Source organism: Mesorhizobium sp. ESP6-5 (genome assembly GCF_020164695.1).
In the GTDB taxonomy this organism is placed as follows: Bacteria; Pseudomonadota; Alphaproteobacteria; order Rhizobiales; family Rhizobiaceae; genus Mesorhizobium; species Mesorhizobium australicum.
Genome location: NZ_JAIUGR010000013.1, coordinates 1 through 55,669, shown reverse-complemented (window position 1 = coordinate 55,669; position 55,669 = coordinate 1). Strand labels below are relative to the sequence as shown.

The following is a 55,669-nucleotide window of genomic DNA, read 5'->3' as shown; positions in this document are numbered from 1 at the left end:
CATGCCGCCACGGCCTGCACGATCGCCAGTTCCTGGGGCTTGCGAAGCCGCATCTTCAGCCGCTTCCAGGCATCCTCGGGGTGCGGATCGTAGGTCTCGCGCGAGGTCAGGACATCCATCTCCTCATTCAGCCAGTGGGCGCGGTTTTCCCGCGCCAGCTCGGCGTTGAGGTGCTGATAGACCTCGATCAGATGGGTGACGTCGGCCAGCGCGTAATCGAGCTGCTTGTCGGACAGCGGCCGATGGCGCCAGTCGGTGAAGCGCGACGACTTGTCGAGGCGCGCCCCGGTGATGCGCTGTACCAGCTGATCGTAGGAAACGCTGTCGCCGAAGCCGCAGACCATCGCCGCCACCTGGGTATCGAACACCGGGTGCGGAACGAGGTCGCCGAGATGGACGATGATTTCGATGTCCTGGCGCGCCGCATGGAAGACTTTGACCACCGCTTCGTTGGCCATCAGCCTGAAGAAGGGTGCCAGATCGATATCGGGCGACAGCGGATCGATCAGCGCCGTTACGCCGGGAGCGGCCATCTGGATGAGGCACAGGATAGGCCAGAAGGTCGTTTCACGGATGAATTCGGTGTCGACGGTGACGAAATCCGACTTTTCGAAAGCGGCGAGAACGGTCTCGAGTTCTTTCTGGGTGGTGATGACGTGCATCAAATCGCTTTTGGCAGGAGTAGGGTCTTCCTAGATTTCAGCCGGGAAGGCTTTCGTCAAGCGCCGGTATCGGCGTCGTGACGCGGCTGGGCCGCCGGAATCGCCGTTTTTGTCACTCGGCCGAGCGAAACTGGCCGAAATTCACAACAGGTGCGGCGAAGCGACAGCCTTGGCCGCAGGAACATTCCCCGCCGGATTGAGTCTCCGCCGGGAGGCGGTCATTCAATCTGCGTCGACGTTCAGCGCTTTCATCGATGCCGCATACGTGACAAACGCTTCGATATTTTCTTTGGGATAGCCAAGAAGTGTGCCTTCCAGTCTCGCCAGATCATTTGACGTGAAGACGCCAAAGGCCTCTCCGCTCCGGCACATTCGAGAGATCAGCAGGCTGAGCTTGCAGCGCCATTCCTCGGTCGGCAGGCAGTAGCGACGCTCTTCGATGGAGGTTAGGGTCGACATAGGTGAATTTGAGAATACGCCCTTCATCGACGAAGGGCTTGAATTGCGCGTCGCCAATGTCTTCGGCGTCCATTCCCGCTTCCGCCGCGAACAAGGCCATCGGCTTCATGCCGCTGAGCATCAGTTCCAGCTCGCGGTGGTTATGTGGCCTAATGCCGGATGGGAGCGTGCGTTTTGGCATCGGGCGTCTCCGGATTGTGTCGAGGCGGTATCTTCACAAGAAACGCGTTTTCAGGCAATGCCGCTCAAGGTCCGGCGATGGCCCAAACCATCCGCTTGCCTTGACAAAGCCGGCCTCTCATGCGCTTTTCGCGCCAATTTCGAGCCGGGCCTCAGCCCGCACCCCAGCATCCGGACTTTATCCATGACCATGCACCGTTACCGCAGCCATACCTGTGCCCAGTTGCGAAAGAGCGACGTCGGCAATTCCGTTCGCCTGTCGGGTTGGGTGCATCGCGTGCGCGACCATGGCGGCCTGCTGTTCATCGACCTGCGCGACCATTACGGCCTGACCCAGATCGTCGCCGATCCCGATTCGCCCGCCTTCAAGGTCGCCGAGACCTTGCGCGGCGAGTGGGTGATCCGCGTCGACGGCGAGGTCAAGGCGCGTTTGCCCGAGACCACGAACGCCAATTTGCCGACCGGCGAGATCGAGATTTTCGCCCGCGAGATCGAGGTGTTGTCGGCGGCCAAGGAATTGCCGCTGCCGGTGTTCGGCGAGCCCGATTATCCCGAGGACATCAGGCTGAAATACCGCTTCCTCGACCTGCGCCGCGAGACACTGCACAAGAACATCGTGGCGCGCACGAAGATCATCGCCGAGATGCGCAAGCGCATGGGCGAGGTCGGCTTCACCGAATTCTCGACGCCGATCTTGACCGCCTCGTCGCCGGAAGGCGCGCGCGACTTCCTGGTGCCGTCGCGCATCCATCCCGGCACCTTCTACGCGCTGCCGCAGGCGCCGCAGCAATACAAGCAGCTGATCATGGTGTCGGGCTTCGACCGCTACTTCCAGATCGCGCCCTGCTTCCGTGACGAGGACCCGCGCGCCGACCGCTTGCCCGGCGAATTCTACCAGCTCGACCTCGAAATGAGTTTCGTCGAGCAGGACGACGTGCTGTCGACCATGGAACCGGTGATGCGCGGCGTCTTCGAGACCTTCGCCAATGGCAAGCCGGTGACGCAGAAATTCCAGCGCATCCCCTATGATGTCGCCATGCGCAAATACGGCTCCGACAAGCCGGACTTGCGCAACCCGATCGAGATGCAAGCCGTCTCCGACCATTTTCGCGATTCCGGCTTCAAGGTGTTCGCCAACATCCTGGCCAACGATCCGAAGGCCGAGGTGTGGGGCATTCCGGCAAAGACCGGCGGCAGCCGCGCCTTTTGCGACCGCATGAATAGCTGGGCGCAAGGCGAGGGCCAGCCGGGGCTGGGCTACATCTTCTGGCGCAAGGAAGGCGACAAGCTCGAAGGCGCCGGCCCGCTCGCCAAGAACATCGGCGAGGAACGTACCGAGGCGATCCGCCTGCAGCTCGGCCTTGCCGACGGCGACGCCGCTTTCTTTGTCGCCGGTGATCCGAAGAAGTTCGTGTCGTTCGCCGGCGCGGCGCGCACCCGTGCCGGCGAGGAGCTGAACCTCGTCGACCGCGAACGCTTCGAACTGTGCTGGATCGTCGACTTCCCGTTCTTCGAATGGAACGAGGAGGAGAAGAAGATCGACTTCGCCCACAACCCGTTCTCGATGCCGCAGGGTGGCATCGACGCGCTGAACGGCGAGGATCTGCTCGGCATCAAGGCCTTCCAGTACGACATGGTCTGCAACGGTTTCGAGATCGCCAGCGGCGGTATACGCAACCATTTGCCCGAAACCATGGTCAAGGCGTTCGAGACGGTCGGGCTCGACCGCGCCACGGTCGAGGAACGCTTTGGCGGCCTCTACCGTGCCTTCCAGTATGGCGCGCCGCCGCATGGCGGCATGGCTGCGGGCGTCGACCGCGTCGTCATGCTGCTGGTCGGCGCCAAGAACCTGCGCGAAATCACCATGTTCCCGATGAACCAGCAGGCTTACGACCTGTTGATGAACGCGCCGTCGGAAGCCTCGCCGCAGCAGCTTCGCGATTTGGCGCTGCGCGTAGCGCCGGTGAAGAAGGACTGACGGGTGCAACTGCCCTTTCTCCCCGTCACTATACGGGGAGAAATGTCCGGCAGGACAATGAGGGGCAGCGCGGGCTGGCGATTTGCGAGCGATCGTAGCAGCCGAGGCCTTCTGACAGGCAATCGTTTCAGACTGGAATTCATATTCGCAAGCGTCGGCGCTGCCCCTCATCCGCCTGCCGGCACCTTCTCCCCGTATAGTGACGGGGAGAAGGCAGCTAATTCGATCAGTCCTCGTTCGCCTTGACGCTGACGCCGAGCGTCTTCGGCAGGTCGAGCGGGTTGGACATGGCGCCCGCCATGATCAGCGCGAACGGCACCGATGCCGGCGGCTCGGCCGAGATTTCGAGACTCTTCGGATCGTCGAGATATTTGCTGACCGCCGCCGTAACCTGGGCCGTCAGCTCGGGATTGTTGAGCTGCGCCATGCCGAACGGCACGATTGCCTTGGCTTGGTTGGCGATGTCCTTGGCCGACATGCCCTGCTGCTTGCCGACATAGTCCAGCACCTTGCCGGTCAGCGAATCGTCGTCGAAGCGGATCGATGCGCTGTTGAACGAAAGCTGCTGCAACAGGCCGAGCATGGCCATGCCTTGCGCCGAATTGTCGGCGCCTTCCGGCTGTGCGGCCATCTTCTTCTGCATTTCCTGCAGCGACTTGATGAAGTCGATCGTGTAGCCGCCGAGGTCGAAGGTCATGCCGAGCGTGCCGGCATTCTCGACGGATATGTCGTATTTCGACAGCTCCATCTTGCCGTCCGACGGCTGCCAGGTGCCGGCCATTTCAAGATTGCCCGAAATGTTCTGGTAGCCGAGCGCGTTGATGACCTCCTTGGACTTGGGGTCCTCGACCAGCGAGAGATCGGCCGTGAATTTCTCCGTGTTGGCGGTGAATTCCATCGCCTTGCCGTCGGCGGGCGGCGTGATCTGGATGGCAAGCCCGTCCATCGAAAAAGCGGTCTTGTCGGCGACCTTGACCGTCATGTTCGAGAGTTCAGCGGATTTGTACATCATCAGCGAGCCAAGCGGGCTGGTGGAGCCGTCGGCCGGCACCGTCATGTCGTGGATGACGAAGGGGCTGAGATCCAGGGTGACGCCGTCCTTGCTGTGTTCGAAGGCCGAGGTCGACACGGTGCCGATATCATAGCCGCCATTGGCTTCGGTGATGTTCTCGAGCTTGACGTCGCCGATCGTCAGCGCTTCCTTTTCCGCGGCCGGTTTCACGGACACGCCCTGCAGCACCATGCTGGTGTTGTCGCCGGTCACGCCGGTCCAAGAGATGTCGACGCCCTGGGCGGAGAGTGCTGCCTTCAGCCGGTCCGCGACCGCCGCGTCCTGGGCAAGGGCCGCATTCAGCGGCAGCGTGAGCAAGAAGGTCGAAAGTGCGAATTTCCGGAGAGTTGAGCGGTTGATTGTCATTGCAAGGTCCCTGAGAGTGTCCTGAAATTATTTTTCAATTCTTTGCGCCATCACCATTCCGTGACGAACTGGACGGGAGAAAGGCGTGTCCCGGCACAATGGTCGAAAATCGCGCTGAAAGGCAAACCCGATCCGACCGCTATTGGAGAATGCAGTGAATTTGGCATGAAGGTCGAGCCGCCAGCGTGCTTCGCAATAGATGCGGCATGTAACAGATTGATGTTGGCCGGCAAGCTCGACCTTGCGGTTTTCTGTTGCAGAATTGCGCGCAAATCGACTGGCCCGTTGCGCGCCTCTTGCCGCGAATCACCCGCTCGGCTAGGTGCAGCCCATGGGAAAAAGGCTTTTGCCGCCTGACAATGGCGGCGGCGATCATATCGAACCGGTCGACCTGAAGAAGGCGCTGGAAGAGCGCTATCTCGCCTATGCTTTGTCGACCATCATGCACCGGGCGCTCCCGGATGTGCGCGACGGACTGAAGCCGGTCCATCGCCGCATCATGCATGCCATGCGCCTGTTGCGCCTCAACCCCGACCAGGGGTTCGCCAAATGCGCTCGTATCGTCGGCGAGGTGATGGGCAAGTTCCACCCGCATGGCGACCAGTCGATCTATGATGCGCTGGTGCGGCTGGCGCAGGATTTTTCGATGCGCTACCCCTTGGTCGACGGCCAGGGCAATTTCGGCAACATCGACGGCGATAACGCCGCCGCCATGCGCTACACCGAAGCGCGTATGACCGACGTGGCGACCGATCTGCTTGCCGGCATCACCGAGGACGCGGTCGACTATCGGCCGACGTACAATGAAGAAGACGAGGAGCCGGTCGTGCTCCCCGGTGCCTTCCCCAATCTCTTGGCCAACGGCTCGTCCGGCATCGCGGTTGGCATGGCGACCTCGATCCCGCCGCACAATGCCGCAGAGCTCTGCGACGCGGCGCTGCATCTGATCGAGCATCGCGATGCGCCGGTGGCGAAGCTGATGGATTTCGTCCAGGGTCCGGATTTTCCGACCGGCGGCATCATCGTCGACAGCCGTGCCTCGATCCTCGAAGCCTATGAGACCGGCCGCGGCGGGTTTCGCGTGCGGTCGAAATGGAACCAGGAAGACCAGGGCAGGGGCACCTGGAGCATTGTCGTCACCGAAATCCCCTATGGGGTGCAGAAGGCGCGGCTGATCGAGAAGATCGCCGAGCTGTTGATGGCCCGCAAGCTGCCGCTGCTCGAGGATATCAGGGACGAAAGCGCCGAGGACATCCGCGTCGTGCTGGTGCCGAAGAGCCGTTCGGTCGACCCAGGCATCCTGATGGAATCGCTGTTCAAGCTGACCGAGCTCGAAAGCCGTTTCCCGCTCAACATGAATGTGCTGTCGCGCGGCAAGGTGCCCAACGTGCTGTCGCTGAAGGGCGTGCTGCAGGAATGGCTGGACCACCGCCGCGACGTCCTCATCCGTCGCTCGAAATTTCGCCTCGGCGAGATCGAGAGGCGGCTGGAAATCCTTGCCGGCTACCTGATCGCCTATATCAACATCGACGAGGTGATCAGGATCATCCGCGAGGAGGATGAGCCCAAGCAGGTCATGATGGCCCGCTGGTCGCTCACCGACACCCAGGCCGAAGCGATCCTCAACATGCGGCTGCGCGCCTTGCGCAAGCTGGAAGAATTCGAGATCCGCAAGGAATTCGACGGCCTGACAGCGGAGAAGAAGCAGATCGAGGCACTGCTGGCGTCCGATGCCAAGCAATGGTCGACCATCAAGTGGGAAGTCACTCAGGTTCGCGACAAGTTCGGTCCGGAGACCGAGATCGGCAAGCGCCGCACGCAGTTCGCCGACGCGCCCGAGCACGACCTGACCGATATCGCGCACGCCATGATCGAGCGCGAGCCGGTCACCGTGGTGGTTTCGGAAAAAGGCTGGCTGCGGGCGATGAAGGGCCATCTGGCCGATTTTTCGACGCTGACCTTCAAGGAGGGCGACAGCCTCAAGCTCGCCTTCCATGCCCAGACGACGGACAAGGTTCTGATCTTCACGACCGGCGGCAAGTTCTATACGATCGGCGCCGACCGGCTGCCGGGCGGCCGCGGCCATGGCGAGCCGATCCGCATCATCGTCGACATGGACAATGACCAGGACATCGTCACCGCCTTCGTCCACGATCCCAAGCGCAAGCTGCTGCTCGCCTCTTTCGACGCCAACGGCTTCATCGTTCCCGAGGAAGAGGTGGTCGCCAACACCCGCAAGGGCAAGCAGGTGATGAACGTCAAGGCGCCGGACGAGGCCAAGCGCTGCGTGCCGGTCACCGGCGATCACCTGGCCATCGTTGGCGAGAACCGCAAGATGCTGGTGTTCGCGCTCTCGGAAATCCCGGAGATGGGTCGCGGCAAGGGTGTGCGGCTGCAGAAATACAAGGACGGCGGCCTGCTCGACCTCAAGCCGTTCACGCTGGAAACCGGTCTCTCCTGGCAGGATTCGGCCGACCGTACCTTCACCCGGTCGCGCGAGGAATTGGCTGAATGGATCGGCGCCCGGGCGTCGGCGGGACGGATGGTGCCTAAGGGATTCCCAAGGACTGGGAAGTTCGGCTAGAAGCTGCCGATCTCGTCCCTCGTGGGGGAAATGGCCGGCTGGCCAGAGGAGGCGCTGTCCCGCCAGCGCATCAAATGGCTGGCTACACCCCTCGCAATTCTCGGTCCTTAAGATCAGATCAGGGGTTCACGCCCCCTCTGTCCTGCAGGAAATTCCCACGAGGGGGAGATTGGCAGCTCCGCCATCACCATTTGGAGTATCGTCACGATTGCTGCACTATATCGGTGCATAACTGACCGGATGGGCCGGGGAGAACAGGGCGTTTGAAGGAAGCAAAGATCCAGAAGCCGGAACGGCAGCAGCGCCTCTTCGGGCTGTCCACACCGCTTCGTTCGGCCGTCATACCGCCGCTCTCGGCGGCGCGCTGGCTGCTGGTGCTGATCGTTGCCGCCGGCGTCTATTTTTTCCACGGCTTCCTGTTCCCGGTGCTGGCCGCCCTCGTTATCGCCTTCGCCAGCTGGCCGCTCTACCGACGGCTGCTGGTCGGCGTCGGCGGCAACCGAACCATCGCCGCCACATTTGCCATCCTGTTCATCCTGGCCTTCCTGGTGATACCGATCGCGCTTGCCGGCACCTACGCCATCAACGAGGTGCGCGAATGGGTCGGCTGGGCGATAGAGACAAACCGCCACGGTGCGGTGACGCCGCAGTGGATCGCCACCCTGCCTGTGGTGGGTGAGTGGCTGAACGAGCAGTGGACGACCAATCTCGGCCATCCCGGCGGCATCGGCGAACTGATCCAGCTGGTCAGCGGCGCCAATATAGGCAGCATCTACCGCGGTGCGCTCGCCGCCGGCGGCAGCGCTTTCAGCCTCTTTCTGACGCTGCTATTCATGATGATCGCCCTGTTTTTCGCCTATCGCGACGGCGAGAATTTCGCCGGCCAGATCGACCGCCTCGGCGAGCGCATCCTGCCCACCCGCTGGGAACGGATCTCGCGCGTCGTGCCGGCGACCATTTCCTCGACCGTGACCGGCATGACGGTAATCGCCATCGGCGAGGGACTGGTGCTGGGCATCGCCTACTGGCTGGCCGGTGTGCCGTCGCCGGTGACGCTCGGCGCGCTGACCGGCGTCATGGCGCTCATCCCAGGCGGTGCGCCATTGTCCTTCACATTGGTCTCGATCTACCTCGCCGCCAGCGGCTCGCCGATGGCCGGCCTGGCGCTGTTCATCTGGGGCACGGTCGAGTTGTTCGTCGTCGACAAGACGTTGCGCCCCAAGCTCGTCGGCGGCCCGATAAAACTGCCCTTCCTGCCGACCTTTTTCGGTTTGATCGGCGGCGTCAAGACCATGGGTTTTCTCGGCCTGTTCATCGGCCCGGTGCTGATGGCGCTGCTGGTCGCGATCTGGCGCGAGTGGCTGCGCGAGGTGGAACTGGCCGACGAGATCGCGCCGCCGAATGAGATCGAAGCCGGTCCACAAATCGAGGTCCTGCCCGAGCCCAGCGTGGTCAAGAAAGCCAGCGCCTGATCTCGACCTCTACGCCGGATGGTGCACCGCGAGGTCGCCGCGCCGCTTGCGCCCATCATGCAACTGCCAGAGCGAATGGGCGACCAGCGTGACGATCAGGATGCCGCCGCCGATCAGGCTGTTGCGGGTCGGCGTCTCGGCAAAGATCATCCACACCCAGATCGGCGCCAGCACGGTTTCGAGCAGGTAGAACATCGCCACTTCCGGTCCTGAAATGTATTTCGGCCCGGCGGCGAGGCAGAAGAACGAGATCGGCATGATGACGGCGCCGTTGAAAATGATCCACCATGGCGCGTTCACGTGAAAGCCTTCGCCCGTCACCATGAAAGCGGCCAGCCCAAGCGGCAGAAGGACGCCGATCAGCGAGGTGAATCCCATATCTTTGCCGCTGGCTCGCGAGAGGGTGATGGCCACCGCGATGAAGAAAGCCGAGCACAGCGCCATGAAATCACCGAACAGCTTGCCGCTGCCAACCGAACCGCCGACGATGACCAGCACGCCGAGGATCATGACCAGCATGGCCGCGATCGTCACCGCTCCCGGCCTTTCCCGTAGGAATATCCAGGACAAGAGTGCGGCGAAGACGGTGTTGAAGGCCAGGATGAACACCAGGTCGGCGGTCGAGGTGTGGAAGACCGCGGTAACGAAGGTGATCGAGGTCAGCCCATAGCATATCGCCACGATCAGCCCGGACCAGCCGGGGATAAGCGGCGGGACATTCCGGCTCAGCGCGCGCCAGACCGACCAGATGATCATCGCGGCGATGAAGGTGGTTCCGGTTCGCAGCAAAAGGATGGTCCACGCGCCGCCATCCGCAAGGCGGATCAACGGTATGTCGACGGTCAGTATCAGTCCGCCGATGGCGGTTATCAGAAGGCCCTTCTGGTGATCATGGTGAGAGGACATGCAGGAACTTTCGCAATTGAATTGCAGGCGGCCGGTCGGCGCAAGCGCGCACTCTCTCCAGCCGAGCGGCTGAAAGACCAGCATCCCCTGCCTTGAAACAGTTTAAGCGTGGATCGGGGGAAAACTCAGCGTCAGACCGCTTCGTTGGTATAGCGCTCCCAGCCTTTTGGGCCGAGATGCTCCTGCGGCATGAAGCGCATCTTATAATTCATCTTGCGCGAACCATTGACCCAGTAGCCAAGGTAGACATGGGGCAGCCCCATCGCCTTGGCACGGGCGATATGGTCGAGGATCATGAACGTGCCGAGCGAGCGGCTTTCGAAATCGGGATTGAAATAGGAATAAACCATCGACAAGCCGTCGGCCATCTTGTCGGTGAGCGCCACCGCTATGAGTTCACCCTGGCCTTTGCCGGTGATGAAGGTGTCGGGTCCGCGCCGCCGGTATTCGATCACCTTGGTGTCGACATGGGTATCCTCGACCATCATGGCGTAGTCGAGCACCGTCATGTCGGACATGCCGCCGCGGCGGTGGCGGGCATCGAGATAGCCGCGAAACAGTGAATATTGTTCGGTCGAGGGCTCGGCGTTGTGCATGGCGCCGACGAGGTCGGAATTGTGCTGCAGCACGCGCTTCATGTTGCGGCTGGCGGTGAACTCCTGTGCCAGGATACGCACCGACACACAGGCGCGGCAGGTCTCGCAGGCTGGTCTGTAGGCGATGTTCTGCGAGCGCCGGAAGCCGCCTTGCGTGAGCAGGTCGTTCATCTCCGAGGCCTTGTCGCCGACCAGATGCGTGAACACCTTGCGCTCGAACTGGCCGTCGAGATAGGGGCACGGCGACGGCGCGGTCAGGAAGAACTGCGGCGACTGGGTCGGGTGCTGCGTCATCGAGCCTTGGAAACACTCCTTCGAATCGCTCTACCTTTGGCTCCGGCGGCGAAAAATTCAACAGGATTGTGAAGGTGTGGGCAACTCAACACCTTCACATTTGCGCTCAAGGGGGCTGCGGCTTTGCTTCAGGGCGGTTTCAGCGGCCGGTGCGGCTGACGACAGTGCCGAGCAAAAGATCGTGCAGCGTGCGCTTGCGGTCCGAGAACAGGGTCACCAGCAGGACCAGCGGCGACAGGATGACGTTGCCGGCCCAGAACAATACGGAATGGACGACCGCGGTCAGCCCGTCGATGCGGGTGCCGTCGAGACGGTCGAGGCGGATGCCCATCATCTTCATGCCCGTGGTGGCCTGGTCGGCGCTGCCCAACGTGTTCCAGATGTAGAGGATGGCGACTGCCGGCACCAGGACGCCGAACAGCATCCAGCCCAGGCCGAGGGTCAAGAGCCCGAGGAAGAACACCAGGATGGCGACCGGAATGCTCAGCAGGCCAACGATGAGATAGTCGAGCACGAAAGCCAGGATGCGCCTTGTGCGCACGCCTTCAAAAGCCCTGACATCGTCGAGCCGGGTGTTGATGATTTCGCCGTCGAGAACGCGAGCGTTCATGTCATTTCCTCGTAACAGGGGCCTGCTTAGCCTGCGCCCCACCGCACCAGAAATGGTGAGGGCTCATGGTGGAATCAAGATCGGACCGTTTCGCCGCGGCGCCAGGCGGGACAGAATGGGCTGAGGGTCCGAAGCGGTTGAATTTGCAGCACGGATGGCGTTAGCTTGCTGCGGCGCAACAAGACGCCGAGGGGACGGGGCAATATGGACTACGACATGCTGGTCATCGGCAGCGGCCCTTCCGGCCGCCGCGCCGCCGTGCAATCGGCCAAACTCGGCAAATCGGTGCTGGTGGTCGACCGGGGCCGGCGCCTTGGCGGCGTCTCGGTGCACACCGGCACCATTCCTTCCAAAACGCTGCGCGAAACGGTGCTCAATCTCTCGGGCTGGCGCGAGCGCGGCTTCTATGGACGCGGCTATCGGGTCAAGCAGGATATCTCGGTCGGCGACCTGATCGAGCGCCTGCACAAGACGCTCGACCACGAGGTCGAGGTGCTGCAACACCAGTTCATGCGCAACACGGTCAAAAGCGCGCGCGCGGCGGTGAAATTTCTCGGCTCCAATAAGGTCAGCCTGACATCGGACAATGGCGACTACAGCGAAGTCGGTTTCGCCAACGCACTGATCGCCGTGGGCACCAGGCCGCATCGGCCGGCCGACGTGCCCTTCGACAAGACCCGTGTCTTCGACAGCGACGAAATGCTTGAACTCGACCGCCTGCCACGCACGCTGACGGTGATCGGCGCCGGCGTCATCGGCGTCGAATACGCCACGATCTTTTCCGCGCTCGACGTACCGGTGACGCTGGTCGAGCCGCGCAACTCCATCCTCGATTTCGTCGACCGGGAGATCGTCGACGATTTCATCCACCAGATGCGCGACCGCGGCATGACGATAAGACTGGGCAGCGCGGTCAAGGAAATCCGCTCCAAGCCGGATGCCGCCGAGGTGGAACTGGCCGATGGCCGCACCATCCGCTCCGAGGTCGTGCTCTACGCCGCCGGCCGCACCGGCAATGTCGGCAGCCTCGGCCTCGACGTGGTCGGCATCGAAGCCGACTCCAGGGGCCGCATCAAGGTCGATCCCCAGACTTTCCAGACCAGCGTGCCGAACATCTACGCGGCCGGCGACGTCATCGGTTTTCCAAGCCTCGCCTCGACCTCCATGGAGCAGGGCAGGGTGGCCGCCTGCCATGCCTTTGGCGTGACCCTGCCCGCGCCGCCGGAAACCTTTCCCTACGGCATCTATGCGGTGCCGGAGATCTCGACGGTCGGCCAGTCCGAGGAGCAGGTACGCCAAAGCGGCGGCGCCTATGAGGTTGGCGTCGCGCGCTTCCGTGAGACGTCGCGCGGCCACATCATGGGCGTCGACACCGGCTTCCTGAAGCTGTTGTTCTCGATCAAGACGCGGCGCCTGCTCGGCGCGCACATTGTCGGCGAGGGCGCCACCGAACTCATTCATATCGGCCAGGCGGTGATCAATCTCGGCGGCACGGTCGACTTCTTCGTCAACAACACCTTCAACTATCCAACCCTGGCCGAGGCCTACAAGATCGCCGGCCTCGACGCCTGGAACAGGATGGGAAGAGGGTAGATCAGCCTTCCAACTGCGACAGCAGCGCCAGCATCACGTCGGCAGAGGGCATCGGCAGCACCGCCTCGATTTCCGCCGGCCGCACGCCGGCGATCGCGGCATCGGCGCCGCCGCTGACGGTGCCGAGCGGCCCGCGAAAACCGTGTTTCGACCAGGCAAGCTCTTGCAGCTTTGGGCTGGTCAGCGCCTCCAGCAGCCTGTCGACCGCGGGGTCGACGACGATCAGCGGATGCGCCGAATAGACGGTTGGCCTGGGGTAGAGAATCTCGGGCTTGGCGCCCATGCCGGCCTGCACCCTTTGCCAGCGCGCGGGATCGGCGAGCGCCCATTCCACCAGTTGGTTCTCATAACCCACCACCATCGGCTCGGCGCCGAGACCGCCGGCGATGTACTGGTCGAACAGCTTTCCCGACGAGGACGACTTCAGCCCCATGCTGCGGAAGATCGCCTTGGCCTGGTCGCCGTGCTGGGCAAGCAGTTCCTGGGTCGCCACGTCGCCGCTCATCAGGCTGAGCACCAGGCCGGCGAACATGAAACCGGAGTTGGAGCGGTTGGGATCGGTGGAGACGATGCGGGCGCGGCCATAAAGCTCGTCAATGCCGAGATCGGCCCAGTTCTTGCCGGCCAGAATGGCGTCGAGCAAGGCCTTGAGATCGAGCTGGTTGTAGCCGCCCTTGGCGGCGACCGTGACCAGCCCGCTCTTCTTTAGCCCTTCGACTACAGGTCCCCAGGTGTAGACGACGATCGGGGAGTTGAGCACGACCTGGTCGTTGCGGATCGAGACACCGCTCTTGTGCGCGAGGTCGACCATGATCGAGGATGAGGGCCACAGGAATTGCGGTTTTTGGGTGAGCAATGCCGGCTCGCGCACCATCTCCACGGAACCGGCGACACGCGCATCGAGTTCCAGCCCGTAGCCGCCAAGCGCATGCACGACGTCCGGATCGGCCAGGAATGCCTGCTTCTCGCCGCCGATGAAGCCGAACAGATGCGCTTTGTTGCCAAGATAGCCACGGAATTCGGGACGATCCTTCAGCGTCAAATAGCCGCCGGTGCCGGCAGCGGCGGCACCCAGCAGACCCAGTCCGAAAGCGCGGCGCGAAATGGCCATCAGCGTCCGATATCCTCTTTCAACGACTCCTGAATGAGTCGCAGGTCGACGTCGAGCGTGCCAAGTTCGCTGTCGGCCAGGCTGTCGGCATAATGCACGAAGGCGTCCTGAAGCTTGGTGATGACGGCGCCGACATTGGCGAGCCGGACCTGGCTGGGTGCACGCCGGTTCGCCAGCGTCGCGTAGCCTTCCGCCACTTCCGCCGCCTGCGGCACGTAGTAGGTGAGGAAACGCCGCACCGAGGGCGCGGTTTCCGGCTTCGTCTCGACTTTGGAAATCACGTCGGCGGCGATGTCGGACAGGTTCTTCACCTTGGCTTTCATGTCCTTATCGGCGATCGAACCGGCCGTTGCCGACAGCCGGTCCGCGGCTGGCTGCGCTTGCGCCAGGAGTTCGCGGGCGAAGGCCACTTTGCTGCCGCTGAGCGTGCTGAGGTCGAGCCCTTCGAAAAGCTGTCGCGGCGCCAGCACGAACACCAGTCCGGCAAAGACGAGGGCCGCGATGATGGCCGACACCAGGAACGGGAACTGGGTCAGAAAACCCAAGCCGACAAGCAACACCGCAGATATCCCGCCCGCCGCGATCCAGTTCCAGTCATTGCCGAACAAGCCACGCATCCCGGCAGGCTCTAATTGTAGCCGCGCGCGGCGCGGAAGGCGCCGGCCAGATCGCCGCTGCCATCGAAGACCCGTGCCGACGTCGCCTTGGCGAGACTGTCGAGCTGGCTCTTGTCGGCGTCGCCGAAGGTGACGCCGAAGACCGGCACGCGCACGGCGGCGTTGCGCCACTCAGCGAGAAACAGGTCCGCGCCGCCATCGGTGCGGCCATCGGTCATGATGATGATGGCCGGGAGGTATTTCGAAAGGTCCGCCGTGGCAACGATCTTCTGAAGGGCCTGGTCGGCACAGGCATACATATCGGTGCCGCCGCCGGCGCGTTGCTGGGCAACGTCCGCCAGCAGCTCGCTCTGGCCCGCCGCGTCGCCCTTCGCCTCGAATGTGTCGCGCACGACGGCGTCGAAAGGCAGCACGAAGATGTGGTCGGACGGCGTCCACTGCACCAGCACCTCGCTCGCCTTTTCCGGCGTGAACAGGAATTGCGCGGCGGCCTGCAACTGTTTCTCGCCCTGGTCTTCCATCGAGCCGGAGAAGTCGAAGCACAGCGCCGTCAGCGAAGGCTTGCGCAAGGCTTCCTGGTAGAGGTCGAGCGCCTTGCGGATCACGGCCGGTTCGGGCATGCGGATCGACGTCACCAGCTTGCCGGGATCAAAATTCCAATCCGGCTCGGCGGCGGCCTGGATGGCCGCGCCCCCGAGCGGCAGCCGCCGGCCTGTACCGGCGATGCGTTTGCGTGCTGCGTCCGACTGCAGATAGGCGAGCAGGTCGGTGAAGAATTTTTCGACATCGGCTCCGCGTCCATGATCGATGAAGCCGAGCGGCGAGTCGCCGACAGCGACGCCGTCGGCCGGATAGATGGCATAGAGCGGCTCGTTGCCCATCTGCTTGAGTTTGTCGTTGGTCTCCTTCAGCGTCGCCTCGTAGTTCCACATCGCGTCGTAGACGGTGCCCTTGCCGGCGCTGTCGACGTAAAGATCGGCGAGCCAGCCCGACGAACCGGACGAACGCTCGACGCCTTGCAGCAAGGCACTTACTGTGTCGTGCACGGCGGGATTGTCGAGGTCGCCCGGCTCGATCACCTGCTTGCCGCCGAGCGCGCTGGACAGCATGGCGAGATAGGCGCTGGCGCCCGAATTGGACTGCGTCGCCGACGTCATCAGGAATTTCAGCTTGCCGTCCTTCACCGCGGCCAGGATGTCCTTCATGAAGACCGGCTTGCCGACCCAGCCGAGTTCGGTGGCCTTGGATTTGCGCACGCCCAGAATGACCGGCATCTGCACGATCGACGTCAGGTTGCGCACCTTGCGGCCGCTGTCGAACAGGTCGACCCAGACGCTGGAGGCCGGCCAAACCGCATCCTTGTCGAGGCCGCCAGGCTTTTGCAGTCCCAGCCCGATGTCGAGCGAGCCTTGATAGGAAATGGTGCAGGTCGCGCCTTGCTTGGCGCAGAATTCCTGGACGATCGGCTCCAGCACCGTATTCTCGGAGCCGGAGACGATCGAGAATTGGACTTGGCTGGAATTGCAGGCCGTCAAAAACATCGCGAAGGCGAGCAGCAGAACGGACGTCAGCGTCTTCGGCATGGCGGTTCCGATCAGGACTGGGTCAGCGCTTTCTTCAAGTCGATCGTCATCTGGTCCATCTGTTTTTCGGCGTCGGCCCGCTTCTGGCGGCCCTCCTGCTGGACTTTCAGCACACCTTGTACCGTGTCGATGAGATCGCGATTGGCCTGCGCCAGTGTCTCGACGTCGACGATGCCGCGCTGCGCCTGTTCCTCGACCGAAATCGCCTGGTCCTTCATCATTTTCGACGTTTGGCGGATCATCTCGTTGGTTGCGTCGGTCACGGTCTTTTGCAGTTCGAGCGCCGACTTCTGGTTGGTCAGCCCAAGCAGGATGACCATCTTCTGCTTCCATGCCGGCACGGTCAGCGCCGAGGTTGCTTGCAAATTCTCGATCAGCGTTTCGTCGCCCGACTGGACGATGCGGATCTGCGGCAATTGCTGGATGCCGAGCTGGCGCGCCTGCACCAGGTAGAAGATCCGCTTTTCCAGGCGGTCGAGCGCCTGCACGGCGTCCTGATAGGTTTGCGCCTCCAGCGTGCCTCCAGTGTCGCCGCTAGCGGTATCCGCCGCGACCTTCAGCTTCGGCAACTCGTTGGCGCGGTAGTCATCGACGAATTTCTTGCCGGCCTGCACATAGGCATCGAGCTTGAGGATGGAGCCCTTGGTCTGCTCATGGAGGTCGTCGAGCACGGCAATGTCGCGCCGCAGCGTGTCCTTGTGACGGTCGAGTTCGAGGCCGATGCGATCGATCTGTCCCGCCACGTCCTCGTATTTCTCCTTGAAGCGCTCGAGCCGCGCCTTGAACGAGGAGAACAGGCCGCTGAGGAAACCCTGGTCCTTGAGCGAGGCCGGATCGAGATTCTTGGCCTTCATGATGATGTCGGTCAGGAGATCGCCGGTGTCGCCGAGGTCCCGGTTGCGCAACTGGGACAATATCTTGTCGGCATAGTCGCTGACTGCCTGCTGGGCACGGTCGCCATAGACAGAAATGCCGGCACGGTCTCTGACGTCGATCGTGCTTTCGATTCTGGCGATGTCGGACGGATCGGCTACGATTGCCGGCAACGTCGAAGTATCGTCGAGCAGAGTGATGCTGTTCTTGTCGGCCATGCAGACTTCCCCTCGGTAACAGCATCTCGATAGGTAATCTGTGACAGTGATATGTCGCCGCTGTGGAAAACGGTAGTCCGAGGCCGTTTTCGGCGGTGAACAGTGCCGTCTTCCGGCCTAGCGTCAAGAAATATCTATTCGGCGGCCTCCCGCACGGCTGGAGATGACCCGGTTCGCAGGAGCAATGGCAGGCACAGCACATAAAGCGCCGCCCCCGCGATCCAGACTGTGCCGGGAAAGACGGTGCGCGTGCGGAAATAGAGCATGGCGATGATGAAGGGCCCGAACACCGAGACCAGGCTGGTCATGCTGGTGAGCACGCCCTGCAGCCGTCCCTGATGGTCGGCGCCGACGCGTGAGGTCAACAGCGACTGCAATGCCGGAGCTCCGATCCCGCCGAGACAGAACAGCGGCAGCAGGGCGAAGGCCATCCAGCCCTGCCAGGCCAGCGCTATCGATATATAGGCCGTGCTGTCGGCGAGGATGGCGATGATCAGCGCTGCTTTCTCGCCCCAGCGCTCGGTGATCGGCCCGGCAACAAAACCCTGGGCTCCAGCATGGAAGAGCCCGAACAGCGCCAACGAGATGCCGACGGTGAACAGGTCCCAGGCGAATTTGCCTTGGACATAGAGCACCCAGATGGTGCCGCCGACTTCGCCGACCAGGGCAAGAACGGCGAAGGCACCAAGCAGCGGCAAAAGGGCCGGGAAAGTCAGCGCCCAACGCAACGGCGCCAGCGGGTTGAAAGACGGCATTTCGCTTGCGCCGCCCGCGCGCTTCGGTTCCGGCAGCAGGAAGAAAGCCAGTACCAGGTTGATCCCGTTGAGTGCTGCCGCAACCAGGAAGGGCGTGCGTAGCCAAACGTCACCAAGCAGGCCACCAAGCGCCGGACCGGCTATGAAGCCGACGCCAAAGGCGGCGTTGAGATGGCCAAAACCCCGAGCCCGACGATCCTGGCTGCTGATATCTGCCATGTAGGCGGAAGCTACCGCCATGCTGGCGCCGGTGACGCCCGCGATCAGCCGGCCAACGAACAGCAGCGGCAGTGTTGGCGCGAAGGCCATGAACAGATAGTCCGCCATCGATCCCGTGAGCGAGACGAGCAAGACCGGCCGACGGCCGTAGCGGTCGGACAGGGCGCCGAGCAGCGGCGAAAAAAGCACCTGCATGGCGGCGTAGGCCGACAGGAAGGCGCCAAAAATCCAGCCGATATCGTCGACATGGCCGACCGTGCGCAGCAAGCCCGGCAGCACCGGCATCATCAGCCCCACGCCCACGGCGTCCAGTGCCATCGCCATCAGGACGACGAGATAAGCTCTTTTCACGATCGGACTCAGGAATTTATCGTTGATAAGGAAGGTTTATCACTGATAAATTCACGGCGCAAGCTGGAGGACCAGACGGATTCGCATGAAACTGGACAAGACGATGATCGTCGACGAAGCGCTAGGCTTGCTCAACGAGGTTGGCATCGATGCGCTGTCGACCCGCCTTTTGGCGCAGCGGCTCAAGGTGCAGCAGCCGGCACTCTACTGGCATTTCAGGAGCAAGCGCGCCTTGCTCGACGCGATGAACGAAGAGATCTTGCGGCGCGGCCATCGGCATCGAACACCACGGCTCGGCGAGACCTGGCAGGATTTCGTGCGCAAGAATGCCCGCAGCTTTCGCAGCGCCCTGATTGCCTATCGCGACGGCGCGCGTGTCCACGCCGGCACGGAAGCGGATCCGCAAGAGCTCGGGCACTTCGAGCGGCTGCTGGAATTCCTGGCGGGCGAGGGCATGGCGGCGATTCCAGCCATGGAATTGCTGATGACGGTCGGCCGCTACACGGTCGGCTGTGTCACGGAGGAGCAAGCCGAATATCCGTCAGGTCCGGGGCGTGGCGAAGCGCTAGATGCCGCGGCGCATGATCATCCGCTCTTGCGCGAAGCCTTGGTGCACTACCGTGCCGGCGGACACGAGGCGCTGTTTGAAAGCGGGCTCGCCCTGCTGATCGCCGGGGCAGAAGTTCGAATGGTGGCCGAACGCTGATTGGGCAGCGAGCGGTCGCAGAGGCGGTCAGCCTCCCTGTGCCGCTCCGGCCAGCCATCGCTCGACGATCGCGGCGTCCGGGTCGCCGATTTCGTGGCCTGATGGAACGATCCGGGCGTCGATCTCGCTACCGTGCCGGCTGAGCAGCGTCACCAGCGCCAACGCGAAAGGCCCGTAGGTCTCGTCCGCCGCCCCGGCAATGATCAGCGTCCGTGTGCCCATGAGGTCCGTTGAAGGCACCTTGTCGAGCACCGGCATTGGCCTCAGCAGCGCCGCGCTCCGGACAATGCCGGGATGGAGCAGCATCAGGCTCGAAACCAGATTGGCGCCGTTCGAATAGCCAATGAATGTCGCGTGGGCGAGATCGAGCCCATGGCGCGCGGCGACTTCGCTTGCGAATGCCGCGAAGGCGGCGGTTTCGACACGGATGCTTTGCTGGCCGAAGCGCGTCGGCGTGATTCGCTCGAACCAGCGAAAACCGTCCTCCTGCGGGATGCGGCCCCGTACCGCGATCAGGGTGGCGTCGGGCGCGATGCGCCTCGCCAGCGGCACCATGCTTGTCTCGTCGACACCCGATCCATGCACCAGGAACAGGAACGCGCGGCCGCTTTTGCCGGCACCGAGGAGGCGATAGGGAAAGGCTAGATCCAGCATCAGAGGGCTATTTTCGACACTGGCGCCAGTCATACCGCATCCCATTGATTATATGAGGTTTCGCTCAATTTGCCGGCTTCAAAACGCAATATTTTCATGCTCCGCGAAAGTTGATTGAACCAGGCTCATTCCGGCCCGTTTCTGCGCCGATACACTCCCTGTGGGAGAAATCGAAGCGGTGCGTCGGGGGTCGCATTGCTGGACATGAACAACCAGCTTTGAGGCCTTTTGTCGATGACTACCCCTGTTTCGCCAGATCGCGATTTGCGTATCTTGGAACGCGACACGCGTATCGATGTATTGCGCGCGCTGGCACTGCTCACCATCTTCGTCGACCATGTGCCGGGCACGGCTTTCGAGACCCTGACCTACAAGAATTTCGGGTTTTCGGACGCGGCCGAGGCGTTCGTGCTGATATCAGGCATTTCGGTCGCGCTCGCCTACGGCACAAAGTTCCGGCCGGGCGGCCGGCTTCTGGCGACCTTGAAAATGTGGCGGCGGGCCGGCGTGCTCTACGTCGCCCACATCGTCACGACGATGGTGGTGATGGCCCTGTTCTGCGCCGTGGCGGTGTTTGCCAGGCGGCCGGAACTGCTGACGCTCATCAACATCGAGCCCTTGATGAAAAACACGCCGCAAGTGCTGGTCGGCATCGTCACGCTCGGCCATCAGCTCGGCTACAACAACATCCTGCCGGTCTATGCAGCGCTGCTTTTGATGGCGCCGGCGTTCGTCCTGTTCGTCAGCTCCAGGCCCGTCGCGGCGCTTGTCGTGTCCGGCACGCTATGGCTGGTTGCCGGAATTTGGGAGATCGCTCCGCCCAATTACCCCGAGCCCGGTTTCTGGTTCCTCAACCCGTTGTCCTGGCAGTTCCTGTTCAACATCGGCCTTGCCGCCATGCTGCATGTCAGGCGCGGCGGTGTCATTCCGGTCAACCGCTGGCTTGTCGGCGCGGCCGCGACCTATGTGCTGGCGGCTCTGGTGTGGGTGCATAGCCCGCTCTGGGGACAGTTAACGTGGTTCAACCTGCCGGTGGTGATCGGCGGCTTCGACAAGACCTTCCTGTCGTTGCCGCGGCTGTTGCACATCCTGGCGGTCAGCTACCTCGTCGTCGCCCTGCCGACGGTGTCAAACCTGTTCCGCACCAGCCCCGACCATCCGCTGGCCATACTGGGCAAAAGATCGCTGCCGGTCTTCATCGCCGGCACGGTGATCGCCATGGTCGCGCAGGTGATGAAGCTGATCAATCCGGGCGGGCTCGTCTATGACAGCCTGCTGATATCGGCCGGCATCGCCATGCAGTTCGCGCTCGCCTTCTATCTCGAATGGCTGTCGACCATCGGCGGTTCGGGCAAGGCCCGCACGGCCCAAACGGTTCCCGCGCCGGTTCGTGCGCCTTTGGGGACTGCCATGGCAAGAGCCAATCGGTAGGCGGTTCGGCCGTGCGGTTCAGCCGCGTGGCGAGGCCGTCGAGGCTCGCACGATCAGTTCGACCGGCAGTTGATGCCGGCTGACCGGCCCGTCGCTCTCCAGGATCGCCCTGACGGCAAGGCGGCCCATCTCGGCAATCGGCTGGGCGATCGTGGTCAATGGCGGCTCGGACACCGCTGCTTCCGGAACACCGTCGAAGCCGACGATGGAAACGTCGTCAGGCACGCTCAGCCCGCGTGCGCTCAGCCATTCGAGCGCCACCAGGGCTATTCTGTCCGACATGGCCAGAATGGCGGTGGGCGGCGTGTCGGAGGCGAAGATGGTCTCGAGCCCCGCCTTCGTGCTCGCCACGTCGTTGGCGGTCTCGTAGACAGGCACTTTGGTTATGTCGACGCCAACCCGCGAAAGCTCCCGGAGATAGCCGGTGAGGCGGTCGCGCGTTCCGGCATAGGTCGCCGCCCGAACCTGTTCGGCCGAAACAAGGCCCGTCCTGTTGTCGGCGAAGGGCAGGGCCATGACGGCGAAGCGGCGATGGCCGAGATCCGTGAGATGGCGGGCCGCCATGCCGGCGCCGGCGATGTTGTCGACTCCGATCGCGGCGACCGAGCCGTCCTCGGAGTCGAGGTCGAGCGCGACGAAGGGCAGCTTGCGCTCACGTGCCAACTCCACTAGGCGCGAGCCACCTTCGATGCAAAAGACGATGAAGCCGTCGACCAGAGCGCTCTGGATGTTCCAGGCAAGCTGCTCGTTGTTGGCGGCCGAGACCAGGGAAATGCCGGCTCCGGTCGCATCGCAAGCTTGCGAGATGCCCGCCATCATGACGCGCGCAAACGGATCGTCGAAGAAATAGGAGAGGGGCTCGGCGGTGGCCACGCCGATGGCGTTGACCTTGCCGGCCCGCAGCAGCCTGCCCTTTGGATCGGGGCCGCCATAACCCATTGCCTCGGCCGCGGCGCGAACCCGTTCGCGGACCTCCTCGCGCACGATCTCGGGGCGGCTGAATACGTTGGACGCGGTGCCGTGCGAAACACCGGCGGCCTTGGCGATGTCGGCCAGCCGTACGGGTCGTCGATTGCCTGCGGTGAGTGACGCCATTTGTGCGTGCCTCCTGACATCCATGTAGCACGTTCTTCCGCCGCATCTAGTATTTTCGTTGGATCGATTCAAATTTTGCTTGACCTACGCCGGTTTCGATCCTAGATTTGAATCGATCCAAGTGGCAGCTTGTTCTGCTGAATGGCCAAAAAGGGAGGAGCGCCATGCATCCCGTCAACTACCTGTTCGCCGACATCTACCGCAACGACTGGAATATCGGGTCAGCCACCAACAAGGCTAGGCATCGTGGTGAGACGGGCCCATGGGTTCGCGATCTTCGCTTCTTGGTGGCGCGCAAGCGGAGCTGATCAAACCGGCTTTTTTCGCGCCCGACGATTGGATCGATTCAAAGACAAGGAGGATGAGTCATGCATCCCATCAAGCAACTGTTCGAAGATATCTACCGCAACTACTGGGGCATCGCACCGGCCACCGAGCGACCGGAAGCGCGACGGCGGGTGAAACCTGCTGTTGGCGGCCGTGCCCTTTGGGTTCGCCCGGAACGCCGCCGGGATTGACCTCAAGCAATCATTTCAGGGTCGTGGACGTGCCACGGCCGAGATCGCTATCGCCAGCCAGCCTGCAATGAGCAGGGTGCCGCCGATCGGCGCCGACATCGGAAACAGCCTTGAGCCCCAGAAATCGCGGGCGAGAAGATCGCCCGCGAAGAGGAGCAGCCCGGCGAGCAGAATGAGGCTGGCGATGCGCAGCCAGCGGTTCGCGCCGATAAGGCCGATGGCGAGGAAGACCGACGCATGCATCAGCAGGAACGACGCGGCGGTGCCGGTAAAGGCGCCGCCGCGGTGGGCGGCGGCCGCCGAAAGCGCCACCCCCGCCGCGCCGACGAGGCCGCCGGCAAGCACGAGGAGGCGGCTGCCGTTTGGATCGGGGTTCATGGCCGGCGTGCTCCTTCTTTCTTCAGCAAGCGTCAGGGCTTGCGCGCTTCCAGCGCCATATGCCGCGTCCGCCGCGACTGGACGATCCAGTTGTAGGCCGCCCCGAGCGCCATCAGCACCGACGTGCCGAGAAACACCGCCGGCATGCCGAAATGGCCGCCCACAAAACCGCCGGCCAGTGGCCCCGCGACCTGTCCGACATACTGCGCCGAGATCGCAAGGCCAAGCACGTTGCCGCCAACGCCGTCGGGGATGTTGTGCCTGATGACACTGGTGATGCAGGGCAGGAGGCCGCCCAGCGCCAGGCCCATCAGGAAACGCAGGCCGATAAGCTGCCAGCTGTTGGTGACAAAAGCCTGCGGGATAAGCAGCAGCGCCGAAACCGCCAGTGCTCCCACGACAACGTTCCAGTGCCCGATCCGGTCCGCGAGCTTGCCGAGCCAGGACGCCGAGAGGATGGTGCCCAGCGCGGCGGCCGACATCACAACGCCGGCGACGAGCGTCACCCTGCTCTGGTCCTCGATGAGCTGCTGCACATAGACGGTGATGATCGGCTCGATCGACATTGTGGCGAAGGCGAGCAGCATGCCGGTGGTCAGCATGGCCACGACCGGGCGCTTGTCCGGGATCTGCGACCAGCCGCTTTTCGGCTTTGCCGCCGACACCGGTTTGGCTGGCTTCGGACGCGGGCTCTCCTTGATGAGGAAGGTCGTTGCCAGGAAGGCGAGGAAGATCACACCGCCTGACAAGAGGAAGGTGGCGCGAATGCCGACCACCGGCGGCAGCACGCCGCCCAACAGGGGACCGACCAGCGAGCCCGCCGTAATGCCCGCCGACAGCACGCCAAGCGCCCAGCCGGAACGCTCCTTCGGCGTCTGCATGGCCACCAGTATGGTTGAACCGGAGGAGTAGCCGCCCGCGAAGCCGATCAGCAGGCGCAGCAGCACCAGTTGCCAAACCGTCTCGACCATGCCCGTCAGCGACATGCAGATCGCCATGCCGAAGGAGGCGCGCACCAGCATCACCTTGCGCCCGTAGCGGTCACCCAGGCGCCCCCACAGCGGCGCTACTGTGGCCGCGGCGAAGAAGGTGGCGCCATAAGCGACGCCGGACCACTGCACGATTGCCGCGTGGCCCTGTGCGCCGAGCTGTTCGACATAGAGCGGCAGGAATGGCAACAGCAGGGTCATGGCGATGAGCGTGCTGAACGAGCCCGCGAAACAGACCGCGAGATTGCGCCGCCAGTGAATGTTGTAGCCGCTTTGCTGCGTGTCTTCCTGCGTCATGCCCTGCCTGCCCGGTATCAGCGCTTGTTGCGGATACCATTTTGGGATACCAAACTGGTCTCCGTCATGAACTTCACGCCGGCCGCTGTCAATGCGGCTTCGGAAAGGGCGCGCGATGTCGCAGATGCAGAATGTCGAACGGCAGCTTCGCGAGATGATCCTGGCGCTCGAGATCGGGCCGGGAGAGCGGCTGACCGAACGCTGGATCGAAAGCCAATTCGGCGCCTCGCGCACGCCTGTCAGGGCGGCGCTGCTGCGGCTGGAGACCGAGGGGCTGGTCGGCAGGGACGGGCGCGGCTGGACCGTTTCGCCCATCAATCTGGCCGAACTCGAGCAGGTTGCGGTCTATCGCGAGGCGGTCGAGATCGCGGCATTGCGGCTGACGTGCGGGCAAGCCGACAAGAGCGCCATCGATGTCATCGAGGCGATGCTCGATTCCTGCGACGAAAATACGCCGCGCGAGGAGTGGCATCGTGTCGGCATGGATTTTCACATCGAGCTGGCGCGGCTCTCCGGCAACGAATTCCTGTTCCGGGCGGTTCGTGACGCGATGACGCGCCTGTCGCGCGCCCGCTGGCTGGAAGTGCGTGACGAGACGGCCCTTGGCCGTGCCTGGGTCGAACATCGCGCCATTCTTGCCGCGACACGCCTCGGTCAGGCTGATGAAGCCGCGCGGCTGCTGTCGGCCCACATCGTCGGCAGCCGTGATCGGCTGGTGACGTCGCTTGCCAACGACCGACGTGGCCTTCGCGCCAGGGGATTTGCCGTCGTCGCCGCTTAGTGCGGTCCATGCGCTGCGGCGCGCTGGCCGGAAAAACAGACGGGTCTGACGTGAAGCGCACTTTCGGCCTCGCTTCAAGGAAGCCGATGGCGTAAGAGCGGCGATGGAAAACAACCGGTTTGAAACACCCGTGACCGTCAAATCCGTCACGGCGGGAAGCACTCAGCTCTTGCGTTCGGCAAGGGAGGCTTCCGATTACCTCCTCAACAACTGGCCCGGCAAGCGCAGCCCCAAGCATCGTGCGGCGCTGCAGGCCTGTCACGACGCGCTCGCCGGCGACAAGCCGGCGATGAATGCCAGGCGCGCTTTCATCGCCGCGGCGCGGGAAGTGGATGTCTTCATCAGCGACAAGGCGCCAGCCTGATATTAGCTCGCGGTTTGGGCTGACAATTGGATTTGAGGCTCGGCCCGCATTAGCGGGCCGGATGCCGTTAATCCTTCGTTTCGGTCTCAGTCTCGGTTTCAGGCTTCGTACGTTCGCGCGCGGCAACCTTGGCCGCCAGCTTTTCAGCCTTCTTGGCCGCTTTCTGGCGGTCGCGCTCCTTGCGTTCCTGATCGTAGTTTGGTGCTCGCGCCATGTCGGCTCCTTTTTGTGACTGCCTTGCGGCCCTGAGCCTGCCTAGGAGCATTAGCCGTCAAACACAACAGCCGAAGCGATAATGCGTGGCTGCTGGCATCGAAGAGATGCGGGCGCTTGCCAGATCGGCGCCACAATGATGTAGGACATGCGGGCGCCATGGATTGAGAACCGCCCGTTTGTTTTGATCAAGTGACCGATGGCCACAATTTCGCGGACCGCAGCAAGAGTTTTCTATTATGCGAGAAACGTCGCGCGCGATGTCGCTCCGCAAGCGTTGTTTCGTGCCCGGCTGGCTGGCCGTCTCGAAAGGGCCAGGCTTTCCGGTGAGGCGGCGCGCCGCAGGCTGAATTACTACAACAAGTTGCAGGATGGTTTCGCGCCAAGCGCCGATGCCATGCGCATCGGCAAACTGCCCTTCACGCCGACCATGTACTATTACGACCTGAAGGAGTTCGCCCGCTACTTCGATCCCGGCCTGCTCATCGACCTGGAATTCGGCGACGTCAGGAATGTCCCCAAGGTGCCTTCGATCGTCAAGGACCGGCCAATCTGTGCTGACGACAAGAACGCGATCATCATGAAACTCGACAAGTTTCGTCATTTCCAGATGCCGGCTGACGCGATGTCGTTCGCCGACAAGCTGCCGTCCGTTGTCTGGCGCGGTGATCTCAACAATCCGATCAGGACAAGATTTCTGAACGCTGTGCGCGACCTGCCGTTCTGCGATGCCGGTTCGCACAAGCCGAACGCACCGCCCGAATACGCCAGGCCTTTTCTCAGCATCAGCCAGCACCAGCGCTATCGCTACATCGTCTCGCTCGAGGGCAACGACGTGGCGACCAATCTCAAATGGATCATGAATTCGAAGTCGCTCTGCATGATGCCGCCGCCGACCTATGAGACATGGTTTGCGGAGCGGCAGCTCGAAGCCAACGTCCACTATGTGCCGCTCGCGGCGGATTTCTCGAACCTTGAGGACCACGTCGCCTATTTCGAGCGGAATCCGGCGGAGGCGGAGCGCATCATCGCGGCTGCGAACGCCTATTGCCGGACATTCGACGACGAACAGACCGAGCAGACGATCTCCCTGCTGGTGCTCTACAAATACTTCGTGCTGTCGGGCCAGATCAAACCGGATGCCGAGGTGTGGCGCTACATAACGGGCTAGTTGCGGCGCTCGGTCGAGGCCGCCAGCCGCATTCGGGCGCTATCGGAATGCGTGGCTGGATGGTAGGGCAATCATGCTGCGGGAACCATCCCGACCTTCACTTGTTCAACCGCGTTTATCTTTGATCAAAAGAGTCCATGGCCACCCTCCAACGAACGACGGCAAAGGTCTTCTACTATGCGCGGAACGTCATGCGCGATATCGCGCCCCAGGCGATCTTCCGGCGGCGATTGGCCAGCCGCCTGCAGCAGGCCAGGCTCTCGGACGAGGTCGTGCGCCGGCGACTGAATCACTACAACAAGCTGCAGGACGCTTTTACACCAGGCCCGGATGCTGTGCGCATCGACAAGATACCGTTTGAACCGAGCATGTACTATTACGACCTGAAGGAATTTGCCCGCTATTTCGATCCATCATTGCTCATCGACCTGAAGTTCGGTGATGTCATCGGCGTGCCCAAGCTGCCGACCCTCGTCAAGGACCGGCCGATCCGCGCCGACAACGGCAATGCCGTCGTCATGAAGTTCAACAAATTCCGCCACTTCCACATGCCCCTCGATACCGTCGCCTTCGCCGACAAGCGCCCTGCCGTGGTCTGGCGCGGCGACCTCAACAACCCGATCAGGACACGGTTCCTGGATGTCGCGCGCGACTTGCCGTTCTGCGATGCCGGTTCGCACAAGCGCAGCGCACCGGCTAAGTACAGCAAGCCTTTCCTCAGCATCAGCCAGCACCTGCGCTATCGCTACATCGTCTCGCTGGAGGGCAATGACGTGGCGACCAACCTCAAATGGATCATGAATTCCAACTCGCTCTGTCTGATGCCGCCGCCGACCTACGAAACATGGTTCGGCGAGAGCCAGCTCGAGGCCGGTATCCACTATGCGCCGCTTGACCCGGATTTTGCCGATCTCGGCGAAAAAGTGCGCTATTTTGAAGGGCACCCCGCCGCGGCGGAGCGCATCATCGCCGCAGCCAATGCCTATTGCCGCAAATTCTCCAATGAACGGGACGAGCATGCGATCTCCTTGCTCGTCCTCTACAAATATTTCGTGCTCGGCGGCCAGATCGAACCCGATCCCGAACTCTGGCGGTTTATCGGCGGCTAGCTCTTGCTCTCTGCCTGACGCTGATCAGATATCGCTGCGGTCGAGAACCAGATCGGCTGGGCCGAAGCGATCCTTCGCTGTCAGTTGCTGGTGCCAGTAGGGGTAGAGCAGAGCCGGCCGGCTGACCGCGTCGAGGCGCTGGCGTTCTTCGGTGCCGAGCTTCAGGGCCGCCGCCGCAAGGTTGTCCTTGAGCTGAACGTCATTGCGGGCACCGATCACCAGCGAGGAGACCGCAGGGCGTCCGAGCAGCCAGGCGAGCGCCACCTGCGCCGCCGAGACGCCACGATCCTTGCCGATCTCGACCAGCACATCGACAATCCGCCACAGCCGGTCCTCGTCGCGGATCGGCGGCTCGGACCAGCCGGCAAGCTGGCGAGCGGTCGGGCTGTCGCGGCGGTATTTGCCCGACAGCAGGCCGCCGGCGAGCGGGCTCCAGACCAAAACGCCCACCCCCTGGTCGACCGAGATCGGCAAGAGCTCGTACTCGGCCTCGCGCGCTTCCAGCGTATAGTGGATCTGCTGGGTGACGAAGCGTTGCTGGTGACGGCTGTCGCTGATGGAAAGCGCCTTCATCACCTGCCAGCCGGAATAGTTGGAGCAGCCGATGTAGCGCACCTTGCCCTGGCTGACCAAACTGTCGAGCGCGGCAACGGTCTCCTCGAGCGGAGTGAGGCCGTCCCATTGGTGGACGAAATAGATGTCGATGACATCGGTCTTCAAGCGCTTCAGGCTGCTCTCGCATTCACGGATCAGATGATGGCGCGACAGGCCCTCGTCGTTCGGGCCCTTGCCGATCCGCATCCGCGCCTTGGACGCGATCAGCACATCGTTCTTGCGCTTGCCGCCGAGAGCTTCGCCTATGATCTCTTCGGAGAGGCCGTTGGAATAGACATTGGCGGTGTCGATGAGGTTGATGCCGGCATCGATGCACATATCGATCATCCGCTTGGCTTCGGCGAGATCGCTGTTGCCGACCGCGGCGAAGGGCCCGGCGCCGCCGAATGTCATGGTGCCAAGCGTCAGTGTCGAAACCTTCAGGCCGGAACGGCCAAGGGTGCGGTATTCCATGTCAGATCCTCACGATTTTGTTGAAGAGGCGTGCCGGCAAGGCAGGCCTGGAAGGCGACCGCGCATTTGTAGGATAATTCGGCCGGCTTGTCGCCATGCGACGACGGTCGATCGATCGTACATTGCGGAATTTGCAACGCCGGCAATTGCGCCTGTGCTGCAATAAAACCGTCACCGCCGGCCTATATTGAAGTCGGCTCAGGTGTTTCCATTCCCGGCCGCCGGCCAGCAATTGGAGCGCCCAGTGGTAACCGACAGGGCTTGCAAGCGGAGCAGTTGATATGACCGAGCTGAAACAGAATTCCCCTGCCAAGGACTGGCTTGAAGCCGAGCTCGCCGACACGCTCGACGAGGACTATGAGCTCGAAATGTCGGAGCCGGCCCTCTCGATGGAGATCGCCAAGATCTACAAGAACTCGCATCCGCCTTCGATCGATCGCATGCAGTATTTTCGCGACCTGATCAGCCTCCAGTCGGAATTGATCAAGCTGCAGTCCTGGGTCGCCTACCACAAGAAGAAACTGGTGGTGATATTCGAGGGCCGCGACTCCGCTGGCAAGGGCGGCGTCATCAAGCGCATCACACAGCGGCTCAATCCGCGTATCTGCCGCGTCGTGGCGCTTCCGGCTCCGACCGAACGCGAGAAGTCGCAATGGTATTTCCAGCGCTATGTCCCGCATTTGCCGGCAGGCGGCGAGATCGTTTTGCTCGACCGCTCCTGGTACAACCGCTCCGGCGTCGAACGGGTAATGGGTTTTGCCAGCCCCGAGCAGGTCGAGGAGTTCTTCCATGACGTGCCGGAGTTCGAGCGCATGCTGGTGCGCTCGGGCATCACCGTGGTCAAATATTGGTTCTCGATCACCGACGAGGAACAGCAAATGCGCTTCCTGATGCGGATCCACGACCCGATGAAACAGTGGAAGCTGTCGCCGATGGACCTGCAGTCGCGGGTGCGCTGGGAACACTACACCAAGGCCAAGGAGGAGACCTTCGCCCGCACCAACATTCCCGAGGCGCCCTGGTTCATCGTCGAGGGTAACGACAAGAAGCGCGCGCGGCTGAACTGCATCGACCATCTGCTCAAGCAGCTGCCGTATGAAGAGGTGCCGCACGAGGAGATCACGCTGCCGGAGCGCGTCTTCAACCCGGAATACGAGCGCCAGGTGCTGCCGCGCGAGCTTTACGTGCCGGAGAAGTATTGAGCGAGAGTTTTGTCTTTCTCCCCGTATAGTGACGGGGAGAAATGGGCTTTCGTCGAGGGTTTCGCCACCTTACGCCCGCTTGATCACCACGTGCGTGGCCAGTGCCGTCGCCACCTGTTCGCCGCACTGGTAGCCCAGATTCAGCATGTCGAGGCCCGCAAAAAGGTTCTCGCCTCTGCCAAGCAGCACCGGCGAGATCGCCAGGTGCATCTCGTCGATCAGCTTTTCCTGCAGATACTGCCGGATGGTGGAGACGCCGCCGCCGACCCGCACATCCTTGCCTGACGCGGCGGCTTTGGCTTGTTCGAGAGCCGAATGGATGCCGTCGGTTACGAAATAAAAAGTCGTGCCGCCTTCCATCACGATGGGATCGCGCTTGTAATGCGTCAGCACGAAGGTCGGGACGTGATAGGGCGGATTGTCGCCCCACCAGCCCTTCCAGCTGTCGTCAGGCCACTCGCCCCGGATCGGCCCGAACATGTTGCGGCCGAGGATCCAGGCGCCGACATTCTCGAAGCTGCGCGCCGCAAAGTCTTCGTCAACGCCTGTCTCGCCGCCTTCCTGGCCAAACATCTTGCGGAAGGTGCGGGTGCTGAAAGCCCATTTGTGCAGGGCCGGTCCGCCGACACCGAGCGGATTTTCAAGGCTCTGATCGGGACCGGCGCCATAGCCGTCAAGCGACAGGCTGAAAGCGTTGACGCGAAGTTTGGACATGAGAACCTCCTCCTTGAGAACCAGTTGTCTTTTGCAAGTGGTTTCTTCTAGCAAACTGATTTTGAATTGCAAGTGGTTTTTCGAGCCGGAAAAGGTATTTCCGATTGCCGCCAAGCTACGGCCGCCGCCTCATTGGCCGGTCGGTTGGCGCGCGACGATCTCAAGGGCCTCGCTGTGGCTGATCGTCAGGTCGCGGGCGGCAAGCGCCTCCCGCATGGCTTTCGCCATCGTCTTGGCGTCGCGATAGGCAAGCATGTCCGTTTCCTCGGGTCACGGCGAAGCCTTCGTCAGTGCCCGCAATGCCGACACCTTCGCCCGACGGTGAAACGGGTCAGGAAGCATCCTCAGGAGGCGTCCGCCATGCCTCTTGGCCGAGGTGCGGGCTGCCGGCCGCTTCCGGCCATGCTTCCATCATAGCTGCAGCCGCCAGTTTTTGTCAGCGGGTTTTCGATAGAACCGCCGACCAGTTGAAAGAGTGGTGACATCTACTGAAGTGCCTTGCCCGGGAAGTCGGGCTACCCCTTCAGCATCACAGCCACTTCGGGTGCGAAATAGGTCAGGATGCCGTCGCAGCCGGCGCGCTTGAAGGCGAGCAACGATTCCAGCATCGCCTTCTCTCCATCGATCCAGCCATTGGAATCAGCCGCCTTGATCATCGAATATTCGCCCGAGACCTGGTAGGCGAAGGTCGGCATCTGGAATTCGTCCTTCAGCCGGCGGATGATGTCGAGATAGGGCAGGCCGGGCTTGACCATCAGCATGTCTGCGCCCTCGGCGAGGTCCTGTTCGGCCTCGCGCACCGCCTCGTCCGAATTGGCGTGGTCGATATAATAAGTCTTCTTGTCGCCCTTGAGCAGACCGGCGGTGCCGACCGCCTCGCGATAGGGGCCGTAGAAGGCCGAGGCGAATTTGGTGGCGTAGGACATGATCGCCACGTCCTGGAAACCGCTGGCGTCGAGCGCGTCGCGGATGGCGCCGATACGGCCGTCCATCATGTCGGACGGCGCGATGATGTCGGCGCCGGCCGCTGCCTGGATGACGGCCGCCGCCGCGACCTGTTCGACGGTCTCGTCATTGACGATGATGCCATCGCGCAGGATGCCGTCATGGCCATGGCTCGTGAACGGGTCGAGTGCGGCGTCTGTGATGATGCCGATCTCGGGTACCGCGTCTTTGATGGCGCGTGTGGCGCGGTTGATGATGTTTTCAGGGTCGAGGATGTGGGAACCCGTCTGGTCGCGCAGGCCGAGATCGACGTTGGGGAAGGTGGCAAGGGCCGGGATGCCGAGCTTGGCCGCCCGTTCGGCCTCCTTGACGGCAAGGTCGACCGAAAGCCGGAAGACGCCGGGCATGGCGGCAATCGGCTCCCGGACATTCCTGCCCTCGACGACGAAGATCGGCCAGATCAGGTCGTCGACCGAAAGCCTGTTCTCCTGCACGAGCCGGCGCGACCAGTCGGCCTTGCGCATGCGGCGCAGGCGGCGGCTGCCGGTGACGTCATCGACGCTGCGCGTGCCGGCAGCTTTTGCTGGGGTGAATTTGTTCATGGCCAAAACTCCGGATCCGCGGCTTTTACCACGAGCCCTTGTGGTGACCAATGCGACACGTTTGTGCCAGCGCCGAAAGCTGCCACAGCGCTGTCCCGCCACGCCTATTGGTTCAGGGCTGCCCGTTGCCCGAAAGGATCTGTGCCGCGCCTCCGATTGCCACACGGAACGCGTCGTCGAAGCTGACACCGCGCACCTGCCAACGATAGGTCTTGCCGTGATCGGCCAGTCGCCAATCGGCGACCCAGCCCAGTTCCTTGTCGCTCCACACGATGCTGCCGGCGAGCGCTCGGTCGCCTCCGGCTTGCTTGGCCACTCGATCCAGCCTTGCCATGTCCGTCGCGCGCAGCGCTTCTTCGCCCAAGCCGGCAAGTTGCGCGGCCTTTGGAAACGCGACATGCATCAGCATCGGCCCGCTGGCATTGACGAAGGATTCGCGCATCGTCTCGCCACGCCCTTCCTCGGCGCTCAGCATGAAATGCCGCGCGCCTTGTTCGGTCGTGAGGAAGACGGTGAGTGTCGGCCGCTCGCCAAGCCAGGGCCTGCTGCCGAGCGACGCCAGCAGCCTGTCGATCACGTCAGGCTTGTAGAAGCAGGTGAGATCGTGCGGCCGGTCATGCGTCCCTTGCTCGTCATGGATCGGAATGCCCTCCATCCGGTCATGGTAGCGGAACGAGTCGACAAAGCTGCCGGCCTTGTCGCGCAGCGCGTCCATTTCGCGTCTGGCAAGCAGCCGCTGATCGCCCGAAACACGGACGAGCACCTTGTCGAGGCAGGTCCTGAAGCCGAGCTGACGATTTTCTTCACCCTGGCCGGTGACAATGGTCTGCGAGTGGTAAAGGTCGCCAAGGTCGGCTGCCCCCGCGGGGACATTGGTTGCCCACAAAAACGACAGGCAACTCAGAACAAAGGCAAAGCGCAAAAAATGCGGCATGGCTAACTATCCTGCTCTCGGCCTGTCGTACCGGCCACCAATGTCTAGCATCGGCGACCGCTAGCCGCCAAGATCGAGGCGGCCAGGCTGCAGCCATTGACGCACCCATGTGCCGCCTTTAGCACTTCAGTCCCGCAGGCGCGGGAACAAGGATTCTCTGGCGATGGATTTTGGTGGAGGCGACGAAATTCGCTTCGAAAGGTTGGGCAGGGCCGGGGTCGTCACGCTGACGCGGCCGCAGGCGCTCAACGCCGTCACCCATCGCATGATCAAGGCACTGGGCAAGGCCCTGCGGTCTTGGGAGCGCGACGAGGGTGTGGATGTCGTCGTGGTCAAGGCCGAGGGCAGGGCGTTTTCGGCCGGGGGCGACATCCTGCACATCTACGAAGCCGGCCGGGCTGGAAACCCACCGGTCGAATTTTTCGCCGACGAGTATCGCCTCAACGCCTACATCGCGCGTTTCAAGAAGCCCTATGTGGCGCTCATCGACGGTATCGTGATGGGCGGCGGGGTCGGCATTTCCTTCCACGGTTCGCACCGGGTGATGACCGAGAATGCCCAGTTCGCCATGCCGGAGGTCGGCATCGGCTTTTTCCCGGATGTCGGTGCCAGTCATCTGCTGCCCGACCTTGGCGGTTCCTTCGGCATGTACCTGGCGCTGACCGGGAACCGCATTCGTTATGGCGATGCGCTGTGGTCTGGGCTGGCCACCCACACCATCAAGGCTGAAGACCAGACAAGCTTCCTCGATCGGCTGGCGCTGACGGGCGATCCGGAATCGGTGCTGCGCGGTTTCTTTGTTCCGGCCAAGCGGGAGACCGACAGGCCGATCCTGGAGGCGATCTCCCGCCATTTCGCCCAACCGTCGCTGCCGGATCTGATCGACAGCCTGGACCGCGCGGGCAATGACGAATTCGCCACCGGGACGCTGGCAACGATCCGCACGCGCTCGCCGACCAGCCTTCGCGTCGCCTGGCGACAGATCAGCGCCGGGCAGACATTGTCGATGGACGACTGCATGAGGATGGAGTTCCGCATCCTGAACCGGATGCTGGCCGGCCACGATTTCTACGAAGGCATCCGCGCCGCCATCATCGACAAGGGCTCGAAGCCGCAATGGCGGCCGGCAGCGATCGATGCGGTTAGCGAGGCGGATGTCGAGGCCTATTTTGCCCCGCTCGGCGATCGGGAGCTCGAGTTGTGAGCGAAGTGACATCGAGACGCGTCATCCTGCAGCCCTCGACGGTCGAGGTGATCTTCGCCTGGTTCCAGCGCGTCATCGCGGGCTACTGCCTGCTGTTCGGCATCCTCTACTGGATCAAGCTGATCGGCTTCTATCCGGGCTCGCTGTGGCGGTTCGACCTTATGCCGGTGCATTGGCAGGTGGCGGCGGTGATGCTCGCCGTGTTCTTTCCCTTCGCTGCGGCGGGGTTGTGGATGCTGGCGTCCTGGGGTCCGGTGATCTGGTTCATCTGCGCGGTCACGGAGACGGTCATGTATGCCGGCTTTCCCGAGCTTTTCGGCCATCGTCTGCTGATTATCGTCTCGCATGCCTGCGTGGCGCTGCTCTATATCGTCTTTCGCGTCGTCATATACCTGCAGAAACGACCGGCACGGCACTAATGTATGTCGCCCCGAAGTGTCCTCGGTTCCGGGACAACGACATGCATAAAATCAGAAGCCTGCGGCAGGTCGGGCGAATCCTATTCGCCGCGACATGCTGCAAGCCCTTGTACGCGTTGACGACCTGGCGACCGCCTGAATCCGGCGCGGCGATCATTGCCTAAATCTTTAGGTTAATCATCCTTGCTCGGGTGACCGTTCGTTAAGCGTCTTGCGAAACCTCTTACCGGTAAGCTCTTGTTAGCCCTAGCGTTTAAGTCGAATTTTATGAGTATTCGATAGTGTCGCGATCAAGGTGAAAAACAAAAAATCACCAAGGCGACAAACGAGAGGCAAAGACAATGATCAATTCGCGTCCGGCGGCGAAGACCGCCAACGTTTCCGACGATCGCCGCGAGGCTATCCGTTCCCTGTACATGGAATCGCTGCAGCTGGTCGAGCGCCTGCACCGCCGTCTGCTTGATGTCATCAAGGACGAATTCGACCGCAACGGCCGCTCCGACATCAACGCCATCCAGGCGCTGCTGCTCTTCAACATCGGCAATTCCGAGCTGACCGCCGGCGAACTGCGCTCGCGTGGCTATTATCTCGGCTCGAACGTTTCCTACAATCTGAAGAAGCTGGTCGATCTCGGCTTCATCAACCACCAGCGCTCGCGCATCGACCGCCGTTCGGTCCGCGTCTCGCTGACGCCGAAAGGCAATGAAGTGGCAGACGTGGTTGCCGGTCTTTATGAGCGCCATGTCGGCTCGATCGAACAGGTCGGCGGCATCAACACCGACGAGTTCAAGCAGATGAACCGCGCTTTGCAGCGCCTCGACCGCTTCTGGAACGACACGATTGCCTACCGGATGTAAGAGCATCCAGGAAACGGAGCCCCGCCGCAGAAGCGTGGCCGAAACAGCGACCTTCAGTCAGGGCCGGTGCCGAAAAGCACCGGTCTTTTCTTTTCGCGCGTTCGGCCAAAGCAAATTACGGGCCAAGGCCACGTTGCCGCCATATTCCAATGGAACCGAGAGCGGCAGTGATGCTGTGGTGAAGACCATGCGTCCACCCGCAACCGTGTCGCGCCCCTTGCCTTGGTCGCCAATGTGATACGGACCATGGTTGGCTAATTGTTAAGATTGCCGATTTTAGAGTGCGGGCGAGATCGCGCGATGGTCGACGCAGCAAGTGATCGAACCGCTACAAGAATGTCTGGAACGTCCATGAGAACCAGCCGCCGCTTTTTCCTTTCCGGAGCCTCCGCGCTCGCCGCCGCCGTGGTGGCTGGGCGTGCGAATGCGCAGGATGTGATCGGGGATATCCTGAAATCCTCGGCCCGCGGCAACTGGGACGATCAGTTCGATGCCCGCGCCAGCGAAGGCGGCAAGGTGGCCTCGACGCTGCCCATCTTCAGTCCCCAGACTGTGGCCTTCACCGAGCAGGCGGTCGCGCAGTATCAGAACATTGTCGGGCAGGGCGGTTGGACGGACGTTCCCGCGACCAAGAAACTGCAACTCGGCGTCGACGATCCGGATGTGGTGCCGCTGCGCAAGCGCCTGATGGTTGCGGGCGACCTGTCGCAGAGCGCCGGCATTTCGACGGCTTTCGATTCTTATGTCGATTCAGCGGTCAAGCGCTTCCAGTTGCGCCACGGCCTGCCGGCTGACGGTTCGATGGGCAAATACACCTACGCCGCGATGAACGTTTCGGCGCAGATCCGGCTCGGCCAGTTGCAGACCAATCTGCAGCGGCTGAAGGAAAAGGCCGGCACGCTGGGCAGCCGTTATGTGTTGGTCGACATTCCGGCGGCGCAGATCGAAGCGGTCGAGAACGACCGCGTCGTGCTTCGCCACACCGCGATCGTCGGCAAGATCGATCGCCAGACGCCGATCGTCAATTCCAAGATCAACGAGATCATCGTCAATCCGTACTGGAACGCCCCGGTCTCGATTGTGCGCAAGGACATCATTCCGTTGATGCGGAAGGATCCCGATTATCTCAAGAACAGCCATATCCGCCTGTTCGCGCCCGATGGCAGCGAAGTCGATCCGATGAATGTGGACTGGTCGACGGACGATGCCGCCAAATACCGTTTCCGCCAGGATCCCGGTTCCGAAAACGCCATGGCGTCGGTCAAGATCAATTTCCCGAGCCCGGACGGCGTCTACATGCACGACACGCCGCAGCAGAGCCTGTTCGGCAAGATGATGCGCTTCGATTCCTCGGGCTGCGTGCGTGTCCAGAACGTGCGCGATCTCGTCACCTGGATCCTGCGCGACACGCCCGGCTGGGATCGCCAGCATTTCGAGGCGGCCATCAAGACCGGCCAGAACACGCCGATCCAGGTCACCAACCCGGTGCCGGTGCATTTCCTCTATCTCTCTGCCTGGTCGACAGGACCCGGCGTCGTCCAGTTCCGCGACGACGTCTATGCGCTCGACGGCAACAGCGAACTGCAGATCACGTCTTCGCTGTAACGAGCTGATATTTTTTCCAAAAAGCCGCTCTCAGGGGCGGCTTTTTTGTTGCGGACGCCGTCAGATCCACTCATTCGGCCGGCTGGACGAAGCTCAGGCGATTGGCGATGGTCGGCAAACAGCCGGGATCGTGCCATGGACGTCGCCATCTTCATTCTCGTCGTGCTCGTCTTCGTTGCGCTGTCGGGCGCGCTCGTCCGGCTGGTTCGGGTGCCGCTGCCGGTGCTGCAGATCGCTATCGGCGCGGCCCTTGCCTGGCCGGCCAAGGGCCTGCATGTCGAGATAGATCCGGAGCTTTTTCTGCTGGTGTTCATCCCGCCGCTCCTGTTCGGCGACGCCTTCGCGGCGCCCAAACGCGAACTCGTCGCCTTGCGCGGACCCATACTCGATCTCGCCGTCGGGCTCGTCTTCTTCACCATTGTCGGCTTCGGCTATGCCTTGCATTGGCTGGTGCCGAGCATTCCGCTCGTCGTCGCATTCGCGCTGGCTGCCGTTCTGTCGCCGACCGACGCCGTGGCGGTGTCCGCGATCGTCGACAGGAATGTGGTTCCGTCCCGGCTGATGCACATATTGGAGGGCGAGTCGCTGCTCAACGACGCGTCGGGCCTGGTCATGTTCCGCTTTGCGGTGGCGGCGGCATTGACCGGCAGCTTCTCCTTCGCGGGAGCCTCGCTCAGCTTCCTCTACGCCGTCGCCGCCGGCATCCTGGGCGGTGTCGCGGCGCTGTTCATCGCCGCCAAGGCGCTGCAACTGCTCAACCGCATCGGCGGCGTGCCGGCCGAGGCGCAGGTTCTCGTCATGATCCTGCTGCCTTTCGTCGCCTATCTCGGCGCCGAGCATGTCGGCGCCTCGGGCATCCTGGCGGCGGTCACCGCCGGCCTGCTGACTGGGGTTTCCGGCATGTACCGCTTCCTCGGTGTGTCGGCGCGCATGCAGACCCTGTCGCTTTGGGCGACGCTCACCTTCGTCTTCAACGGCGCTCTGTTCATCCTGCTCGGCCTGCAGCTTCCCGACATCATCCGCAAGGTCCCACCGGAACTGTCCAGCCGTCATTGGCTGATCGAGCCGGTGGCGACGGTGCTGATCCTGACGCTCTGCCTGATCGGACTGCGCTTCCTGTGGATCTGGGTCGGCGACATCGCCCAGGCGATCGCGGCGCGCATCGGCAAACGCGAGTCCGAGCCGTTCGGATTTCGCGTCCGGCTTGCCGGCTCCGTGGCCGGCGTGCGCGGCGCCATCACATTGGCGGGCATCCTGTCATTGCCGCTCGCTTTGCAGGACGGCTCTCCCTTTCCGGCACGCGATGTGGTGATCTTCCTTGCCGCCGGCGTCATCATCTGCTCGCTTCTGATCGCCAGCCTTGCCTTGCCCAGGGTCGCGCGGGGGCTGGTCGAGCCGGGCCAGGATCCGGCGGCGGCTGAAGAGCGCCGTGCGCGCGTCGGCGCCGCCAATGCGGCGATTGCCAGGATCGAGAGCATCGCCAATGAGGCGGGCGAGGGCGAAGCGGTCCAGGCTCGGCTCGCCGTCGCCGACAGCATCGTGGCAGGTTACCGTAGACGCATCGCGGCTTCGGACGAAGCCGACGAGGCCCGTGCCGAGGCTCGCGAGGCCGGCAGGCTGGAACTGGAACTCAGGGCGGCCGGCATCGAAGCCGAGCGCTCCGCGCTGCGCGCCATGTTCCGCAGCCAGGAGATCAACGATCACACGATGCGCGCGCTGTTTTCTGAAATCACCTTGACCGAGGCCTTGTTGAAGCAGCGGCGGGACAGGAAATAGCGATCCGCCGCGATCCGTTGGCGCAAACCGGCCAGCAAATTTCGCGCTGCAAACGTGGCGAGCCCAAAACAACTGTGTTAATGGCCCGGCGAACGCAATGCATGTCGCCCAAGGCCGTTGAGTGGTTCGGGACGACGGCGTGCACGAATTTGCCCTTCCAACCCTAGGGGAACTCAGGCCATGGCAACAGCAGCGGCGGCGTCCAACAAATTCGAATCCTTCTTCGAAACCACTTTGGAAGATGCCGATCCGGAGATCTTCGGCGCCATCCGCAACGAGCTCGGTCGCCAGCGCCACGAGATCGAACTGATCGCCTCCGAAAACATCGTCTCGCGCGCCGTGCTCGAGGCGCAGGGGTCGATCATGACCAACAAATATGCCGAGGGCTATCCGGGCAAGCGCTACTATGGCGGCTGCCAGTTCGTCGACGTGGCCGAGGAACTGGCCATCGAGCGTGCGAAAAAACTGTTCGGTTGTAACTTCGCCAACGTCCAGCCGAATTCCGGCAGCCAGATGAACCAGGCGGTGTTCCTGGCGCTGCTGCAGCCAGGCGACACTTTCATGGGCCTCGACCTCAATTCCGGCGGCCATCTCACCCATGGCTCGCCGGTCAACATGAGCGGCAAGTGGTTCAAGGTCGTCTCCTATGGCGTGCGCAAGGACGACCATCTGCTCGACATGGATGCCATCGAAAAGACCGCGCACGAGACCAAACCGAAGCTGATCCTGGCCGGCGGCACAGCCTATTCGCGCATCTGGGACTGGAAGCGTTTTCGCGAGATCGCCGATGCCGTCGGCGCCTATCTGATGGTCGACATGGCGCACATTGCGGGCCTCGTTGCCGGCGGTGTGCATCCCTCGCCCCTGCCGCACGCCCATGTGGTGACGACCACCACGCACAAATCGCTGCGCGGCCCGCGCGGCGGCATGATCCTGTGCAATGACGAGGATATCGCCAAGAAGATGAACTCGGCGGTGTTCCCCGGCCTGCAGGGCGGACCGCTGATGCATGTCATCGCCGCCAAGGCGGTGGCCTTCGGCGAAGCGTTGAAGCCGAGCTTCAAGGTCTATGCCGAAAGCGTGGCCGCCAACGCCAAGGCGCTTGCCTCCAGCCTCAAGGAAACGGGCCTCGACATCGTCTCCGGCGGCACCGACAACCACCTGATGCTGGTTGATCTCAGGCCCAAGAACGCCACCGGCAAGCGCGCCGAGGCGGCCCTTGGCCGCGCCAACATCACCTGCAACAAGAACGGCATCCCCTTCGATCCGGAGAAGCCCTTCGTTACCTCTGGCGTGCGGCTCGGCACGCCCGCCGGCACCACGCGCGGCTTCGGCCAGGCCGAGTTCCGCGAGATTGGCAAGCTGATCGCCGAGGTGCTGGATGGGCTCAAGGTCGCCAATTCCGACGAAGGCAATGCCGCGGTCGAGGCGGCGGTCAAGGCCAAGGTCGTCGCATTGACCGATCGATTCCCCCTCTATCCCTATCTCGGTTGATTCCTTATCTCGGTTGACCGGGCGCGAAGCGTCATCTTTTATCCACCGGCATCGCGTCACCCCTGATCGGGTGACGCATCGAACCGGAGAATTGATGATGCGCAATTTCTGTCTTGCTTCTCTCGGCGCCTTCGGTTGGCTGGCCGCCTGCGGCCCCGTTTTGGCGCAGACGCAGCCCGCCGCGGACATGCCTGCCACCAGCACTTTCGGCCGGTGGACGACCATGGTCGATACGCTCGACACCGGCCAGGACGCGCACAAGACCTGCGCGGCTTCCACAGCCTTCTTCGATGCGAGTGGCAATTCGGGCACGCTGACATTGTCGATCTCGACCGGCGACGCGCTGCCGCCCGATGCTTATCCGGCAATCTTGATCACCATCGACAACAAGAGCCTGCTAACCGGCAAGAAGATCGCGGCGACTTTCGGCGATCCCGGCGTCAAGGTTTCGACGACTGTCTATTCCAATGACGCCGTCAACGGCCGTCCGAGCTGGACGATCGACAACCAGGCCAAGACCAGTCTTGCGCTGCTGCGGGCCATGCGCCAGGTTACCTCGCTCGATGTGGCTTTCGGCAAGCAGGCTGTCGCCAGCATTCCGATGGACGGTTTTACAAAGGCCTATCGCAATCTCGGCGCGTCTTGTGGCTTTCCAACCAAGGACGTGGCGCCATAGCGGGCTGGCCGGCGCAACTGCTTGCCGTGCTGGCAATCTTCCTCGCGCCTCGCTATCTCTGAGGTACGGCAGGCTGTGGAAAAGCGGAACTGCTTCAATCCGCACCGGAAAGGTTCTAAGCCTTTCACCCCACCAGATTCGCGAACCCAAGGCTCTCCATGCGCTGTCCCTATTGCCAGTCCGAAGATACGCAGGTGAAGGATTCGCGCCCCGCCGAGGATGGCGCGGCGATCCGCCGGCGGCGTGTCTGCCCCGATTGCGGCGGCCGTTTCACGACATTCGAGCGCGTGCAGTTGCGCGACCTCGTCGTGGTCAAGAAGTCGGGACGAAAAGTGCCGTTCGACCGCGACAAGCTGTTGCGCTCGGTCGAGATCGCGGTGCGCAAGCGCAATGTCGACCCCGAGCGCATCGATCGCGCGGTGACCGGGATCGTGCGCCAACTGGAAAGCTCCGGCGAAACGGAAGTGGCCTCGGGCGAGGTCGGCCGGCTGGTCATGGATGCGTTGAAATCGCTCGACGATGTCGCCTATGTGCGCTTCGCCTCGGTCTATCGCAATTTCCGTGAGGCCAAGGATTTCCACGAGCTGCTCGGCGAGCTGAAGGGGGACGAAGAAAAGAGCGAAGAGGACGCCGGCTGAGCATGGCAGCACCGCAACGCAGCGAGGCCGAACAAGCGGCCCTTGACCGCCGTTTCATGGCTGCGGCCTTGCGGCTGTCGCGCAAGAACGCCGGACGCACCTCGACCAACCCTTCCGTCGGCACGCTGATCGTGCACGATGATGGGACCGGGCCGATGATCGTCGGTACCGGCGTCACCGCCGTCGGCGGCCGGCCGCACGCCGAGACCGAGGCGCTTGCCGAGGCCGGCGAACTCGCGCGTGGCGCAACCGCCTATGTCACGCTCGAGCCTTGCGCCCATCACGGCCGCACACCGCCTTGTGCCAACGCGCTGGTCAATGCCGGCATTGCGCGCGTCGTGGGTGCCGCCAGTGATCCCGATCCGCGGGTCTCCGGCAAGGGTTACGCCATCCTGCGCGAGGCCGGTGTCGAAGTGGTCGAAAAGGTCCTCGCCACGGAAGCTGCCGAACAGATGGCGGGCTATTTGATTCGCTCTCTGAGAAAGCGCCCGGAAGTAATTCTGAAGCTTGCGCTTTCCAGCGACGGCAAGATCGGCAGGGAAGGCGCCGGCCAGGTCGCGATAACAGGCGACATGGCGCGCCGCGAAGTCTACCTGATGCGCGCCGAGGCGGACGCCATCCTGGTCGGCATCGGCACGGCGCTGGAAGATGATCCGGCACTGACGGTGCGTTTGCCCGGACTGGAGAACCGGTCGCCGGCACGCATCGTGCTCGACCGCCAGATCAGGCTGCCGGAGGGCTCGAAGCTGGTGTCGGGCGTCGATCGCGTACCTCTTTATGTGGCGGCTTGCCTGGAGGCCGATCCGCAGCGCCGGGCCGCGCTCGAGCGCGCCGGCGTGCGCTTCATCGGTACGGAGACGCACGAGGGCGGCGTCGCATTGCCGGAGCTGCTCGAGGATCTGGCGGCGCTTGGCATGGCAAGCGTGCTGGTCGAGGGCGGCGCCAAGGTGGCGAGCGCCTTCCTGGCCGACGGGCTGGTGGACCGCATCGTGCTGTTCCAGGGTCCGGAAGCGATCGGCCAAGATGGCATTGCATCGCCTGTCGACGCTGACCATGTCCCCGTGGGTTTTCGCAAGCTGCGCGAGATGCGGTTCGGCGAAGACGGTTACGCCGAATGGATCAGGGATTTTCAGGGATAGCGATCGATGTTTACCGGGATTGTCACCGATATCGGCACCGTGGCCGCCATCAAGCCGCTGCGGGAAGGGGTGGGACTGCGCATCGACACCGCCTATGATCCCGAGATCATCGCCATCGGCGCGTCGATTTCCTGCGGTGGCGTCTGCCTGACGGTCACGGCTTTGCCCGACAGCGGCTCGAACGCGCGCTGGTTCGAGGTCGAGGCCTGGGAGGAGGCGCTCAGGCTGACCACGGCGTCCGGTTGGAAGTCCGGCACCAGGATCAATCTGGAACGGGCGCTGAAGATCGGCGACGAGCTTGGCGGCCACATCGTTTCGGGCCATGTCGACGGCACCGCCGAGATCGTTGAACGCCGGGATGAGGGCGATGCGGTGCGCTTCACACTGCAAGCGCCGCGCGATCTGGCGAAATTCATCGCGCCGAAAGGCTCCGTCGCGCTCGATGGCACCTCGCTCACTGTCAACAGGGTCGAGGGCACCCGCTTCGACGTGCTGTTGATCCATCATTCGCTGACCGTCACCACCTGGGGCGAGCGCAAGGCAGGCGACCGCGTCAATCTCGAGATCGATACCATGGCCCGCTACGCCGCCCGGCTGGCGGAGGCGGCGAAAGAGGGGCTTTGATCGCCTGCGGGACAGTCCGACCCACGGCAATCTGATACGCGTCGGGCAATCTTCCGCTTGCGATCAAACCGGCTTCGGCCTAAGTCACCGGCGACTCCGGAGACATCTATGGCTGGCACATCCCAACACGGCAAGGCGTTCATTCGTCCCAAGAAGAAGGCTCACCTCCTCGTCATCGAGGCGCGCTTTCACGACGACCTTGCCGACGCACTGCTCGATGGCGCGACAAGCGCGCTCGACGAAGCGGGCGCGACTTACGACGTCGTCACCGTTCCCGGTTCGCTTGAAATTCCCGCGGTGATCACCTTCGCGCTCGACGGCATGGCCGAAGGCGGGACGGGCTATGACGGCTTTGTCGCACTCGGCACCATTATCCGTGGCGATACCTATCATTTCGACATCGTCGCCAATGAATCCAGCCGTGCGCTCATGGACCTGTCCGTGCAGGACTCGGCCTGCATCGGCAACGGTATCCTGACCACCGAGAACGATGTGCAGGCGTGGACGCGGGCCAAGCGCTCCGAAGGCGACAAGGGCGGCTTTGCCGCGCGCGCGGCGCTGACCATGATCGCGTTGAAGGAACAACTGGGAGCGCAATCGTGAGCGAACCCGCTTCGCCCGGACAGCCCGCGGTGCGCCACGCCAACAAGCGCGGCGCTGCCCGTCTGGCCGCCGTGCAGGCGCTCTATCAGATGGATGTCGCCGGCAGCGGCGTGTTCGAGATCACCGCCGAGTACGAGGCGTTCCGTCTCGGCAAGGAAGTCGACGGCGCGCTCTATCGCGAGGCGGACGCGCAGTGGTTTCGCGCCATCCTGACCGGCGTCGTCGAGAACCAGAAGACCATCGATCCGATCATCCGCCAGGCGCTGACCGACGACTGGCCGCTGTCGCGCCTCGATTCGACGCTGCGTGCCATCCTTCGCGCGGGCGTCTACGAACTGATGAAGCGCGAGGACGTTCCTGTCGCGGTCATCGTCACCGAATATGTCGACATCGCCAAGGCTTTCTACGAAGAAGACGAGCCGAAGCTGGTCAATGCCGTGCTCGACCGCGTGTCACGCCGGGTGCGTGGCGAGGGACGCGGCAAGGACGCTTCGTGACCGCCATCGCCGTCGAGACGGGCAAGGAGGCGCGGCGCACCGCGCTGATCCTCGCCGCCTCGCAGGCGATCATCGGCTCGGCGGCTCCCATCGCCATCTCCATGGGCGCGCTGGCCGGGCAATATCTGCTCGGCGCCGACAAATCCCTGGCGACCGCGCCGATCACCGGCTTCAATCTCGGTGTGGCGCTAGGCGCCTTGCCCGCGGCCGCCATTATCCGCTGGCTGGGGCAGCGTGGCGGTTTCATGACCGGAACCGTGGTCACCGCGCTCGGCGGGCTGGTCGCCACCCTGGCTTTGTTTCATGGCAGCTTCTGGCTGTTCGCGTTCGCGCTGCTCGTCATCGGTGTCGGCGGCGCCTTCGTCCAGCAGTTCCGTTTTGCCGCGGCCGACAACGCGCCGCCGGCGTTCAAGGCCCGCGCCATCTCCTTCGTGCTCGCCGGTGGCATCATCACCGCCATCCTCGGGCCGCAGATCGTCATCTTCACGCGCGAATTATTCGCACCAGTCATGTTTGCCGGTTCCTTCGCCTCGATCCTGCCGCTGGCGGCTGTCGGCGCCGTCATCCTGTCGTTCCTTCGTTTGCCGTCGAGGACCGCGAGCAAGGTGGACGTTGCCGACGGCGATGCCCGACCCCTTTCCGAAATCGTCACCAAGCCGCGTTTCGTCGCGGCGCTCTTCTGCGCCGTCGGCAGCTACGCGCTGATGAGTTTCGTCATGACCGGCGCGCCGCTCGCCATGGTGGGCTGCGGCCTGTCGGAGGACGATGCGACGCTGGGCATCTCCTGGCACGTCATGGCGATGTTCGGACCAAGCTTCTTCACCGGCTCGCTGATCCATCGCTTCGGCGCCGAGCGCATCGTCGCCGTCGGCCTGCTGTTGCTGATCGGCTGTGCCGTCGTTGCCTTGTCGGGCCTGGCGCTGTGGCAGTTCTGGACGGCGCTGATCCTGCTCGGCCTCGGCTGGAATTTCAGCTTCATCGGCGCCACCGCCATGGTGGCGGCCGGCTACCACCCTTCCGAAAAGGGCAAGGTGCAGGGCTTCCACGACTTCGTCCTGTTCGGCTCAGTCGCCTGTGCGTCGCTGATGTCGGGCATGGTCTACAACGCCTGGGGCTGGACCATGCTCAACTGGATGATCTTTCCCGTCGCCGCACTTTGCTTCGTGGCACTCGGCGCGCTGAAGATCACAAGCTTGCGGCCGGCTTGACGCGAATTTGAAAGCTACGCGTCCGGCGGCAGAACCTGAAGCACCCGCGCTATGAACATATGGAACTCAGCCATGTAATTGCGCAGGAAATCCTCAGTGGATTCAACCGTCACCTCGCCGTCATCCGTGATCAGTCCCGGCGTGAACTGGATATAGGCTTCGGGCGCGTTCATCTGCGGTGAGTTGCAGAAACTCAGCACGCTGCGCAGGCTTTGTTGGGCGACAGCGGTCGCGATCGCGCCCGGCGATGTTCCGATGACGGCCGACGGTTTGCGCGCGAATGAATTCTTGCCGTAGGGGCGGCTGGCCCAGTCGATCGCGTTCTTCAGTCCGCCGGGGATCGAGCGATTATACTCCGGGGTGACGAACAGCACGGCCTGGACGGAGGCGATCGCCTTTTTGAAAGCCTGGGCGGCCGGCGGGAAATTGGCGTCGTAGTCGTAACTGTAGAGAGGCAGATCCTTGAAGCCGATTTCCGTCATTTCGAGCTCGGGAGGGGCAAGTTGAACAAGCGCCTTCGCGAGCTTGCGGTTGATGGATGCCTGGGCAAGGCTGCCGATGAGATAACCGACCTTGTGTATGGCCATGACACGCTCTCCGTGTTTGCCGCCACCCTCGTGGCATTATTCACCCGATAGCGGCCAATCGCCAGCCCGCTGTTGCCGCCAGGCCCAAATCGGCGCGTCCGGAACAAAAATATTGCGCTGGTCCCCCTTCTTATGAAACCGTGTGCCCCGACTGGCCGTTGAAGCCATGCTCATATGCGGCCACCGCATTCCGGTTCACAGCAAGGGGTTTCACAATGTTTTCAGTCAAGGTTCTGGCCAGCGCGGCTATGGCGCTCGCCATCACGGCGGCTTCCGCGAGCGCTCAGGTTGTCGTCTCCTCGAAGATTGACACCGAGGGTGGCGTGCTCGGCAACATTATCCAGCTCGTCCTCAACGCCAACAACATCAAGACCACGGACCGCATCCAGCTCGGCGGCACGCCGGTGGTGCGCAAGGCGATCACCGCCGGTGAGATCGACATCTATCCCGAATACACCGGCAACGCCGCCTTCTTCTTCGAGAAGGCCGATGATCCCGTGTGGAAGGATGCCGCCAAGGCCTATGAGACGGCCAAGAAGCTCGACTACGACGCCAACAAGATCGTCTGGCTGTCACCGGCGCCGGCCAACAACACCTGGGCGATCGCCCTGCGCAAGGAAGTGACGGACGAGAACAAGCTCGTCACGCTGTCGGACTTCGGCAAATATGTCGCCGGCGGCGGCAAGGTGGTCCTGGCGGCCTCCGCCGAGTTCGTCAATTCGGCGGCAGCCCTTCCGGCCTTCCAGACTACCTACGGCTTCACGTTGAAGCCGGACCAGCTGATCACCCTCTCTGGCGGCGATACGGCGGCAACCATCGCGGCCGCCGCCAACCAGACCAGCGGCGCCAATGCTGCCATGGTCTACGGCACCGACGGGGGCATCGCGCCATCGGGCCTCGTGGTGCTGACTGACGACAAGGGCGTGCAGCCGGTCTATCAGCCGGCGCCGATCATCCGCGAGGCGGTGCTGAAGGAGCATCCCGAGATCGAAACGCTGCTGAAGCCGGTCTTCGCCAAGCTCGATCTCGTCACGCTGCAGGAGCTGAACGGCCGCGTGCAGGTCGGCGGCGAGCCGGTCAAGGGCGTCGCCGAGGACTTTTTGAAGAAGAACGGTTTTTTGAAATAGCGATAGCGACGTCAGGGCGAGGCGCCTTATGACCCCGCGTTTCGATAAGCTCGGCGTGGTCATCGCTGCACTCGCTGCTTACGCCGCGTTTCTCGCGCCGTTCGCCACCTTCCGCGCGAACCGCATCGTTCCCGGCCAGGTACGCTCTATCGTCGAGGCGCTGCCGCAGGCGATAGGGCCGTTGCTGCTCGCAATCATTGTCGTGGCGGCAATCATCGCGCTGCTCAAAACGCCGCTCGTCTTGCGCCTTGCAGCGAGCGTCGTGACGCTTGTCGCGCTGGCGCTGCTCATCGGCGTCGCCGGCACATTCCTCACTCCAGCCGGCAATACCTTTGCCCGGGTCTCGCCGGCATCCGGCTTCTGGATTCTCATCTTCGCCTTCACGCTGTTGCTCGCCGACGTGCTGACCCGGCTCAACCTGTCGCCCTCGGCGCGCGTCGGCGTGCTTGTCGTTGCGGCGCTGGCCATCGGCTTGCTGCTGATTTCGGGACGCTGGGACAGCCTCTCGATCCTTAAGGAATACTCCAACCGCGCCGACAGCTTTTGGGCCGAAGGCTCCAAGCATGTGACCCTTGCTCTCGGCTCGTTGCTTGCCGCCGTGATCGTCGGCCTGCCGCTCGGCATCCTGTGCCACCGTGTCGAGAGCCTGCGGGCCGGCGTCCTCAACGTCTTGAACATCATCCAGACCATTCCCTCGATCGCGCTGTTCGGGCTGCTGATCGCGCCGCTTGGCTGGGTCGCGGCCCACGTTCCGGGGGCCGCCGCGCTCGGTATCAGGGGCATCGGCACGGCGCCCGCCTTCGTCGCCCTGTTCCTCTATTCGCTGCTGCCGGTGGTGGCCAACACCGTGGTCGGCCTTGCCGGCGTGCCGCGTGCCGCCAATGACGCGGCGCGGGGCATGGGCATGACGGACCGCCAGCGCCTGTTCGGTGTGGAGTTTCCGCTGGCCTTTCCGGTGATCCTCACCGGCATCCGCATTGTGCTGGTGCAGAATATAGGCCTTGCCACCATCGCCGCGCTGATCGGCGGCGGCGGTTTCGGCGTGTTCGTCTTCCAGGGTGTCGGCCAGACGGCGATGGACCTGGTGCTGCTTGGCGCAGTGCCGACCGTGGCACTCGCCTTTGCCGCCGCCATCATCCTCGACGCCGTGATCGAAATGACCGCCACCAAGCGCAGGGTTGAAACGGCATGATCGAAATCGAAGGCATCACCAAGCGCTATGACGCGACCACTGTCGTCGACGACGTCTCGATGGTCGTCGAGCCGCGCACGGTCTGTGTCATTGTCGGCACCTCGGGCTCCGGCAAGACGACTCTGCTGCGCATGATCAACCGGCTGGTCGAACCAACCGCCGGCGTCATCAAGCTCGATGGTGCCGACAATCGATCGGTGCCGGGGTACGAACTGCGCCGCAGCATCGGCTACGCCATCCAGGGCCACGGCCTGTTTCCGCATCGCACGGTGGCGCAGAACATCGCTACCGTGCCGGTGCTGCTTGGCTGGGACAACGCACGCATCAAGTCCCGCGTCGACGAGCTGATGACGCTCTACCAACTCAACCCCCAGGAATTTGGGCCGCGCTACCCGCATGAACTGTCCGGCGGCCAGCAGCAGCGCGTCGGCGTTGCCCGCGCGCTCGCCGCCGAACCCAACGTGCTGTTGATGGACGAGCCGTTCGGCGCACTCGACCCGATCATCCGTACCAAGGCGCAAGAAGATCTGCTGGCAATCCAGAAGCGCTTCGGCACCACCATCATCCTCGTCACTCATGACATGGAGGAGGCCGTGCATATGGGGGACAAGATCGCGGTAATGGATGCCGGCAAGCTCGTGCAATATGCAAGGCCGGCGGAGATCCTGGCGAACCCAGCCAGCAGCTTTGTCGAAACCCTGGTCGGAGCCAGCGAAAAACCATTCAGGCTACTGTCGCTGGGGCGGGTACGCGATGCGGTGGAGCAGGGCGGCGCCGAAGGCGAGGCGATCCCCGGCGACGCCAGCCAGCGTGACGCGCTCGCGGAACTTCTCTGGTCCGGCAAGCCGGCGCTGCCGGTGAAGGGTGCCGACGGCAAGCCGATCGGCCGCGTCACCGTCGACGGCCTGGTCAAGCGCGCGGCGAGGCCGGCATGAAGGCCTGGCTTCCGCTGCTGCTCAGGCTTGCGCTGGTGGTGTTGCTTGTTGCCTTCATCACCAGTCCGGCTTGGTTCGAGCCGTTGCTGAAGCCGCTGACCGAAAACAACGCTCCTGTAATCTACAACCAGGGCAGCCTGCTGACGCTGACGCTGCTGCATCTGCGCACCGTGTTGATCGCGACCGTCGCGGCCACCATCGTCGCGGTGGCGCTCGCCATCCTCGTCACCCGGCCGGCTGGCGTCGAATTTCTGCCGTTGTCGCGCAGCCTGGTCAACATCGGCCAGACCTTTCCGCCCGTGGCGGTGCTGGCGCTCGCCGTGCCGGCAGTCGGCTTCGGCGAGAAGCCGACGCTGATCGCGCTGTTTCTCTATGGACTGCTGCCGATCTTCGAGAACGCACTGACCGGGTTGACGACGCTGCCGGCTAACGTCGTCGAGGCGGCGCGTGGCGCCGGCATGACCGGCTGGCAAAGGCTCACCAAGGTCGAGTTGCCGCTCAGTGCACCGATCATCCTTGGCGGCATAAGGCTCTCCGTGGTGATCAGCCTGGCCACGGCCACCATCGGCTCGACGGTGGCCGCCAAGACACTCGGTGAGGTGATCATCGCCGGCCTGCTATCCAACAATCTCGCCTTCATCCTGCAGGGCGGCCTGATCGTGGCGGCCCTTGCCGTGCTGATCTATGACGGACTGTCGGCGGTAGAGCGCTACACGGCGCGCCGGATGGGTCGCGAAGCGGAATGATCCTCGAGGAGACGGAGGTCTTGCCCCGGATGGTTCCCTAGCGTGATTTCAATCGATCTAAATCCAAGGCCCTTTCGGCTCTGCCGTCGCGGGTTTTGTCTTTTGGGCGAAAGCCGGGCAAAAACCGAACAATATCTTGACGTTCGCGGCCCTGTTTCGCATACACCGATGCGAAGAGGCGGATTCCGCGCGCGGAATCCGTTCTTTGTCTCAACGGCCCAGGGAGGGGTTCTTTTGGGCCAACAATCGAGGAAAATTCGGCAATGACCATTATTTCCGCCGTCATCGCCTGCGGCCTGCTTTCAATCCTATACGCCATCTGGGCGACACGTTCGGTCCTCGCGGCCGATCAGGGCAATGCACGCATGCAGGAAATCTCCGCCGCCATCCGCGAAGGCGCCCAGGCCTATCTGGCGCGCCAATACACCACCATCGCCATCGTCGGCGTGGTCGTGCTCGTGCTCGCTTGGTGGCTGCTGTCGATCACCGCCGCCATCGGCTTCCTGATCGGCGCCGTTCTGTCGGGTGCCGCCGGCTTCATCGGCATGCATGTTTCGGTGCGGGCCAATGTACGCACCGCGCAAGCGGCTTCCAACAGCCTCGCCGCCGGCCTCGACATCGCTTTCAAGTCGGGCGCCATCACCGGCATGCTGGTGGCTGGCCTCGCTCTGCTGGGCGTTTCCATCTATTATCTCATCCTGACCCATTTCATGGGTCTTCAGCCCAACGATCGTATCGTCATCGACTCGTTGGTCTCGCTCGGCTTCGGCGCCTCGCTGATCTCGATCTTCGCCCGTCTCGGCGGCGGCATCTTCACCAAGGGCGCCGATGTCGGCGGCGACCTGGTCGGCAAGGTCGAAGCCGGTATTCCGGAGGATGATCCGCGCAACCCGGCCACCATCGCCGACAATGTCGGCGATAATGTCGGCGACTGCGCCGGCATGGCCGCCGACCTGTTCGAAACCTATGCGGTGACGGTTGTCGCCACCATGGTTCTGGCCGCCATTTTCTTCGGTGGCACCGCTGTCCTCGGTGCGGCGATGCTGTATCCGCTCGCCATCTGCGGCGCCTGCATCCTGACCTCGATCGTCGGCACCTTCTTCGTCAAGCTCGGCTCCAACGGCTCGATCATGGGCGCGCTCTACAAGGGCCTGATCGTGACCGGTCTGCTGTCGATCGTCGGCCTCGGCGTCGCCACCTCGGCCACGCTCGGCTGGGGCGAGGTCGGCACCGTCGCCGGCATGACGATCACCGGCAAGAACCTGTTCATCTGTGGCCTGATCGGCCTCGTGGTGACCGGGTTGATCGTGGTGATCACCGAGTACTACACCGGCACCAACAAGCGCCCGGTCAACTCCATCGCCCAGGCGTCGGTGACCGGCCACGGCACCAACGTCATCCAGGGCCTCGCGGTCTCGCTGGAATCGACGGCGCTTCCGGCAATCGTCATCGTCGGCGGCATCATCGCCACCTACCAGCTCGGCGGCTTGTTCGGCACGGCGATCGCCGTCACCACCATGCTCGGCCTCGCCGGCATGATCGTGGCGCTCGACGCCTTCGGCCCGGTCACCGACAATGCCGGCGGCATTGCCGAAATGGCGGGCCTTCCCAAGGAAGTGCGCCACTCCACCGATGCGCTCGACGCCGTCGGCAACACCACCAAGGCGGTGACCAAGGGCTACGCCATCGGTTCGGCCGGCCTCGGCGCGCTGGTGCTGTTCGCGGCCTACTCGAACGACCTGAAGTTCTTCGCCGCCAATGGCGACAAATATCCCTACTTCCAGGGCATGGGCGAAATCTCCTTCGATCTCTCCAACCCTTACGTCGTCGCCGGCCTGATCTTCGGTGGCTTGATCCCCTATCTGTTCGGCGGCATCGCCATGACGGCGGTCGGCCGCGCGGCGGGCGCCATCGTCGAGGAGGTGCGCAAGCAGTTCCGCGAGGATCCGGGCATCATGGCCGGCACGTCCAAGCCGAACTATGCGCGTGCGGTCGACCTCCTGACCAAGGCGGCGATCCGGGAGATGATCATCCCGTCGCTGCTGCCTGTGCTGGCGCCGCTCGTCGTCTATTTCGGCGTGCTGCTGATCTCGGGCTCGAAGGCGTCCGCCTTCGCCGCGCTCGGCGCCTCGCTGCTCGGCGTCATCGTCAATGGCCTGTTCGTCGCCATCTCGATGACCTCGGGCGGCGGCGCCTGGGACAACGCCAAGAAGTCGTTCGAGGACGGGTTCACCGACAAGGACGGCGTCAAGCACCTCAAGGGCTCCGAGGCACACAAGGCTTCGGTGACCGGCGACACCGTCGGTGATCCCTACAAGGACACCGCCGGCCCGGCGGTCAACCCGGCGATCAAGATCACCAACATCGTGGCGCTCCTGTTGCTGGCCGTGCTCGCGCACGGCTGAGCGGGAGCGGTTGATAAAACCCGCGGGGAGCGATCCCCGCGGGTTATTCATGTCAGCTGACTGGTCGCTTGGTCCGGCATCTGGACGCCGCGTGCGCGACAGCCGCTATTCTCCGGTTTCTTCCCGCTTGCTGCCTCCGCGGTACTTAGCCAACAGATCATCCACGCTCGGCTCCCGTTCAGGCATGGGTGGCAGGCCGCGTACCTTTCGCAGCATGGAGACAAAAGCACCGCGTTGGTATTTGCGGCGAAACTCGACGGATCTCGGATGAACGCCGTATGCAGCCCAAACCCTGCGTTTCAGATAACTGGATTTCTTCAGGCGAGACGGCACCGCCGCCGCGGCAAGAACCTTGACACGCAGGTCGTCCGGTATGCGCATGCGGTCGATGAGTTCCTCCTGCTCCATTGCCGTGTCATCGAGATAACTGCCGCTGCGCTGGCCGGAGAAGATACTCAGCACCGTCAGGTGCGGCATGGTCGCGATCACGGCTCCCTTTCGCCAGGCCCGGAAGAGCCAGTCCTGCGAACTTTCGCATGAGCATTCGCTGGCAGGCCGCCAGGGGCCGAGCCAGTCCAGCGACGCCCGCCTGACCACCTGTGCCGATCCGTATCCGGCCGTGACGACGGGATCGTAAAAACCGTCTTTGCCCATTCCGTAAATCGAAGTCTTGAGAGCATCGTCTCTCGTCCGCACCGGTTCGATGATGGCGCCACGAGCGATGACGACATCCGCGCCGGTCGCATCGATCCATCCCGTGGTTGCCGCCAGATGATCCGGAAACCAGAGGTCGTCGTGATTTAGCACGGCGACAAGCCGGCCGCGCGCCCTGGCAAAACCGATATTGTTGGGGCCGGATTGCTCGCCGAAATTGACGGGCAGGTCGATATAGAAGATGCGCGGATCGGCGAATTCGGCGATGATCGCCGGTGTCTCAGGGCGACAGTCGTCGCCGATCACCAGAATTTCAAAATCCTGCAGCGTCTGGCGCAAGACGCTGAACAGCGTCTGTCGCAAGGCTGCGGGACGATTGTGGGTGGCGATCACCACCGAGACGAGCGGCACGCGCTGCCCTGTTGCATCGAACAAGCGCGATCCTTCCACGCTACACCAGCTTGTAGGGGATTTGTTCGGTGTCCGGTGGCAGGCGCCAATGGTCGGGCGCGTCGTAGGCATAGGCCTTGTCGACGAGATTGAGCAGCAGGGCGATCTCCGGCCCGAGCGCCGTCACGCCGTGCCACACGCCTGGCGGGATTATGACGATCGCCGGCCGCAAAGCGCCGAGTATCTTGTGCCACACCGTGCCGAAACTGGGCGAAGCCTTCCGGCCGTCATAGAGCGATATGCGGACGCTGCCGGCACAGCAGAAGAGCCGATCCAGCGTCACCCTGTGCGCATGCCAGCCGGTTACCGCGCCTGGATACATCGTGCGTTGAAACACCTGGCCGACAGGCGATGGATCAAGTCCCCACTCATCCCGAAAGACCTCGGTCAGATAGCCGTTGGATGTAGCGACCGGCCTGATTTCCTTGATTGTGACGCCATCGATCGACGGCGGATCGATGGCAAGCCAGTCTGATGTCACCGTCTGCCGGTCGGGTGTCCCGGTCGCCATCCAGCCAACCGGCATCGCATGGTCGTCACTGCTCATGTCCAAATCCCCCAGCCTGACGGTTTGATATGGGTTTGCCCCATCACTGGCAAGCCGGGCCCCGTTAACAAAAACCCGTGGGATCGCTCCCACGGGTCAGACTGCTGACAAACCCCGTCAATTTTGGCGGGGTTTTGTTTTTATAGTTTGAATGGGCTGGTTATTTCGGTGTCGGGACGAATTGTCTGGAGGTTGCCGGTTCGGCCGCGGGTGACGCCTCGCCTCAGGCGAAGTGGGTTTTGTTCTTTGGCCAGAGACAAAGCGCGATTTTCTTGATGTTCTGGGCGGCGGCTGCGAGTAGGCATTGGCAGGCGACACGGGTTCGGCTTTTGAAGCGTGCATAACGGTGGCCATGCAACTGCTTGGCGTCGGCAAAAGATCGCTCGACCGTCTCCTTGCGGCGCCGGTAGATAGCCTTGCCCCACGAAGTGAGGCGGTTGGCGTCGTTTCGTTCGCGTGCCTCCTGCCAGACATGGCGGGTAATCAGCCTGGTGGCGTTGGCGTTCGAGGTGCAGGAGGCCAGCAACGGACAATCGCGGCAGATGGCGGGATCGCTCTTGTAGTGGCGATAGCCGGTGCGGTCGGTGGTGGCGTAGGCAAGCAGTTGGCCCTGCGGGCAGCGATAGCCGTCAAGCTC

At 63.0% G+C, this 55,669-nt stretch carries 55 protein-coding genes and 1 pseudogene (1 of these 56 cut by a window edge); 31 read left to right on the top strand and 25 right to left on the bottom strand.

The window, feature by feature from the left end; translation table 11 throughout:
* Together rnd and LB524_RS21320 are read right to left on the bottom strand one after the other, a co-directional pair.
* On the bottom strand, nt 1-662 hold the 5' portion of the coding sequence (gene rnd, locus LB524_RS21325; protein ID WP_015318283.1) for a ribonuclease D. It extends 490 nt beyond the left edge of the window; 662 of the gene's 1,152 nt are visible here — the first part of the coding sequence; its start codon is at nt 660-662; its stop codon lies beyond the left edge, outside the window.
* A gap of 328 nt (nt 663-990) precedes the next feature.
* On the bottom strand, nt 991-1,302 hold the full coding sequence (locus LB524_RS21320; protein WP_224529862.1) for a hypothetical protein: 312 nt from the start codon (nt 1,300-1,302) through the stop codon (nt 991-993).
* 189 nt (nt 1,303-1,491) lie between these two features.
* On the opposite strand from LB524_RS21320, the gene aspS reads away from it, so the two are divergent.
* Nucleotides 1,492-3,279: an aspartate--tRNA ligase gene (aspS, locus tag LB524_RS21315; protein ID WP_181171057.1), complete on the top strand. Its 1,788-nt coding sequence runs from the start codon at nt 1,492-1,494 to the stop codon at nt 3,277-3,279.
* A 226-nt stretch (nt 3,280-3,505) separates the two neighbouring features.
* On the opposite strand, the gene LB524_RS21310 is transcribed toward aspS, so the two are convergent.
* Nucleotides 3,506-4,696, bottom strand: coding sequence for a hypothetical protein (locus LB524_RS21310; RefSeq protein WP_140718259.1), 1,191 nt, complete (start codon nt 4,694-4,696; stop codon nt 3,506-3,508).
* Nucleotides 4,697-5,027: 331 nt separating this feature from the next.
* Between LB524_RS21310 and parC the strand changes: the two genes are divergently transcribed.
* Both parC and LB524_RS21300 read left to right on the top strand, forming a co-directional pair.
* On the top strand, nt 5,028-7,280 hold the full coding sequence (parC, locus tag LB524_RS21305; RefSeq protein WP_224529860.1) for a DNA topoisomerase IV subunit A: 2,253 nt from the start codon (nt 5,028-5,030) through the stop codon (nt 7,278-7,280).
* Nucleotides 7,281-7,543: 263 nt separating this feature from the next.
* The gene (locus tag LB524_RS21300; protein ID WP_224529859.1) at nt 7,544-8,752 is read left to right on the top strand and encodes an AI-2E family transporter; all 1,209 of its coding nucleotides are present in this window, start codon (nt 7,544-7,546) and stop codon (nt 8,750-8,752) included.
* 9 nt (nt 8,753-8,761) lie between these two features.
* Here LB524_RS21300 and LB524_RS21295 read toward each other — a convergent pair whose 3' ends face one another.
* The 3 genes from LB524_RS21295 to LB524_RS21285 form a co-directional block, all read right to left on the bottom strand.
* Nucleotides 8,762-9,658: a DMT family transporter gene (locus LB524_RS21295; RefSeq protein ID WP_140787665.1), complete on the bottom strand. Its 897-nt coding sequence runs from the start codon at nt 9,656-9,658 to the stop codon at nt 8,762-8,764.
* A gap of 131 nt (nt 9,659-9,789) precedes the next feature.
* Nucleotides 9,790-10,548 (bottom strand): arginyltransferase, encoded by a 759-nt coding sequence (locus LB524_RS21290; RefSeq protein ID WP_015318275.1) that lies wholly within the window; start codon nt 10,546-10,548, stop codon nt 9,790-9,792.
* A 139-nt stretch (nt 10,549-10,687) separates the two neighbouring features.
* A complete protein-coding gene (locus LB524_RS21285; RefSeq protein ID WP_015318274.1) occupies nt 10,688-11,158 on the bottom strand; it encodes an RDD family protein in 471 nt (156 codons plus the stop codon).
* 204 nt (nt 11,159-11,362) lie between these two features.
* Here LB524_RS21285 and sthA point away from each other — a divergent pair, with 204 nt between their 5' ends.
* Entirely contained in the window at nt 11,363-12,751 is a 1,389-nt protein-coding gene (gene sthA / locus LB524_RS21280) for a Si-specific NAD(P)(+) transhydrogenase (RefSeq protein ID WP_140720793.1), read from the top strand.
* Nucleotide 12,752: 1 nt separating this feature from the next.
* On the opposite strand, the gene LB524_RS21275 is transcribed toward sthA, so the two are convergent.
* The 5 genes from LB524_RS21275 to LB524_RS21255 all read right to left on the bottom strand — a co-directional run bounded on the left by LB524_RS21275 (nt 12,753) and on the right by LB524_RS21255 (nt 18,451).
* Nucleotides 12,753-13,862, bottom strand: a complete 1,110-nt coding sequence (locus LB524_RS21275) for a hypothetical protein (protein WP_224529857.1) — start codon at nt 13,860-13,862, stop codon at nt 12,753-12,755.
* Nucleotides 13,862-14,479: a 5-bromo-4-chloroindolyl phosphate hydrolysis family protein gene (locus LB524_RS21270; protein WP_140661926.1), complete on the bottom strand. Its 618-nt coding sequence runs from the start codon at nt 14,477-14,479 to the stop codon at nt 13,862-13,864. Before LB524_RS21270 ends, LB524_RS21275 begins: the two co-directional genes overlap by 1 nt.
* A gap of 11 nt (nt 14,480-14,490) precedes the next feature.
* A complete protein-coding gene (locus LB524_RS21265; protein WP_411909930.1) occupies nt 14,491-16,062 on the bottom strand; it encodes a substrate-binding domain-containing protein in 1,572 nt (523 codons plus the stop codon).
* 11 nt (nt 16,063-16,073) lie between these two features.
* The gene (locus LB524_RS21260) at nt 16,074-17,153 is read right to left on the bottom strand and encodes a toxic anion resistance protein (protein ID WP_224529855.1); all 1,080 of its coding nucleotides are present in this window, start codon (nt 17,151-17,153) and stop codon (nt 16,074-16,076) included.
* Nucleotides 17,154-17,287: 134 nt separating this feature from the next.
* Entirely contained in the window at nt 17,288-18,451 is a 1,164-nt protein-coding gene (locus LB524_RS21255) for a TCR/Tet family MFS transporter (RefSeq protein WP_140617253.1), read from the bottom strand.
* A gap of 112 nt (nt 18,452-18,563) precedes the next feature.
* On the opposite strand from LB524_RS21255, the gene LB524_RS21250 reads away from it, so the two are divergent.
* Nucleotides 18,564-19,184, top strand: a complete 621-nt coding sequence (locus tag LB524_RS21250; RefSeq protein ID WP_140617074.1) for a TetR/AcrR family transcriptional regulator C-terminal domain-containing protein — start codon at nt 18,564-18,566, stop codon at nt 19,182-19,184.
* Between the two features lie 27 nt (nt 19,185-19,211).
* On the opposite strand, the gene LB524_RS21245 is transcribed toward LB524_RS21250, so the two are convergent.
* Nucleotides 19,212-19,871: an alpha/beta hydrolase gene (locus LB524_RS21245; RefSeq protein WP_224529854.1), complete on the bottom strand. Its 660-nt coding sequence runs from the start codon at nt 19,869-19,871 to the stop codon at nt 19,212-19,214.
* Nucleotides 19,872-20,072: 201 nt separating this feature from the next.
* On the opposite strand from LB524_RS21245, the gene LB524_RS21240 reads away from it, so the two are divergent.
* On the top strand, nt 20,073-21,269 hold the full coding sequence (locus LB524_RS21240; RefSeq protein ID WP_224529853.1) for an OpgC family protein: 1,197 nt from the start codon (nt 20,073-20,075) through the stop codon (nt 21,267-21,269).
* Between the two features lie 18 nt (nt 21,270-21,287).
* On the opposite strand, the gene LB524_RS21235 is transcribed toward LB524_RS21240, so the two are convergent.
* Complete coding sequence (locus LB524_RS21235; RefSeq protein WP_015318270.1) at nt 21,288-22,364, bottom strand: substrate-binding domain-containing protein; 1,077 nt, start codon at nt 22,362-22,364, stop codon at nt 21,288-21,290.
* Nucleotides 22,365-22,528: 164 nt separating this feature from the next.
* Between LB524_RS21235 and LB524_RS21230 the strand changes: the two genes are divergently transcribed.
* Both LB524_RS21230 and LB524_RS21225 read left to right on the top strand, forming a co-directional pair.
* Complete coding sequence (locus LB524_RS21230) at nt 22,529-22,672, top strand: hypothetical protein (RefSeq protein ID WP_015318269.1); 144 nt, start codon at nt 22,529-22,531, stop codon at nt 22,670-22,672.
* Between the two features lie 60 nt (nt 22,673-22,732).
* On the top strand, nt 22,733-22,882 hold the full coding sequence (locus LB524_RS21225) for a hypothetical protein (protein WP_181174520.1): 150 nt from the start codon (nt 22,733-22,735) through the stop codon (nt 22,880-22,882).
* A 15-nt stretch (nt 22,883-22,897) separates the two neighbouring features.
* Here the strand turns inward: LB524_RS21225 and LB524_RS21220 are convergent, their stop codons facing one another.
* Nucleotides 22,898-23,260, bottom strand: a complete 363-nt coding sequence (locus tag LB524_RS21220) for a DUF423 domain-containing protein (protein ID WP_140720787.1) — start codon at nt 23,258-23,260, stop codon at nt 22,898-22,900.
* Nucleotides 23,261-23,292: 32 nt separating this feature from the next.
* Nucleotides 23,293-24,546, bottom strand: a complete 1,254-nt coding sequence (locus LB524_RS21215) for an MFS transporter (RefSeq protein WP_224529842.1) — start codon at nt 24,544-24,546, stop codon at nt 23,293-23,295.
* A gap of 115 nt (nt 24,547-24,661) precedes the next feature.
* Between LB524_RS21215 and LB524_RS21210 the strand changes: the two genes are divergently transcribed.
* Both LB524_RS21210 and LB524_RS21205 read left to right on the top strand, forming a co-directional pair.
* The gene (locus LB524_RS21210) at nt 24,662-25,327 is read left to right on the top strand and encodes a GntR family transcriptional regulator (protein ID WP_015318265.1); all 666 of its coding nucleotides are present in this window, start codon (nt 24,662-24,664) and stop codon (nt 25,325-25,327) included.
* A 130-nt stretch (nt 25,328-25,457) separates the two neighbouring features.
* Nucleotides 25,458-25,691, top strand: coding sequence for a DUF982 domain-containing protein (locus LB524_RS21205; RefSeq protein ID WP_245262889.1), 234 nt, complete (start codon nt 25,458-25,460; stop codon nt 25,689-25,691).
* A gap of 67 nt (nt 25,692-25,758) precedes the next feature.
* Here the strand turns inward: LB524_RS21205 and LB524_RS21200 are convergent, their stop codons facing one another.
* Entirely contained in the window at nt 25,759-25,905 is a 147-nt protein-coding gene (locus tag LB524_RS21200) for a hypothetical protein (protein WP_015318263.1), read from the bottom strand.
* Between the two features lie 198 nt (nt 25,906-26,103).
* Between LB524_RS21200 and LB524_RS21195 the strand changes: the two genes are divergently transcribed.
* Entirely contained in the window at nt 26,104-27,075 is a 972-nt protein-coding gene (locus LB524_RS21195) for a glycosyl transferase family 90 (protein WP_015318262.1), read from the top strand.
* A 137-nt stretch (nt 27,076-27,212) separates the two neighbouring features.
* Complete coding sequence (locus tag LB524_RS21190; protein ID WP_224529839.1) at nt 27,213-28,184, top strand: glycosyl transferase family 90; 972 nt, start codon at nt 27,213-27,215, stop codon at nt 28,182-28,184.
* Nucleotides 28,185-28,208: 24 nt separating this feature from the next.
* Here LB524_RS21190 and LB524_RS21185 read toward each other — a convergent pair whose 3' ends face one another.
* On the bottom strand, nt 28,209-29,252 hold the full coding sequence (locus LB524_RS21185) for an aldo/keto reductase (protein ID WP_224529837.1): 1,044 nt from the start codon (nt 29,250-29,252) through the stop codon (nt 28,209-28,211).
* A gap of 281 nt (nt 29,253-29,533) precedes the next feature.
* Here LB524_RS21185 and ppk2 point away from each other — a divergent pair, with 281 nt between their 5' ends.
* Nucleotides 29,534-30,454 carry a polyphosphate kinase 2 gene (gene ppk2, locus LB524_RS21180; protein ID WP_015318259.1) on the top strand — a complete coding sequence of 307 codons (921 nt, stop codon included), beginning with the start codon at nt 29,534-29,536 and terminating at the stop codon, nt 30,452-30,454.
* 69 nt (nt 30,455-30,523) lie between these two features.
* On the opposite strand, the gene LB524_RS21175 is transcribed toward ppk2, so the two are convergent.
* From LB524_RS21175 to LB524_RS21160, 4 genes and pseudogenes are all read right to left on the bottom strand, one after another.
* Nucleotides 30,524-31,168, bottom strand: coding sequence for a dihydrofolate reductase family protein (locus LB524_RS21175; RefSeq protein ID WP_140720783.1), 645 nt, complete (start codon nt 31,166-31,168; stop codon nt 30,524-30,526).
* Nucleotides 31,169-31,312: 144 nt separating this feature from the next.
* Nucleotides 31,313-31,423 (bottom strand): annotated as a pseudogene (locus LB524_RS21170) (glyoxalase superfamily protein); the annotation flags it as partial.
* A 260-nt stretch (nt 31,424-31,683) separates the two neighbouring features.
* A complete protein-coding gene (gene hemB, locus LB524_RS21165; RefSeq protein WP_224529834.1) occupies nt 31,684-32,715 on the bottom strand; it encodes a porphobilinogen synthase in 1,032 nt (343 codons plus the stop codon).
* A gap of 112 nt (nt 32,716-32,827) precedes the next feature.
* The gene (locus LB524_RS21160; protein WP_224529831.1) at nt 32,828-33,649 is read right to left on the bottom strand and encodes a DUF2066 domain-containing protein; all 822 of its coding nucleotides are present in this window, start codon (nt 33,647-33,649) and stop codon (nt 32,828-32,830) included.
* A gap of 163 nt (nt 33,650-33,812) precedes the next feature.
* On the opposite strand from LB524_RS21160, the gene LB524_RS21155 reads away from it, so the two are divergent.
* From LB524_RS21155 to LB524_RS21095, 13 genes are all read left to right on the top strand, one after another.
* A complete protein-coding gene (locus tag LB524_RS21155) occupies nt 33,813-34,853 on the top strand; it encodes an enoyl-CoA hydratase/isomerase family protein (protein ID WP_140661939.1) in 1,041 nt (346 codons plus the stop codon).
* Entirely contained in the window at nt 34,850-35,272 is a 423-nt protein-coding gene (locus tag LB524_RS21150; RefSeq protein ID WP_015318253.1) for a DUF6163 family protein, read from the top strand. The genes LB524_RS21155 and LB524_RS21150 overlap by 4 nt, the downstream gene beginning before the upstream one ends.
* A gap of 341 nt (nt 35,273-35,613) precedes the next feature.
* On the top strand, nt 35,614-36,129 hold the full coding sequence (ldtR, locus tag LB524_RS21145; protein WP_013896002.1) for a transcriptional regulator LdtR: 516 nt from the start codon (nt 35,614-35,616) through the stop codon (nt 36,127-36,129).
* 351 nt (nt 36,130-36,480) lie between these two features.
* Nucleotides 36,481-37,734, top strand: coding sequence for a murein L,D-transpeptidase (locus LB524_RS21140; protein WP_140661940.1), 1,254 nt, complete (start codon nt 36,481-36,483; stop codon nt 37,732-37,734).
* Nucleotides 37,735-37,869: 135 nt separating this feature from the next.
* Nucleotides 37,870-39,510 (top strand): Na+/H+ antiporter, encoded by a 1,641-nt coding sequence (locus LB524_RS21135; RefSeq protein WP_224529828.1) that lies wholly within the window; start codon nt 37,870-37,872, stop codon nt 39,508-39,510.
* Nucleotides 39,511-39,690: 180 nt separating this feature from the next.
* Entirely contained in the window at nt 39,691-41,004 is a 1,314-nt protein-coding gene (glyA, locus tag LB524_RS21130) for a serine hydroxymethyltransferase (protein ID WP_015318249.1), read from the top strand.
* A gap of 97 nt (nt 41,005-41,101) precedes the next feature.
* Nucleotides 41,102-41,680, top strand: coding sequence for a hypothetical protein (locus tag LB524_RS21125; RefSeq protein WP_015318248.1), 579 nt, complete (start codon nt 41,102-41,104; stop codon nt 41,678-41,680).
* 158 nt (nt 41,681-41,838) lie between these two features.
* On the top strand, nt 41,839-42,318 hold the full coding sequence (gene nrdR, locus LB524_RS21120) for a transcriptional regulator NrdR (protein ID WP_015318247.1): 480 nt from the start codon (nt 41,839-41,841) through the stop codon (nt 42,316-42,318).
* Between the two features lie 2 nt (nt 42,319-42,320).
* Nucleotides 42,321-43,457: a bifunctional diaminohydroxyphosphoribosylaminopyrimidine deaminase/5-amino-6-(5-phosphoribosylamino)uracil reductase RibD gene (gene ribD, locus LB524_RS21115; RefSeq protein ID WP_224529822.1), complete on the top strand. Its 1,137-nt coding sequence runs from the start codon at nt 42,321-42,323 to the stop codon at nt 43,455-43,457.
* Nucleotides 43,458-43,463: 6 nt separating this feature from the next.
* A complete protein-coding gene (locus LB524_RS21110) occupies nt 43,464-44,081 on the top strand; it encodes a riboflavin synthase (RefSeq protein ID WP_224529818.1) in 618 nt (205 codons plus the stop codon).
* 108 nt (nt 44,082-44,189) lie between these two features.
* Complete coding sequence (gene ribH / locus LB524_RS21105) at nt 44,190-44,684, top strand: 6,7-dimethyl-8-ribityllumazine synthase (protein WP_224529815.1); 495 nt, start codon at nt 44,190-44,192, stop codon at nt 44,682-44,684.
* The gene (nusB, locus tag LB524_RS21100) at nt 44,681-45,181 is read left to right on the top strand and encodes a transcription antitermination factor NusB (RefSeq protein ID WP_015318243.1); all 501 of its coding nucleotides are present in this window, start codon (nt 44,681-44,683) and stop codon (nt 45,179-45,181) included. Before ribH ends, nusB begins: the two co-directional genes overlap by 4 nt.
* Nucleotides 45,178-46,389 (top strand): MFS transporter, encoded by a 1,212-nt coding sequence (locus LB524_RS21095; RefSeq protein WP_224529810.1) that lies wholly within the window; start codon nt 45,178-45,180, stop codon nt 46,387-46,389. The genes nusB and LB524_RS21095 overlap by 4 nt, the downstream gene beginning before the upstream one ends.
* A 14-nt stretch (nt 46,390-46,403) precedes the next feature.
* Here the strand turns inward: LB524_RS21095 and LB524_RS21090 are convergent, their stop codons facing one another.
* Nucleotides 46,404-46,976, bottom strand: coding sequence for an NADPH-dependent FMN reductase (locus LB524_RS21090; protein ID WP_023773263.1), 573 nt, complete (start codon nt 46,974-46,976; stop codon nt 46,404-46,406).
* 215 nt (nt 46,977-47,191) lie between these two features.
* Here LB524_RS21090 and LB524_RS21085 point away from each other — a divergent pair, with 215 nt between their 5' ends.
* From LB524_RS21085 to LB524_RS21065, 5 genes are all read left to right on the top strand, one after another.
* Complete coding sequence (locus LB524_RS21085; protein WP_015318240.1) at nt 47,192-48,103, top strand: ABC transporter substrate-binding protein; 912 nt, start codon at nt 47,192-47,194, stop codon at nt 48,101-48,103.
* A gap of 28 nt (nt 48,104-48,131) precedes the next feature.
* Nucleotides 48,132-49,295: an ABC transporter permease gene (locus tag LB524_RS21080; RefSeq protein ID WP_224529806.1), complete on the top strand. Its 1,164-nt coding sequence runs from the start codon at nt 48,132-48,134 to the stop codon at nt 49,293-49,295.
* Nucleotides 49,292-50,230, top strand: a complete 939-nt coding sequence (locus LB524_RS21075) for an ABC transporter ATP-binding protein (protein WP_224529805.1) — start codon at nt 49,292-49,294, stop codon at nt 50,228-50,230. Before LB524_RS21080 ends, LB524_RS21075 begins: the two co-directional genes overlap by 4 nt.
* Entirely contained in the window at nt 50,227-50,976 is a 750-nt protein-coding gene (locus LB524_RS21070) for an ABC transporter permease (protein WP_023773260.1), read from the top strand. The genes LB524_RS21075 and LB524_RS21070 overlap by 4 nt, the downstream gene beginning before the upstream one ends.
* Before the next feature lie 263 nt (nt 50,977-51,239).
* Nucleotides 51,240-53,381 (top strand): sodium-translocating pyrophosphatase, encoded by a 2,142-nt coding sequence (locus tag LB524_RS21065; RefSeq protein WP_023773259.1) that lies wholly within the window; start codon nt 51,240-51,242, stop codon nt 53,379-53,381.
* A gap of 105 nt (nt 53,382-53,486) precedes the next feature.
* On the opposite strand, the gene LB524_RS21060 is transcribed toward LB524_RS21065, so the two are convergent.
* The 3 genes from LB524_RS21060 to LB524_RS21050 all read right to left on the bottom strand — a co-directional run.
* Nucleotides 53,487-54,470: a glycosyltransferase family 2 protein gene (locus tag LB524_RS21060; RefSeq protein WP_224529802.1), complete on the bottom strand. Its 984-nt coding sequence runs from the start codon at nt 54,468-54,470 to the stop codon at nt 53,487-53,489.
* 16 nt (nt 54,471-54,486) lie between these two features.
* A complete protein-coding gene (locus tag LB524_RS21055) occupies nt 54,487-55,032 on the bottom strand; it encodes a dTDP-4-dehydrorhamnose 3,5-epimerase family protein (protein WP_015318234.1) in 546 nt (181 codons plus the stop codon).
* Between the two features lie 223 nt (nt 55,033-55,255).
* The coding region (locus LB524_RS21050) for a transposase (RefSeq protein WP_224529800.1) at nt 55,256-55,669 on the bottom strand (414 nt) is incomplete at its 5' end.

Bases quoted from the DNA above. Each gene is read 5' to 3' on its own strand.
- ribH (WP_224529815.1), top strand. From the start codon at position 44,190: ATGGCTGGCACATCCCAACACGGCAAGGCGTTCATTCGTCCCAAGAAG.
- hemB (WP_224529834.1), bottom strand. From the start codon at position 32,715: ATGAACAAATTCACCCCAGCAAAAGCTGCCGGCACGCGCAGCGTCGAT.
- LB524_RS21070 (WP_023773260.1), top strand. From the start codon at position 50,227: ATGAAGGCCTGGCTTCCGCTGCTGCTCAGGCTTGCGCTGGTGGTGTTG.
- LB524_RS21235 (WP_015318270.1), bottom strand. From the start codon at position 22,364: ATGGCGTCACTCACCGCAGGCAATCGACGACCCGTACGGCTGGCCGAC.
- LB524_RS21320 (WP_224529862.1), bottom strand. From the start codon at position 1,302: ATGCCAAAACGCACGCTCCCATCCGGCATTAGGCCACATAACCACCGC.
- nrdR (WP_015318247.1), top strand. From the start codon at position 41,839: ATGCGCTGTCCCTATTGCCAGTCCGAAGATACGCAGGTGAAGGATTCG.
- LB524_RS21265 (WP_411909930.1), bottom strand. From the start codon at position 16,062: ATGCCGAAGACGCTGACGTCCGTTCTGCTGCTCGCCTTCGCGATGTTT.
- LB524_RS21080 (WP_224529806.1), top strand. From the start codon at position 48,132: ATGACCCCGCGTTTCGATAAGCTCGGCGTGGTCATCGCTGCACTCGCT.
- LB524_RS21295 (WP_140787665.1), bottom strand. From the start codon at position 9,658: ATGTCCTCTCACCATGATCACCAGAAGGGCCTTCTGATAACCGCCATC.
- ribD (WP_224529822.1), top strand. From the start codon at position 42,321: ATGGCAGCACCGCAACGCAGCGAGGCCGAACAAGCGGCCCTTGACCGC.
- LB524_RS21215 (WP_224529842.1), bottom strand. From the start codon at position 24,546: ATGACGCAGGAAGACACGCAGCAAAGCGGCTACAACATTCACTGGCGG.
- LB524_RS21075 (WP_224529805.1), top strand. From the start codon at position 49,292: ATGATCGAAATCGAAGGCATCACCAAGCGCTATGACGCGACCACTGTC.
- parC (WP_224529860.1), top strand. From the start codon at position 5,028: ATGGGAAAAAGGCTTTTGCCGCCTGACAATGGCGGCGGCGATCATATC.
- LB524_RS21255 (WP_140617253.1), bottom strand. From the start codon at position 18,451: ATGGCGATGGCACTGGACGCCGTGGGCGTGGGGCTGATGATGCCGGTG.
- LB524_RS21065 (WP_023773259.1), top strand. From the start codon at position 51,240: ATGACCATTATTTCCGCCGTCATCGCCTGCGGCCTGCTTTCAATCCTA.
- LB524_RS21200 (WP_015318263.1), bottom strand. From the start codon at position 25,905: ATGGCGCGAGCACCAAACTACGATCAGGAACGCAAGGAGCGCGACCGC.
- LB524_RS21175 (WP_140720783.1), bottom strand. From the start codon at position 31,168: ATGTCCAAACTTCGCGTCAACGCTTTCAGCCTGTCGCTTGACGGCTAT.
- LB524_RS21230 (WP_015318269.1), top strand. From the start codon at position 22,529: ATGCATCCCGTCAACTACCTGTTCGCCGACATCTACCGCAACGACTGG.
- ppk2 (WP_015318259.1), top strand. From the start codon at position 29,534: ATGACCGAGCTGAAACAGAATTCCCCTGCCAAGGACTGGCTTGAAGCC.
- LB524_RS21310 (WP_140718259.1), bottom strand. From the start codon at position 4,696: ATGACAATCAACCGCTCAACTCTCCGGAAATTCGCACTTTCGACCTTC.
- aspS (WP_181171057.1), top strand. From the start codon at position 1,492: ATGCACCGTTACCGCAGCCATACCTGTGCCCAGTTGCGAAAGAGCGAC.
- LB524_RS21195 (WP_015318262.1), top strand. From the start codon at position 26,104: ATGGCCACAATTTCGCGGACCGCAGCAAGAGTTTTCTATTATGCGAGA.
- LB524_RS21135 (WP_224529828.1), top strand. From the start codon at position 37,870: ATGGACGTCGCCATCTTCATTCTCGTCGTGCTCGTCTTCGTTGCGCTG.
- LB524_RS21185 (WP_224529837.1), bottom strand. From the start codon at position 29,252: ATGGAATACCGCACCCTTGGCCGTTCCGGCCTGAAGGTTTCGACACTG.
- sthA (WP_140720793.1), top strand. From the start codon at position 11,363: ATGGACTACGACATGCTGGTCATCGGCAGCGGCCCTTCCGGCCGCCGC.
- LB524_RS21110 (WP_224529818.1), top strand. From the start codon at position 43,464: ATGTTTACCGGGATTGTCACCGATATCGGCACCGTGGCCGCCATCAAG.
- LB524_RS21090 (WP_023773263.1), bottom strand. From the start codon at position 46,976: ATGGCCATACACAAGGTCGGTTATCTCATCGGCAGCCTTGCCCAGGCA.
- LB524_RS21190 (WP_224529839.1), top strand. From the start codon at position 27,213: ATGGCCACCCTCCAACGAACGACGGCAAAGGTCTTCTACTATGCGCGG.
- LB524_RS21160 (WP_224529831.1), bottom strand. From the start codon at position 33,649: ATGCCGCATTTTTTGCGCTTTGCCTTTGTTCTGAGTTGCCTGTCGTTT.
- LB524_RS21240 (WP_224529853.1), top strand. From the start codon at position 20,073: ATGACTACCCCTGTTTCGCCAGATCGCGATTTGCGTATCTTGGAACGC.
- LB524_RS21275 (WP_224529857.1), bottom strand. From the start codon at position 13,862: ATGGCCATTTCGCGCCGCGCTTTCGGACTGGGTCTGCTGGGTGCCGCC.
- LB524_RS21245 (WP_224529854.1), bottom strand. From the start codon at position 19,871: ATGACTGGCGCCAGTGTCGAAAATAGCCCTCTGATGCTGGATCTAGCC.
- LB524_RS21220 (WP_140720787.1), bottom strand. From the start codon at position 23,260: ATGAACCCCGATCCAAACGGCAGCCGCCTCCTCGTGCTTGCCGGCGGC.
- LB524_RS21055 (WP_015318234.1), bottom strand. From the start codon at position 55,032: ATGAGCAGTGACGACCATGCGATGCCGGTTGGCTGGATGGCGACCGGG.
- LB524_RS21290 (WP_015318275.1), bottom strand. From the start codon at position 10,548: ATGACGCAGCACCCGACCCAGTCGCCGCAGTTCTTCCTGACCGCGCCG.
- LB524_RS21225 (WP_181174520.1), top strand. From the start codon at position 22,733: ATGCATCCCATCAAGCAACTGTTCGAAGATATCTACCGCAACTACTGG.
- LB524_RS21285 (WP_015318274.1), bottom strand. From the start codon at position 11,158: ATGAACGCTCGCGTTCTCGACGGCGAAATCATCAACACCCGGCTCGAC.
- LB524_RS21210 (WP_015318265.1), top strand. From the start codon at position 24,662: ATGTCGCAGATGCAGAATGTCGAACGGCAGCTTCGCGAGATGATCCTG.
- ldtR (WP_013896002.1), top strand. From the start codon at position 35,614: ATGATCAATTCGCGTCCGGCGGCGAAGACCGCCAACGTTTCCGACGAT.
- LB524_RS21155 (WP_140661939.1), top strand. From the start codon at position 33,813: ATGGATTTTGGTGGAGGCGACGAAATTCGCTTCGAAAGGTTGGGCAGG.
- LB524_RS21140 (WP_140661940.1), top strand. From the start codon at position 36,481: ATGAGAACCAGCCGCCGCTTTTTCCTTTCCGGAGCCTCCGCGCTCGCC.
- LB524_RS21250 (WP_140617074.1), top strand. From the start codon at position 18,564: ATGAAACTGGACAAGACGATGATCGTCGACGAAGCGCTAGGCTTGCTC.
- glyA (WP_015318249.1), top strand. From the start codon at position 39,691: ATGGCAACAGCAGCGGCGGCGTCCAACAAATTCGAATCCTTCTTCGAA.
- LB524_RS21260 (WP_224529855.1), bottom strand. From the start codon at position 17,153: ATGGCCGACAAGAACAGCATCACTCTGCTCGACGATACTTCGACGTTG.
- LB524_RS21085 (WP_015318240.1), top strand. From the start codon at position 47,192: ATGTTTTCAGTCAAGGTTCTGGCCAGCGCGGCTATGGCGCTCGCCATC.
- LB524_RS21125 (WP_015318248.1), top strand. From the start codon at position 41,102: ATGCGCAATTTCTGTCTTGCTTCTCTCGGCGCCTTCGGTTGGCTGGCC.
- LB524_RS21270 (WP_140661926.1), bottom strand. From the start codon at position 14,479: ATGCGTGGCTTGTTCGGCAATGACTGGAACTGGATCGCGGCGGGCGGG.